General features: G+C 59.8%; 52 protein-coding genes and 4 pseudogenes (2 of these 56 only partly in view). 45 read left to right on the top strand and 11 right to left on the bottom strand.

Annotated elements, in window-relative coordinates:
* Together msbA (JaAD80_RS11255) and JaAD80_RS11250 are read right to left on the bottom strand one after the other, a co-directional pair.
* Positions 1-165, bottom strand: partial view of a lipid A export permease/ATP-binding protein MsbA gene (gene msbA / locus JaAD80_RS11255; protein WP_102294246.1) — the 5' end (the start) only. It extends 1,671 nt beyond the left edge of the window; the window shows 165 of its 1,836 coding nt (coding positions 1-165); its start codon is at positions 163-165; the stop codon falls past the left edge of the window.
* A gap of 113 nt (positions 166-278) precedes the next feature.
* Positions 279-659 carry a hypothetical protein gene (locus tag JaAD80_RS11250; protein ID WP_102294245.1) on the bottom strand — a complete coding sequence of 127 codons (381 nt, stop codon included), beginning with the start codon at positions 657-659 and terminating at the stop codon, positions 279-281.
* Positions 660-881: 222 nt separating this feature from the next.
* Between JaAD80_RS11250 and JaAD80_RS11245 the strand changes: the two genes are divergently transcribed.
* On the top strand, positions 882-2,375 hold the full coding sequence (locus JaAD80_RS11245; RefSeq protein WP_102294244.1) for an amidohydrolase family protein: 1,494 nt from the start codon (positions 882-884) through the stop codon (positions 2,373-2,375).
* Positions 2,376-2,421: 46 nt separating this feature from the next.
* On the top strand, positions 2,422-3,402 hold the full coding sequence (locus JaAD80_RS11240) for a ribonuclease Z (RefSeq protein WP_102294243.1): 981 nt from the start codon (positions 2,422-2,424) through the stop codon (positions 3,400-3,402).
* On the opposite strand, the gene JaAD80_RS11235 is transcribed toward JaAD80_RS11240, so the two are convergent.
* Positions 3,389-4,045 carry a tetratricopeptide repeat protein gene (locus tag JaAD80_RS11235; RefSeq protein WP_102294242.1) on the bottom strand — a complete coding sequence of 219 codons (657 nt, stop codon included), beginning with the start codon at positions 4,043-4,045 and terminating at the stop codon, positions 3,389-3,391. The two genes, JaAD80_RS11240 and JaAD80_RS11235, sit on opposite strands and share 14 nt — an antisense overlap.
* Positions 4,046-4,208: 163 nt before the next feature.
* Between JaAD80_RS11235 and JaAD80_RS11230 the strand changes: the two genes are divergently transcribed.
* The 12 genes and pseudogenes from JaAD80_RS11230 (at position 4,209) to JaAD80_RS11175 (ending at position 14,636) form a co-directional block, all read left to right on the top strand.
* Complete coding sequence (locus JaAD80_RS11230) at positions 4,209-4,880, top strand: hypothetical protein (protein WP_146012358.1); 672 nt, start codon at positions 4,209-4,211, stop codon at positions 4,878-4,880.
* A gap of 40 nt (positions 4,881-4,920) precedes the next feature.
* Complete coding sequence (locus tag JaAD80_RS11225) at positions 4,921-5,391, top strand: GNAT family N-acetyltransferase (protein ID WP_102294271.1); 471 nt, start codon at positions 4,921-4,923, stop codon at positions 5,389-5,391.
* A gap of 93 nt (positions 5,392-5,484) precedes the next feature.
* Entirely contained in the window at positions 5,485-6,435 is a 951-nt protein-coding gene (locus JaAD80_RS11220) for an IS481 family transposase (RefSeq protein WP_102294240.1), read from the top strand.
* A gap of 114 nt (positions 6,436-6,549) precedes the next feature.
* Positions 6,550-8,100 (top strand): class I SAM-dependent methyltransferase, encoded by a 1,551-nt coding sequence (locus JaAD80_RS11215; protein WP_102294239.1) that lies wholly within the window; start codon positions 6,550-6,552, stop codon positions 8,098-8,100.
* A 140-nt stretch (positions 8,101-8,240) separates the two neighbouring features.
* Positions 8,241-9,155: an oxygen-dependent coproporphyrinogen oxidase gene (gene hemF / locus JaAD80_RS11210; protein ID WP_102294238.1), complete on the top strand. Its 915-nt coding sequence runs from the start codon at positions 8,241-8,243 to the stop codon at positions 9,153-9,155.
* A 68-nt stretch (positions 9,156-9,223) separates the two neighbouring features.
* Positions 9,224-9,834 (top strand): annotated as a pseudogene (gene nadD, locus JaAD80_RS11205) (nicotinate (nicotinamide) nucleotide adenylyltransferase).
* On the top strand, positions 9,835-10,524 hold the full coding sequence (rsfS, locus tag JaAD80_RS11200) for a ribosome silencing factor (protein ID WP_102294237.1): 690 nt from the start codon (positions 9,835-9,837) through the stop codon (positions 10,522-10,524).
* A gap of 6 nt (positions 10,525-10,530) precedes the next feature.
* Positions 10,531-11,001, top strand: coding sequence for a 23S rRNA (pseudouridine(1915)-N(3))-methyltransferase RlmH (gene rlmH / locus JaAD80_RS11195; protein WP_034747108.1), 471 nt, complete (start codon positions 10,531-10,533; stop codon positions 10,999-11,001).
* Between the two features lie 8 nt (positions 11,002-11,009).
* Complete coding sequence (locus tag JaAD80_RS11190; protein WP_102294236.1) at positions 11,010-11,630, top strand: nucleoside triphosphate pyrophosphatase; 621 nt, start codon at positions 11,010-11,012, stop codon at positions 11,628-11,630.
* Positions 11,631-11,673: 43 nt separating this feature from the next.
* Positions 11,674-13,137, top strand: a complete 1,464-nt coding sequence (gene rng / locus JaAD80_RS11185) for a ribonuclease G (protein WP_034747098.1) — start codon at positions 11,674-11,676, stop codon at positions 13,135-13,137.
* Between the two features lie 2 nt (positions 13,138-13,139).
* Positions 13,140-13,922 (top strand): AraC family transcriptional regulator, encoded by a 783-nt coding sequence (locus JaAD80_RS11180; protein ID WP_102294235.1) that lies wholly within the window; start codon positions 13,140-13,142, stop codon positions 13,920-13,922.
* Between the two features lie 90 nt (positions 13,923-14,012).
* Complete coding sequence (locus tag JaAD80_RS11175) at positions 14,013-14,636, top strand: LysE family translocator (protein WP_102294270.1); 624 nt, start codon at positions 14,013-14,015, stop codon at positions 14,634-14,636.
* 9 nt (positions 14,637-14,645) lie between these two features.
* Here JaAD80_RS11175 and JaAD80_RS11170 read toward each other — a convergent pair whose 3' ends face one another.
* The 3 genes from JaAD80_RS11170 to JaAD80_RS11160 all read right to left on the bottom strand — a co-directional run bounded on the left by JaAD80_RS11170 (position 14,646) and on the right by JaAD80_RS11160 (position 16,870).
* Positions 14,646-15,185: a hypothetical protein gene (locus JaAD80_RS11170; protein WP_258002933.1), complete on the bottom strand. Its 540-nt coding sequence runs from the start codon at positions 15,183-15,185 to the stop codon at positions 14,646-14,648.
* 77 nt (positions 15,186-15,262) lie between these two features.
* The gene (locus JaAD80_RS11165) at positions 15,263-15,736 is read right to left on the bottom strand and encodes a hypothetical protein (RefSeq protein WP_180979379.1); all 474 of its coding nucleotides are present in this window, start codon (positions 15,734-15,736) and stop codon (positions 15,263-15,265) included.
* Positions 15,737-15,844: 108 nt separating this feature from the next.
* The gene (locus tag JaAD80_RS11160) at positions 15,845-16,870 is read right to left on the bottom strand and encodes a LacI family DNA-binding transcriptional regulator (protein ID WP_102294233.1); all 1,026 of its coding nucleotides are present in this window, start codon (positions 16,868-16,870) and stop codon (positions 15,845-15,847) included.
* Positions 16,871-17,076: 206 nt separating this feature from the next.
* On the opposite strand from JaAD80_RS11160, the pseudogene JaAD80_RS11155 reads away from it, so the two are divergent.
* From JaAD80_RS11155 to JaAD80_RS11140, 4 genes and pseudogenes are all read left to right on the top strand, one after another.
* Positions 17,077-18,315, top strand: a pseudogene (locus JaAD80_RS11155) (malic enzyme-like NAD(P)-binding protein); the annotation flags it as partial.
* 252 nt (positions 18,316-18,567) lie between these two features.
* Complete coding sequence (locus JaAD80_RS11150) at positions 18,568-19,782, top strand: O-antigen ligase (protein ID WP_102294231.1); 1,215 nt, start codon at positions 18,568-18,570, stop codon at positions 19,780-19,782.
* A 51-nt stretch (positions 19,783-19,833) separates the two neighbouring features.
* Positions 19,834-21,567 carry a lipid A export permease/ATP-binding protein MsbA gene (gene msbA, locus JaAD80_RS11145; RefSeq protein ID WP_102294230.1) on the top strand — a complete coding sequence of 578 codons (1,734 nt, stop codon included), beginning with the start codon at positions 19,834-19,836 and terminating at the stop codon, positions 21,565-21,567.
* A gap of 35 nt (positions 21,568-21,602) precedes the next feature.
* A complete protein-coding gene (locus JaAD80_RS11140; protein ID WP_102294229.1) occupies positions 21,603-22,703 on the top strand; it encodes a glycosyltransferase family 9 protein in 1,101 nt (366 codons plus the stop codon).
* Between the two features lie 15 nt (positions 22,704-22,718).
* On the opposite strand, the gene JaAD80_RS11135 is transcribed toward JaAD80_RS11140, so the two are convergent.
* The 4 genes from JaAD80_RS11135 to JaAD80_RS11120 form a co-directional block, all read right to left on the bottom strand.
* Complete coding sequence (locus JaAD80_RS11135; RefSeq protein WP_102294228.1) at positions 22,719-23,327, bottom strand: response regulator transcription factor; 609 nt, start codon at positions 23,325-23,327, stop codon at positions 22,719-22,721.
* The gene (locus JaAD80_RS11130; RefSeq protein WP_102294227.1) at positions 23,317-24,912 is read right to left on the bottom strand and encodes an ATP-binding protein; all 1,596 of its coding nucleotides are present in this window, start codon (positions 24,910-24,912) and stop codon (positions 23,317-23,319) included. The genes JaAD80_RS11135 and JaAD80_RS11130 overlap by 11 nt, the downstream gene beginning before the upstream one ends.
* A 117-nt stretch (positions 24,913-25,029) precedes the next feature.
* Positions 25,030-26,418, bottom strand: a complete 1,389-nt coding sequence (locus tag JaAD80_RS11125; protein ID WP_102294226.1) for a HAMP domain-containing sensor histidine kinase — start codon at positions 26,416-26,418, stop codon at positions 25,030-25,032.
* A complete protein-coding gene (locus JaAD80_RS11120) occupies positions 26,415-27,101 on the bottom strand; it encodes a response regulator (RefSeq protein ID WP_102294225.1) in 687 nt (228 codons plus the stop codon). The genes JaAD80_RS11125 and JaAD80_RS11120 overlap by 4 nt, the downstream gene beginning before the upstream one ends.
* A gap of 157 nt (positions 27,102-27,258) precedes the next feature.
* Here JaAD80_RS11120 and JaAD80_RS11115 point away from each other — a divergent pair, with 157 nt between their 5' ends.
* From JaAD80_RS11115 to JaAD80_RS31980, 4 genes and pseudogenes are all read left to right on the top strand, one after another.
* A complete protein-coding gene (locus JaAD80_RS11115) occupies positions 27,259-28,080 on the top strand; it encodes a MipA/OmpV family protein (RefSeq protein ID WP_102294224.1) in 822 nt (273 codons plus the stop codon).
* Between the two features lie 103 nt (positions 28,081-28,183).
* On the top strand, positions 28,184-28,726 hold the full coding sequence (locus tag JaAD80_RS11110; RefSeq protein ID WP_102294223.1) for a universal stress protein: 543 nt from the start codon (positions 28,184-28,186) through the stop codon (positions 28,724-28,726).
* Positions 28,727-28,732: 6 nt separating this feature from the next.
* Positions 28,733-29,554: pseudogene (locus tag JaAD80_RS31985) on the top strand (DUF535 family protein); the annotation flags it as partial.
* Between the two features lie 411 nt (positions 29,555-29,965).
* The gene (locus tag JaAD80_RS31980; protein ID WP_131372015.1) at positions 29,966-30,196 is read left to right on the top strand and encodes a DUF6139 family protein; all 231 of its coding nucleotides are present in this window, start codon (positions 29,966-29,968) and stop codon (positions 30,194-30,196) included.
* A gap of 64 nt (positions 30,197-30,260) precedes the next feature.
* Here JaAD80_RS31980 and dnaE read toward each other — a convergent pair whose 3' ends face one another.
* Positions 30,261-33,809: a DNA polymerase III subunit alpha gene (gene dnaE / locus JaAD80_RS11100; protein WP_258002932.1), complete on the bottom strand. Its 3,549-nt coding sequence runs from the start codon at positions 33,807-33,809 to the stop codon at positions 30,261-30,263.
* A 213-nt stretch (positions 33,810-34,022) separates the two neighbouring features.
* On the opposite strand from dnaE, the gene JaAD80_RS11095 reads away from it, so the two are divergent.
* The 23 genes and pseudogenes from JaAD80_RS11095 to JaAD80_RS10985 form a co-directional block, all read left to right on the top strand.
* Positions 34,023-34,931 carry a sulfurtransferase gene (locus JaAD80_RS11095; protein ID WP_258002931.1) on the top strand — a complete coding sequence of 303 codons (909 nt, stop codon included), beginning with the start codon at positions 34,023-34,025 and terminating at the stop codon, positions 34,929-34,931.
* 480 nt (positions 34,932-35,411) lie between these two features.
* Entirely contained in the window at positions 35,412-36,494 is a 1,083-nt protein-coding gene (gene rfbB / locus JaAD80_RS11090) for a dTDP-glucose 4,6-dehydratase (protein ID WP_102294220.1), read from the top strand.
* Entirely contained in the window at positions 36,494-37,387 is an 894-nt protein-coding gene (gene rfbA / locus JaAD80_RS11085; protein ID WP_102294219.1) for a glucose-1-phosphate thymidylyltransferase RfbA, read from the top strand. The genes rfbB and rfbA overlap by 1 nt, the downstream gene beginning before the upstream one ends.
* Positions 37,388-37,390: 3 nt before the next feature.
* Positions 37,391-37,940: pseudogene (gene rfbC / locus JaAD80_RS11080) on the top strand (dTDP-4-dehydrorhamnose 3,5-epimerase).
* A complete protein-coding gene (rfbD, locus tag JaAD80_RS11075; protein ID WP_102294218.1) occupies positions 37,937-38,851 on the top strand; it encodes a dTDP-4-dehydrorhamnose reductase in 915 nt (304 codons plus the stop codon). Before rfbC ends, rfbD begins: the two are co-directional and overlap by 4 nt.
* Positions 38,852-38,925: 74 nt before the next feature.
* Positions 38,926-39,696 carry a glucose-1-phosphate cytidylyltransferase gene (rfbF, locus tag JaAD80_RS11070; RefSeq protein WP_102294217.1) on the top strand — a complete coding sequence of 257 codons (771 nt, stop codon included), beginning with the start codon at positions 38,926-38,928 and terminating at the stop codon, positions 39,694-39,696.
* Positions 39,696-40,763 carry a CDP-glucose 4,6-dehydratase gene (gene rfbG, locus JaAD80_RS11065; RefSeq protein WP_102294216.1) on the top strand — a complete coding sequence of 356 codons (1,068 nt, stop codon included), beginning with the start codon at positions 39,696-39,698 and terminating at the stop codon, positions 40,761-40,763. Before rfbF ends, rfbG begins: the two co-directional genes overlap by 1 nt.
* An 18-nt stretch (positions 40,764-40,781) precedes the next feature.
* Positions 40,782-42,110, top strand: coding sequence for a lipopolysaccharide biosynthesis protein RfbH (gene rfbH / locus JaAD80_RS11060; protein ID WP_102294215.1), 1,329 nt, complete (start codon positions 40,782-40,784; stop codon positions 42,108-42,110).
* Between the two features lies 1 nt (position 42,111).
* Positions 42,112-43,209 (top strand): NAD(P)-dependent oxidoreductase, encoded by a 1,098-nt coding sequence (locus JaAD80_RS11055; RefSeq protein ID WP_102294214.1) that lies wholly within the window; start codon positions 42,112-42,114, stop codon positions 43,207-43,209.
* Positions 43,206-44,009, top strand: coding sequence for a transketolase (locus JaAD80_RS11050; protein WP_102294213.1), 804 nt, complete (start codon positions 43,206-43,208; stop codon positions 44,007-44,009). The genes JaAD80_RS11055 and JaAD80_RS11050 overlap by 4 nt, the downstream gene beginning before the upstream one ends.
* Position 44,010: 1 nt before the next feature.
* Positions 44,011-44,934 carry a transketolase family protein gene (locus JaAD80_RS11045; protein ID WP_102294212.1) on the top strand — a complete coding sequence of 308 codons (924 nt, stop codon included), beginning with the start codon at positions 44,011-44,013 and terminating at the stop codon, positions 44,932-44,934.
* Positions 44,935-44,944: 10 nt separating this feature from the next.
* Complete coding sequence (locus JaAD80_RS11040) at positions 44,945-46,291, top strand: hypothetical protein (protein WP_146012357.1); 1,347 nt, start codon at positions 44,945-44,947, stop codon at positions 46,289-46,291.
* Between the two features lie 4 nt (positions 46,292-46,295).
* Positions 46,296-47,282, top strand: coding sequence for a hypothetical protein (locus JaAD80_RS11035; protein WP_102294210.1), 987 nt, complete (start codon positions 46,296-46,298; stop codon positions 47,280-47,282).
* A 150-nt stretch (positions 47,283-47,432) separates the two neighbouring features.
* Positions 47,433-48,593, top strand: a complete 1,161-nt coding sequence (gene wecB / locus JaAD80_RS11030) for a non-hydrolyzing UDP-N-acetylglucosamine 2-epimerase (protein ID WP_146012356.1) — start codon at positions 47,433-47,435, stop codon at positions 48,591-48,593.
* The gene (gene wecC / locus JaAD80_RS11025) at positions 48,590-49,858 is read left to right on the top strand and encodes a UDP-N-acetyl-D-mannosamine dehydrogenase (protein WP_102294208.1); all 1,269 of its coding nucleotides are present in this window, start codon (positions 48,590-48,592) and stop codon (positions 49,856-49,858) included. Before wecB ends, wecC begins: the two co-directional genes overlap by 4 nt.
* A gap of 238 nt (positions 49,859-50,096) precedes the next feature.
* Positions 50,097-51,125, top strand: coding sequence for an EpsG family protein (locus tag JaAD80_RS11020; RefSeq protein WP_102294207.1), 1,029 nt, complete (start codon positions 50,097-50,099; stop codon positions 51,123-51,125).
* Positions 51,065-52,054, top strand: coding sequence for a glycosyltransferase family 2 protein (locus JaAD80_RS11015; protein WP_146012355.1), 990 nt, complete (start codon positions 51,065-51,067; stop codon positions 52,052-52,054). Before JaAD80_RS11020 ends, JaAD80_RS11015 begins: the two co-directional genes overlap by 61 nt.
* On the top strand, positions 52,051-52,872 hold the full coding sequence (locus JaAD80_RS11010; RefSeq protein ID WP_102294205.1) for a glycosyltransferase family 2 protein: 822 nt from the start codon (positions 52,051-52,053) through the stop codon (positions 52,870-52,872). The genes JaAD80_RS11015 and JaAD80_RS11010 overlap by 4 nt, the downstream gene beginning before the upstream one ends.
* A 63-nt stretch (positions 52,873-52,935) precedes the next feature.
* Positions 52,936-54,069: an N-acetyl sugar amidotransferase gene (locus JaAD80_RS11005; RefSeq protein WP_102294204.1), complete on the top strand. Its 1,134-nt coding sequence runs from the start codon at positions 52,936-52,938 to the stop codon at positions 54,067-54,069.
* The gene (gene hisH, locus JaAD80_RS11000; RefSeq protein ID WP_102294203.1) at positions 54,066-54,680 is read left to right on the top strand and encodes an imidazole glycerol phosphate synthase subunit HisH; all 615 of its coding nucleotides are present in this window, start codon (positions 54,066-54,068) and stop codon (positions 54,678-54,680) included. Before JaAD80_RS11005 ends, hisH begins: the two co-directional genes overlap by 4 nt.
* Before the next feature lie 3 nt (positions 54,681-54,683).
* Positions 54,684-55,442: an AglZ/HisF2 family acetamidino modification protein gene (locus JaAD80_RS10995; RefSeq protein ID WP_102294202.1), complete on the top strand. Its 759-nt coding sequence runs from the start codon at positions 54,684-54,686 to the stop codon at positions 55,440-55,442.
* A gap of 61 nt (positions 55,443-55,503) precedes the next feature.
* Entirely contained in the window at positions 55,504-57,639 is a 2,136-nt protein-coding gene (locus tag JaAD80_RS10990) for a bi-domain-containing oxidoreductase (RefSeq protein WP_102294201.1), read from the top strand.
* Positions 57,614-57,671, top strand: the start of a protein-coding gene (locus JaAD80_RS10985; protein ID WP_219726809.1) for a heparinase II/III family protein. It continues 1,655 nt past the right edge of the window; only the first 58 of its 1,713 coding nucleotides appear in the window; its start codon is at positions 57,614-57,616; its stop codon lies beyond the right edge, outside the window. The genes JaAD80_RS10990 and JaAD80_RS10985 overlap by 26 nt, the downstream gene beginning before the upstream one ends.

Raw genomic sequence — 57,671 nt, 5'->3', positions numbered from 1 at the left:
GCTGGCCGTGTTGCGCATGGCGTCGACAACGTTTTGCAACTGGCGGATTAACAACACATCGGTGGCGGACGCCACGCCCACCGCCAGCAAGGTGGCGGCAACGATGGCGCCATAGCGGCGGAACTGGCCGGCCAGGCGGAAGAACAGGAGGCGACTTTGCTGCATGCAGGTGAGAAAAGTTAGGGTAAAGCGTGATTCTAACCGCTGCAACACTTACTTATAAGAAAGTCTCACCCTGCCGGGGAAAAGCCGGCAAGGAAGCTGCACAAAAAGCAAAATTATACTTTCGCCACTTTCCAGGCCTGCGTGCCAGCCTTGCAAACTTTCAGTTTCAAGGTCTGCTCCTGGCCCTTGGCGCTCAGGGCCACTTGCACCTTGCGGCAGGTTTGCGCATCGGTCTTTTCCGTATCGCTGGCAGTGATCTCGGCATTGATGCGCACGGAATTGCGCAAGCCTTCATTACTCCATTGCACGGCCTCGCCATCCTTCTTGTCATTGAGCACGTCGGTGACGGCCTCCACGAAGACGGGCTTGTCATTCTTGTTCAGGTAAGCCATTGGCGTATCGGCCAGGAAACCGAGGCCGACGGCGGAAGCGGAAGCGCTGCAGGCAGCCAGCGCCAAGGTGGCAACGATTTTCTTGTAGTGTGTACGCATCATGTCCTGCCCCTTAAAGTGAATTCGATATTACTTGCAGTATCTGCTCCGATAGTACGCTTGATATTACTCCGGACAATACTGTTAACACCGGCATTCTATATTTGTTTTTGTAAAGCAAGTGCACACTTGACTTGCCCCGGCTTCAGGCATTCAATGAACATTGTTTCCGATTATTAACTTTGCGCGTAGTAAATGGCGCGGCAACGATGAAAGGATGGCGCGATGGCACTGGCTCAGGAACAGCATCTGGCGGACACCTGGCAGACGGGCGGCTTGAAGCCGCGCGCCTGCGATTGCGGCGGCACGGTCTTCACCATCCTGCACCAGCGGGTGATGGCGGACATGCGGCGCCGGCAGTTTCTCGGCGGCGCGGCCGCCATGCTGGCGCCCTTCATTGGACTGTCCACCAGCAACGCCATCGCTCAGCAGCCGCAAGCGCCGCAGCGCCCCGTGCTGCTGACCAATCTGCGCCTGTTCGACGGCACGGGCAAGCCGCCCCGCGCCGGCATCCACGTGCTGGTGACGGGGCCGCTGATCACCGCCCTGCTGCCGGCGGGCGAAAAAGTGGAGGGTGCCCGCGTCATCGATTGCCAGGGCAAGCTGGTGATGCCGGGCCTCATCGACGCGCACTGGCATACCATGCTGGCGGCCATCAACCAGGTGACGGCCATGACGTCAGACGTCGGCTATCTGTACCTGGTGGCGGCGCAGGAAGCGCAGCGCACCCTGTTGCGGGGATTTACCGCCGTGCGCGATCCTGGCGGCCCCGCCTTTGCCTTGAAACGCGCCATCGATGAAGGCATCGTCGATGGGCCGCGCATCTTTCCCTCTGGCGCGATGATTTCCCAGACCTCGGGCCATGGCGACTTCCGCCTGCGCTCGGAGATTCCCCGCGCTGCCAACGCGCCGCTGGGCCTGGCGGAAACGGCGGGCATGGCGATGATTGCCGATGGCGAAGCGGAAGTGCTGCGCCGCGTGCGCGAGCAACTGATGCTGGGCGCGACGCAAATCAAGATGATGGCCGGCGGTGGCGTGGCCTCGATGTACGATCCGCTCGACAGTACCCAGTATTCGGAGCGCGAACTGCGCGCCGGCGTGGAAGCGGCCGCCGACTGGGGCACCTATGTGATGACCCACGTGTACACGCCGAAAGGAATCCAGCGGGCCATCCGCGCGGGCGTGAAAAGCATCGAGCACGGCCAGCTGGCGGACGACGAATCCGTGCGCATGATGCGCGATACGGGCACGTGGTGGAGCCTGCAGCCGTTCCTGCAAGACGCGGATGCGAATGTCTACCCGGATGCGGCGCGCAAGGCCAGCCAGGCCATTGTTTCGGAAGGCACGGTGAAGGCGTATGCGCTGGCGCAAAAGTACGGCATCCGCACGGGCTGGGGCACGGACATCCTGTTCAACGCCAAAAACACGCCAACGCAGGGACGCCAGCTGGCCAAGCTCACGCGCTTTTACGACCCGCTGACCTTGCTGGCGCAGGCGACAGGACAAAATGGCGACCTGCTGGCCCTGTCCGGCCAGCGCTCGCCCTACCCTGGCGCCCTGGGCAGGCTGGCCGCGGGTGCATGGGCCGACTTGCTGGTGGCCGATGGCGACCCGGCGAAGAACCTCGATTTCCTGGCCCAGCCGGAAGAAAAGCTGCTGCTGATCATGAAGAACGGCCGCATCTACAAGGACAAATTGAGCGCGCCACTGGCAGGCTGAAGGCGGGCGCGTTGGCAACCACGCTGGCTTGCCGCATAATGCGCCCATGTTCAAACTGACCTTCCTTGGCACCTCTTCCGGCGTGCCCACGCGCTACCGCAACGTCACGTCGCTGGCCCTGCACACCACGCACAACCGCGACTGGTGGATGATCGATTGCGGCGAAGCCACGCAGCACCGGCTGCAGCGCCTGCCGCTGTCCGTGCATGACCTGGTGGGCATCTGCATCACCCATGTGCATGGCGACCACAGTTACGGTCTGCCGGGCTTGCTTGCCAGCGCCTCCATGACAGGCCGCACGAAGCCCTTGCTGCTGATCGCCCCGGCCGCCATCAAGGCCTGGATCGACGCCACCTTGCTGCATACGGAACTGTTCCTGACGTATCCGCTGATCCATATCGACGTGGACAGCGCGCCGGTCGTGCACCAGGAAGCGGGCTTGACCATCTCGCGCCACGCCCTGTCGCACCGCGCGCCCAGCGTCGCGTACCGTTTCGCGTTGGAAACGCAAAAAAGGAAGATGGACAAGGCAGCCCTGCTGGCGGCAGGCGTGCCGCCCGGTCCCGCCTGGGGCGTATTGCAGGCGGGACAGGATGCCGTCCTCGACGACGGGACGGTCTTGTCCGCCGCCACATTCCGCCAGACCGAAACGCAGCGTGCCACGGTGGTGATCGGCGGCGACAACGACACGCCGGCGCTACTGGCCGATGCCTGTGCCGATGCGCAACTGCTCGTGCATGAAGCCACCTATACGGAAGCCATGCTGCAAAAAGTGGGGCCCGGCCCCACGCACAGCTCGGTGCAGCGCGTGGCGCAGTTCGCCGAATCGGCGCGCCTGCCCAATCTGATCCTCACCCACTTCAGCGCCCGCTATCACAATGCGCAAGGCATGGCCGAGCTGGAAGCGGAAGCGCGCCTGCATTACTCGGGTCAGCTGTTCCTGGCACGCGACTTCGACAGCTACGAACTCGATGCGGCCGGCGTATTGAGCAAGCTGCCGGCCAAATCGCCCGTCAGTGCGGATTGACGCCAAACTGCGCCGCATACTCGGCGGCCAGCGCGCGCGCCGCCTGCTGCTGTGATGGCGTAAGGATTTCCAGCAACTGGTCGCGGTTCTTGATCGATTGCGCGCTGCCCGCCTCGGCCGGCATGGCGATCCACGCATACGCCTGCACATAATCGAGTTCCACGCCCTGGCCTTGCGCGTACAGCAAGCCGTATTCGTTCTGCGCCGACAGGGAGCCGGCCTCGGCGGCCTGCTTGTACCAGAAAGCCGCCTCGGCAAAGTCCTGCGCCACATCCACGCCCTTGCGGTACGCCTGGGCCAGGTTGAATTGCGACTGGCCATCACCCGCCTCGGCCGCCTGGCGTCCATACACGAGCGACTGCGCCATGTCTTGCGCGACGCCATCGCCGCTCGCATACATCAGCGCCAGATTCGCCAGTGACGGCGGAAAGCCCGCTTGCGCGGCGGCCGTGAACAGTTCCACCGCTTTCGACACGTCTTGCGTCACGCCATGGCCCTGGTAATACAGGCTGGCCAATAAATGCTGGCCGGCCGGATCGCCGGTACGCGCGGCGGCCTCGAATTGCTTGTATGCCTCCGCGTGATTACCGTCGTTATACGCGAGGATGCCCGCTTCATTAAAAGATTCAGGAGAGGATGTCATAGAATTCCTTATTCGGGGATTTTTGGAATTGTACACAGCACTGTTCCGCGCGGAATGCACGATAGGGAATGGTGCAGGACATTGCCCAAATCATGCGTTATGATCGCGCACTAGCTGATGCAATCGGAGCATTTTGCTCCAGTGCCCGCCCAAGAATATCGCCATGAAATTGATTACCCTGCTTTTATCCCTGCTGTTATCCCTGGTTTTCACCTCCGCGTATGGCGGCACGCTGCACCTGGATAAAGCCGTGACAGGCAAGGTGTCGCAGGCCGCCGAACTGCGTTATGCGAATCACGATGAAACACAGACCTACCAGCTGAAAATCGGCAAGCAGTGGGTTAATGGCAATTGCAGCAGCAGCGGCACGGGCAATTTGCACGCGCTGCTGGCCGACATGAATTTCGACGGCCACGCCGACCTGTGGATCACCGGCTACACGGATAGCCAGGGGCGCGTCCGCTGCTCCGACGTGTGGCTGTGGGATGCATCAGGGAAAAACTACAGTTTCAACAAGCCATTATCAGCCATTCCGAATCTGAATATCGGCATGGCAGATCAACGCATCGAAGGCGGCATCGCCAATTGCGGCTGTGCGGCGCAGTGCTTTTATGAAGACAGTTACGCGTGGCGGGCAAAGCAATTAATCACCATCGCCCGGCGCGAACAGGATTGCGAGCGCTATCGGGAATACCGCTTGAATGCACAAAACGACTTGATCATCGTCAAGGATGAAATTATCGATAGCGCCAAACCCGACCAGCAGGCAATCGAGAATACCAAAATAATTGACTGGCAGCGCCATGCAAAGATCATGCGCAAACAGTGGGAATGATATGCATCCCGCCATGGACACGACACCACAGAGTAAATACATGACGACACAGCCAACATCCATCACTTTCCATGCCGCCAGAGCGGAAGACACGGCCGCCTTTATCGAATTGCGCGGCAAGACCCGGCAAAACGCCATTACCGAGGAACGCCTGGCGGCGGTGGGCATCACCGCGGCATCTTGGGCGGAAATGATGCGCTCGGGCAGCCTGCCTGGCCACGTCTGCCATCGCGATGGTCAATTGGCCGGCTATTGCTTCGGCGAGCGCGACACGGGAGAGATCATCGTGCTGGCCCTGCTGCCGGAAGTCGAAGGCATGGGTATCGGCAAGACCTTGCTGGCACTGGTCATGGCGGACCTGCGCGCGCAAGGCCACGCGCGGCTGTTCCTCGGCTGCTCCAGCGACCCCGCCTCGCGCTCGTACGGCTTTTACCGCCACCTGGGCTGGACTTCCACCGGGGAAACGGACAAGTATGGCGATGAAATACTGGAGTGCCGATTAACGGCCTAGGTGTGATGTTTCAATAGGTTGTTGTGGTTCATTCGGATTGGATTTGAGACACTGGAAATCGCCAAACCCCCAGTTCTCAAGGAAACCAACCGAATGAACATCCATAAGAATGCCCGATTAACGCTGATTCGTCGAGTCGAGATGGTCGAAGACGTCCTGCTTAACCGCCTGCCGAGCTGCCAGGCCGCTACCCGCTACGCCGTGAGCGAAGCAACTGTGCGCAAATGGCTGGGGCGCTTCCTTGCCGAGGGGCGAGAGGGCTTGATGGATCGATCGTCACGTCCGCTGCATAGTCCCTTGGCACTCGACGCGGGCAAGGCACTGACGGTTGTCGAGCTACGCAAGAAGCGCATGACACAGGCAAGGATTGCCCAGTACCTGCAGATATCGAAGGCCACGGTAAGCCGTGTGCTGGCGCGTGCCGGCTTGTCCAAACTGAGCGATCTCGATCCCGTCGAGCCGGTGCAGCGCTACGAGCATGCAGAACCAGGCGACCTGATTCATATCGATACCAAGAAGCTCGGGCGTATTGAAACCACCGGCCATCGTGCGACGGGAGACCGGCGAGACCGTACGCGCGGCGCCGGCTGGGAAGTCTTGTTTATCGCCATTGACGACCATGCCCGCATCGCCTTCACGGAGCTCTATCCTGACGAAACCCAGGAGAATGCCAACCAATTCCTCGCCAATACCCACGCCTATTTCTGCTCACTCGGGGTGCGCCCCAAAGCGTTGTTGACCGATAACGGCTCAGCCTTTCGCTCCAAGTCATTCAAGGCCACTTGTAGCCAGATAGCATTGAAGCACCGCTTTACACGGCCCTATCGACCACAGACCAATGGCAAGGCCGAACGCTTCATCCAGTCAGCCTTGCGCGAATGGGCTTACGGCTTTGTTTATAACAACTCACTGGAGCGGGCCAACATGCTCAAAGAATGGAACCATCACTACAACTGGCACCGGCCGCATCAGGGCATTGCTGGCAAGGCCCCAATGTCACGGCTCAGATCCGGCCAGAATAACCTCTTGCAACTTCACACCTAGGCCACGGCGCAGGCACGGCCCGAAGCGCAAAATTCATCGCCTGGGGGCCTGCGGCCGCCCCGCAGCGGCGGCACTGATGGCATACTGCTGTTTTGCCACCACCGCGGGGAAACCATGGCCTGGAATGAAGGATATGTGTCGGATATCGAGTACACCAATGGTTTTTACAGCGACCTGAGTCCGCATCACCTCAATTTCAGCTGCATCCTCAACGGCGTCGAGCCGGTGCCGCTGGATCAGCCCTACAATTATTTCGAGCTGGGCTTTGGCCGTGGCCTGACGCTCACCGTGCTGGCCGCCACCAATTCGAATGGGCGCTTCTACGGCAACGACTTCAATCCGGCCCATGTCGCCGGCGCGCGCGCGCTGGCCGCAACGGCCCAGCTGGATAACCTGACCCTGCTGGAAAACAGCTTCGAGGAACTGGCGCAGGGCCGCGTGGACGGGCTGCCGCAGTTCGACTTCATCACCCTGCATGGCATCTACACCTGGGTCAGCCGCGAGAACCGCCAGCATATCGTCGACTTCATCGCGCGCTATCTGAAACCGGGTGGCATCGTCTCGCTCAGCTATAACGCCATGCCAGGCTGGAGCTGCGCCCTGCCCCTGCAACGCCTGCTGCTGGAGTTTGCCGCCCACTTCCCGGGCCGCAGCGAGATGCAAATGCAGGCCGGCATCGCCTACGTGCAGCAGTTGCAGAACCTGCAGGCCGGCTATATCACGGCCAATCCCGCGCTGGCGCCGCGCCTCGAGAAGCTCATTGAAAGCGATCCGCACTACAGCGTGCACGAGTACCTGAACCAGAACTGGGAACCGCTGTACCACGCCGACGTGATGCGCGACGTGGCGCGCGCCAAGCTCGATTTCGCCGGCTCGTCCGACCTGCATTTCACCTTCCCGGCGCTGTACCTGAATGCCGAACAGCAGGCCACCATCGACCTGCTGCCCGACGCGGCGATGCGCGAAACGATGAAGGACTATTTTTTCAACACCAGCTTCCGCAAGGACGTGCTGGTGCGCGGCGCACGGCGCATGGGCGCGGTGCGCCAGGCCGAATGCCTAGCCGGCGTCCACCTGGCCATGCTGGTGCCACGCGAGCAGATGGTCTTTTCCTTCCAGACCAAGGCCGGCACCGTGACGGGCAACGAGCAAGTCTACGGCGCCGTCTGCGACGCGCTGGCGCGGCGTCCGCATAATCTGGCGGAACTGGCCGCGCTTGACACCCTGCACGGCCAAAGCCTGCACAGCCTGGCGGAAGTGACGGCCATGCTGGTCACGGGCAGCCAGGTGGTCATGTATTTCAGGGGCGACGCGCAGGCTGACAGTGGCGGCATCACGGCGCACCGCCTGAACCAGGGCATCGCCGCGCAGATCCGCTACGGCGACGACTACCGCCCCCTGTGCTCGCCCCTGACGGGCAGCGGCATCGACACGGAATTTCTCGACCGGCTGCTGTTTTCCGTGCTGACCCAGGACCGCGAACCGCCGGAACTGGCCCGCCTGCAGGCGCAGGCCGCCAGTGCCATGGCGCGCTGCGGGCGCAGGCTGCTCAAGGATGGTGTCGCATGCGCCGACGAACAGGAACACCAGTTGCTGCTCAATGCGGCCATCGATGAATTCCTGCGCGACAAACTGCCCGTGCTCAAGCAGCTGCGCATGCTGTAGCCGGCAACGCCGGCAAGCTGGCCGGGCAGCGCTTCCCGGCCAGCCTCGAAACCACGGCGCCAGCGCCGCCCTATCACAAAAACGCGTAACAGGGTACAATCCGTCCTTACTTTTTTATTTCGGCCTCGTCGGCCCACGCGATGTCGTCAACTCCCTCTCCTTCGGCCGTCAAGGCCTATTTGCTCGATTTGCAAAGCCGTATCGTGCAGGCCCTCGAAGCGCAGGACGGCAAGCCCTTCCTGACCGATGCCTGGCAGCGCCCCGAGGGCGGCGGCGGCATTTCGCGCCTGATCGAGGAAGGCAATGTGTTCGAGCGGGGCGGCGTGAATTTTTCGCACGTCACCGGCGCGTCACTGCCGCCATCGGCAGCGGCCGCGCGCCCTGAACTGGGCGGCAAGGCATGGGAAGCGATGGGCGTGTCGCTGGTGCTGCATCCGCGCAATCCGTACGCGCCCACGGTGCACATGAATGTACGCTTCTTCAGCACCGTGAATGCCGATGGCGCCCCCGTATGGTGGTTCGGCGGCGGCATGGACCTGACGCCGTATTATGGCGACGGGGGCGACGTGAAGCACTTCCACCAGGTGTGCCATGATGCGCTGGCGCCGTTTGGCGCGGAACTGCATCCGAAGTTCAAGCAGTGGTGCGACGATTATTTCTACCTGAAGCACCGGCGCGAAGCGCGTGGCGCGGGTGGCATTTTCTTCGACGACTTCAATGCCCTGGGCTTTGACGACAGTTTCGCCATGCTGCGCAGCGCCGGCGATGCCTTCATCGACGCCTATGTGCCGATCGTGGCGCGCCGCAAGGATACGCCGTACGGCGAACGCGAACGCGATTTCCAGTGCTACCGGCGCGGACGCTATGTCGAGTTCAACCTGGTGTTCGACCGTGGCACCCTGTTCGGCCTGCAGTCGGGTGGCCGCACCGAGGCGATCCTGATGTCGATGCCGCCCGTGGTCAAGTGGCGCTACGATTGGCACCCGGAAGCGGGCAGTCCCGAAGCGGCGCTGTATACTGACTTCCTCGTGCATCGCGACTGGCTGCAGGCGTGACGGAAGCTGGCACGGCGGGCAGTACGGCATGCGTGGCGCTGCTCGGCGGCAGCTACGATCCGGTGCACATGGGGCATGTCGCGCTGGGCACGCATTTTTCCAGCCTGCTGCACGCCGATGAACTGCGCGTGATTCCGGCCGCGCGCCCTGGCAAAAGAGCAAGCTGGGCGCCAGCGGCCAGCAGCGCGCCGAGATGGCCGGCCTGGCCTTTGCCGGCCTGCCCTTGCCGGTGGTAATCGACCGCCAGGAAATCGAGCGCAGCGAACATGGCCAGGCCAGCTACACCATCGATACCTTGCGCCAGGTACGCGCCGAGCTGGGTGCGCGCGCTTCCATCGTTTTCCTGATGGGCGCCGACCAGCTGCAGCGGCTCGCGACATGGCGCGAATGGCAGCAATTATTTGAATACGCGCATATCTGCGTCGCGGCCCGCCCCGGCTTCGCGCTGAATGACACAGCAGTGCCGCAAGTGGTCGCCGACGAGTTTTCGCGCCGCCTGGGGACACTGGACAGCATCCGCAACACGCCGCACGGTCTGACTTATCTGGCACAGGACTTCGCGGTGGATATCTCCGCCACCGAAATACGTGCGGCATTACAACGGGGGAATCGGGCAAACTCGCTTGTTTCCCCGCTAGTGCTAGACTATATTGAACAACATAATTTATACAAAAGCTAAATGGACATCAAAAAACTGCAAACCCTCGTCGTTGACGCCCTTGAAGACGTCAAAGGCCAAGACATCGCTGTCTTCGAAACGAGCCACCTGACCAGCCTGTTCGACCGCATCGCGATCGTCTCCGGTACCTCGAACCGCCAAACCAAGGCGTTGGCCGCCTCGGTGCGCAACAAGGTCAAGGACGCCGGCGGCGACATCATCGGCATGGAAGGCGAGGACACCGGTGAATGGGTGCTGGTCGATCTGGGCGACATGATCGTCCACATCATGCAAGCGCCTATCCGCGCCTACTACCGCCTGGAAGAAATCTGGGGCGACACGCCGGTCAAGCTGGGTGCCGCCAAGCGCGCGCCGAAAAAAGCCGCCGGCGACGAGCCGAAAAAGGTCAGCGGCCATCTGGCTGCCAGCAAGGCGAACGTGGAAGCGACGCCCGTGATCGAGAAAAAGACACCGGCCAAGAAAGCCACGGCAGCCACCGCCGCCAAGAAAGCCCCGGCGAAAAAGGCCACCGCTTCCAAAGCCGTCGGCAAGACCGTGAAAGTCGCGCCAACCAAGACCGAGGCGGCTGCCGTCAAGGCCTTGAAAGCGCTGCCGGAGAAAAAAGTGCGCGCGCCACGCGCGGCCAAGCCGGCAGCCGATGCTGCACCGGCAAAAACCGTGATCAAGCGTATCAAAAAAGTCGAAGCGTAAGCCTCGATGCAGCTCATCATCGCTGCGGTCGGCCATAAAATGCCGGCCTGGATAGAGACGGGCTTCGCGGAATACGCGAAGCGCATGCCGCCGGAATTGCGCATCGTGCTGAAAGAAATCAAGCCGGTGGAGCGTTCCGGCAGCAAGACCGCCGCCACGGCGATGGCGCTGGAACGCGAACGCATCGAAGCCGTCCTGCCCAAGGGCGTGCGCATCATCGCCCTCGACGAACGCGGCAAGGACCTGACCAGCGTCGGCCTGTCGCAGCAGTTGATGGCATGGCAGCAGGATGGCCGCGACACCGCCTTTTTGATCGGCGGCGCCGACGGCCTCGATCCGCAACTCAAGGCACGTGCCGAAGGCATGCTGCGCATCTCCAGCATGACCCTGCCGCACGGCGTGGTGCGCGTGATCCTCGCCGAGCAGCTGTACCGCGCCTGGTCGATCACGCAAAACCACCCCTATCACCGCGTCTGAACTCCCCCATGAAAACGGCTGATCACAAGATCTACCTCGCCTCCAAAAGCCCGCGCCGGCGTGAACTGCTGCGCCAGATCGGCGTCGATTTCGAATTGCTGCTGCTGCGCAGCGACGGCCCGCGCGGCGCCGACGTCACCGAGGAAGTCCTGCCCGGCGAATCGGCGCTCGACTATGTCGCCCGCGTATCGAATGAAAAAGCCGCCTTTGCGTGGGACCTGGTTCGCCGCCGCCACCTGACCCCGCGCCCCGTGCTGGCGGCCGATACCACCGTCACCATTGACGGCGTCATCCTCGGCAAGCCAGCCGACCGCGCGGAAGCGGTGGCCATGCTGCAGCAGCTGTCGGGCCGCACGCACGAGGTGCTCACCTCGATCGCCGTGCACTACAAGGATTTCGCCGAACAGCGCACGCAGGTGTCGCAAGTGCGCTTCGGCGTGCTGTCGCCGGCCTCGATCGCCGCGTATTGCGCCACGCCTGAACCGTACGACAAGGCCGGCGCCTACGGCATCCAGGGCAGCGCCGCGTTGTTCGTCGAGCACATCGAAGGCAGCCATTCCGGCATCATGGGCCTGCCCCTGTACGAAACCGCACAGTTGCTGCGACTGGCAGGTTTGCCCCTGCCCTGATCCCGGGTATGATGTCATTCGTTGCCTCCACTCCCGCGCCTCCATGAACGAAGACATCCTGATCAATATCACGCCGCAAGAAACGCGCGTCGCCCTCATCCTGCAGGGCGCCGTGCAGGAATTGCACATCGAGCGCACGCTCACGCGCGGCCTGGCCGGCAATGTGTATTCCGGCAAAGTGGTGCGGGTGTTGCCGGGCATGCAGTCGGCCTTCATCGACATCGGCCTGGAACGCGCCGCCTTTTTGCACGTGGCCGACATCTGGGAAGCGCGCGGCCACGATGGTCAGAACGCCACGCCGGCGCCCATCGAAAAAATCCTCTTTGACGGCCAGGTGCTGACGGTGCAGGTGATCAAGGACCCGATCGGCACCAAGGGTGCGCGCCTGTCGACGCAGATTTCCATCGCCGGGCGCATGCTGGTGTACCTGCCGCAGGACAAGCACATCGGCATCTCGCAAAAAATCGAAAAGGAAGCGGAGCGCGAGCAATTGCGCGTGCGCCTGCAAAGCCTGCTGCCGCCCGATGAAAAGGGTGGCTACATCGTGCGCACCATGGCCGAGGACGCGTCCGACGCGGACCTGAAGGCGGACGTCGACTACCTGAGAAAAACCTGGAGCACGATCACGCACGGCGCGCGCACGCGTCCCGCCACCAGCCTGCTGCACCAGGACTTGAGCCTGGCGCAGCGCGTGCTGCGCGATTTCGTCGGCGATGAAACGGCCACCATCCAGGTCGATTCGCGCGAAAATTACGTGAAATTGCGCGAATTCGCGGAAATCTACACCCCCAGCGAACTGACGCGCTTGCAGCACTACACGGGCGAGCGCCCGCTGTTCGACCTGTACGGCGTGGAAGAGGAAATTCTGCGCGCGCTGGGCCGCCGTGTCGACCTGAAATCGGGCGGCTACCTGATCGTCGACCAGACGGAAGCGATGACCACCATCGACGTCAACACGGGCGGCTTCGTCGGCGGGCGCAATTTCGCCGACACCATCTTCAAGACCAACCTGGAAGCGGCGCACGCCATCGCCCGCCAGCTGCGCCTGCGCAACCTGGGCGGCATCATCATCCTCGACTTCATCGACATGGACAATGCCGAGCACCGCAACGCCGTGCTGGCCGAACTCAAACGCACCTTGTCGCGCGACCGCACCAAAGTCTCGGTGAGCAACTTCTCGCCGCTGGGCCTGGTGGAAATGACACGCAAGCGCACGCGCGAATCGCTGGCGCACATCCTGTGCGAACCGTGCCCCGCCTGCGCCGGCAAGGGCCAGGTAAAAACCTCGCGCACCATCTGCTATGAAATCCTGCGCGAACTGCTGCGCGAAGCCAAGCAGTTCAACCCGCGCGAATTCCGCATCCTCGCCTCGCAGGAAGTCGTGGATCTGTTCCTGGAAGAAGAATCGCAGCACCTGGCCATGCTCGGTGATTTCATCGGCAAGAAAATTTCGCTGCAGGTGGAGAACGCTTACCACCAGGAGCAGTACGACGTTATTTTGATGTAGCCATGCCTGGCGACACCGCCTTCTGGCGCGACCCGGCGCTTCCCCACGTGGAGAGCCGGCGTGCCTGCCACAGCCGCGCTTGCTACAAGCCGCACAGCCATCCCACGTTTTCCATCGGCGCCGTCGACGCGGGCGGCAGCATCTTCACGGGCAGCCATGGCCGCCAGAACGCGCTCAGCACTGGCAGCCTGGTGCTGGTGCCGGCCGGCTGCGTGCACGCCTGCAATCCCCTGCCCGGCGCCCTCTGGAGCTACCAGATGCTGCATCTGGATGCGGCATGGCTGCACAGCGCGGTACCGCAACTGGACACGGATAGCGCGCAGGTGCTGCACCACCCCGCCCTCTACGCCCAGTTCTGTGCCATGAATGCGCTGCTGTTTTCCTCCGCTTGCGTGGCGGACAAGCAGGCCGCGCTGCTGTACTTGCTGCATGCCTGTGCCGGCGCCAGCGGGGCGCGCGCCCTGCCTGCCGTCACCGCCCGGATACCCGCACAGCTGCGCCCGGCCATCGCTGCCCTGCAAAAGCAGCCGCTGGCCAGCCTGGCATACCTGGCGCAAGTGGCCGGCATGAGCCGCTACCAGCTGATCCGCGCCTTCCGCGCCGCCACCGGCATGACGCCGCATGCCTACCAGCTGAACCTGGGCGTGAACCGCGCGCGCGATGGCTTGCAGGCAGGCACGGCACTGGCCGACATCGCCTGCGAACTGGGCTTTGCCGACCAGAGCCATTTGCAGCGCGTCTTCAAGGCGCATGCGGCCATCACGCCGGGGCGCTACCGCGCCTAGCCACCAACTCCTGGCGCCTGCAATTTTCTTCAATACACGCGGCCACCGGCCTTGCATACTCGCGCATCGCCATTGCCGGAGCCGCGCTTCATGCAGGATTTTTTCTTTATCGCCGCCGCCCATTTTCTCGCCCTACTGTCGCCGGGCCCCGACTTTTTCCTCGTTGCCCGCAGCGCGCTGGCGCACGGCTGGCGCGGCGCGGTGGGCGCCTGCCTCGGCATCACCGTGGCCAATGGCGTGTTCATCGTGGCGGCGTTTGGCGGACTGTCGGTGCTGGAGGCAGGAAGCAAGGCATTTATGACGGTGCAGCTGGCTGGCTGCGTCTATCTGCTATACCTGGGCTGGCTGTTCCTGCGCCATGCGGGCAAGAGCAGTCTCGGGGCGATGCCGGCCACCGGACAAGCACACTGGCGCGGCGGCTTGCTGATGGGCTTTGCCTCCGCCATCCTGAATCCGAAGAATGCCCTGTTCTATGTCAGTCTGGCATCGGTGGTCGCCAGCCGGCACACCAGTAGCGGCTGGGTGGTGCTGTATGGCGTGTGGATGGTGTGCGCCGTGCTGGCGTGGGATATGGCGGTGGCGCTGGCGATAGGCAACGCCATGCTGCGGCAACGATTTGCGCGCGCCCTGCCGGCACTGGAACGGCTGTCCGGCATCATGCTGATACTGCTGGCGGCGGCGCTGCTGGCGCATTTGGCCAGCGGCACCGCATGAGGTGAACAATCAGGCCGGCAGCGGATCCAGGTAAAACACGGCGTACACCTTCAAAGGCGACGTCTCGGTGGCTTTTTCCGAACGCACGACGGCGCAATCGTCAGCGGCCAGGCTGCGCCAGTTCTGGATGCCGGCCTTGGCGAACATGGCGTGCGCCGGCGCATTGGCGGCCAGGTCCAGCACCAGGCAGGCGTTGCGCGGACCGGCGCCGTAATTGACGGCACGGATCTCGATGCCAAACGTCGTCATCCACGGTTCCCACAGGCCCTTTTCCTTGCCGGCCGCCATGCGCTCGAGCATTTCGCCAAAGCTAAGTCCCTTCTTGACGGTGCTGCGCAGGGCCTCCAGCGATGGCGCCAGGCGGGGATCGGGCTGCTTGTTGCCGGCGCGGATCTCGGCGATGGCCTTCAATTCCTTGATGATGGCCGCGTCGCGTTCCGTGTAATCGCGCATGCGCGCATAAAACTCGGCGTCCAGGAAAGGATTGACGGTCAGCTTGGCGACGCCCTCTTCGCGGCGTTTCGGGGAAGGCGTGTTGGTTTTGGTCATGGCGGTAGAGGGCAAGAGAAACGATGAGGGGCGCCAGTTTAACACCATGCGGCCCCTGCGGCGGCGCGGCGGGTGCTTTAATGTTGCGCCTGGCGGGTGCCGGCGGGCGGGGCCGCGGCGCCGGGCGCTCCCGGTGCCCGGAAAAACCGTCGCGGCCCGAAGAGGAAGACAGCGCCCGCATACAGTCCGGCCAGGGGGAAGCGCACGTCCTTGAGCAGCTGGTGAAAAATGGCGATCGAGCGCGCGCGGGTGACGGGAATCTCGGCGCGCCACTGGCACAGCACGTCATGCACGAGGCTGGCGTGATACGTGGCTGGCAAGCCCAGGTGCTGCGCGCCATCGGGCGTGCCCACGTAAAACAGGCCAAGCACGCTGATACACGGCGAACAGCCATCCCAGGCGTAGCCGGCGCGGATGCGGATCGCCGATTCGCGGATGGTGACCCACTCGTTTTCAAACTCTATGCCGTCGAGCAAGGGCGAACAATAGCCATAGTCGCTGCCCAGCGCATAGCGCCAGGCGTTGCCGGGCATGCCGAAGTTCTTGGGCATCAGCGGCCTCCCTGCCGGGCTTGCTTTGCTGTCGATTGCATGGCGTTGTCTTGATAATTATCAATATCAAGATTTAAACATACTCAGGCGAAAGAAGGGCAAAAGGTGTCAGGCGCGCGGCGCGGCCGTCGATTCGCGCACCACCAGTTCCGGCTTCAGGCGCACGTCCAGCACGGACGACTCGGGCGATTCGATGGTTTGCAGGATCAATCGCGCCGCTTCCGTGCCGATGCCATGGTGGCGGATGCGGATGGTGCTCAGGGGCGGGCGGATCATGTCCATGTAGGGCATATCGTTATGCCCGACGACGGAAATATCTTCAGGGCAACTCAAACCCAGTTCACGGATGGCGTCGTAACAGCCGATGGCCACCAGGTCACTGCCCGTCACGACGGCCGTCGTTTGCGGCGACTGGCGCAGCAGCTCCAGCAGGGCCGCCTTGCCGCACTCGCGCGAATAGCCGCTGCTTTCAAAAACAAAGGCTTGCGATGGATCAAGTTCGCTGGCCTGGATGGCGGCCAGGAAGCCCAGCCGGCGCACATGGCCCGTGGACAGGTTTTCCGGGCCGGCGATATGCGCGATATGCCGGTGGCCCAGCGCCAGCAAGTGCTCCACGGCCAGGCGCATGCCCACCACGTCATCGCTGACGACGCACGAGGCCACGCCCGTCTCGTCGCTGCGGTTGACGGTGACGACGGGCACGTTCTGGTCGATGCACATCTTGATGACGGGATCGTGGCGCCGCGCCGTGGCCAGGATCAGGCCGTCGACCTGCTGCCCCAGCAGGCGGTTGATGACAAACAGCTGCTCTTCCTCGTCGGCGCCAACGTTGGCGACGATGGCCAGGTAGCCGTGTTTGCGCAAGCCTTCCTCGATGCCCAGCAGGATCGGGGGAAAGACGGCGTTGGTGATGTCGGGCAAGACCACGCCGATGATGCGCGACTTGCGCGTGACCAGGGTGGAGGCGGCGCGGTTGGGCCGGTAGCCGAGCCGGCCCGCCTCGGCCAGCACCCGCGCGGCGACCTCGGCGCTGACCATTTGCCGCGTTTGCGGATTCATCACGCGCGACACGGTGGAAAAATGCACGCCGCTGGCCCGGGCAACGTCGCTTAAGGTGGGGTTCTTGTTTGTCATGGGCTTCCCGGATCGCAATACCGTGATTTTATCGCAAAAAATGTCACTGCCGTCAAAAACCGAGCAAACGCTTGCATTGAAATATTGCCGCTACTCAAAGCGGTTTTGGTCTGCTTAAGCACAATCCAGCCTTGACAGCGTGCAAACGCTTGCATACCATGGCTCGGACTTACCACTCGGGCCTGATTGCCCTTCCCAGAATTCTTATGTCTACTTCCCACAGCAAGCACGCCGAACCGAACGGCGAAACCTTCAACCTGAAAGAAGCCGCCCTCGCCTATCACGCGGAACCCCGCGCAGGCAAGATTTCCGTCACGCCAACAAAACCGCTGGGCGACGCCCGCGCCCTGACCCTGGCGTACTCGCCGGGCGTGGCCTTTGCCTGCGAAGCGATCGTCGAAGATCCGCGCACGGCCGGCACCTACACCTCGCGCAGCAACCTGGTGGCCGTGATCACCAACGGCACGGCCGTGCTGGGCCTGGGCGATATCGGCCCGCTGGCCAGCAAACCCGTGATGGAAGGCAAGGCTTGCCTGTTCAAGCAATTCGCCGACGTCGATGTGTTCGACATCGAACTGGCCGAAAATGATCCCGACCTGTTCATCGACACCGTGGTGCGCATGGAGCCGACCTTCGGCGGCATCAACCTGGAAGACATCAAGGCGCCAGACTGCTTCTACATCGAGCAGCAATTGCGCAAGCGCATGAACATTCCCGTCTTCCACGACGATCAGCACGGCACGGCCATCATCGTCGCGGCCGGCATCCTGAACGGCCTGGAACTGGTGGGCAAGGATATCGGCAACGTCAAGGTGGCCGTCTCGGGCGCCGGCGCGGCCTCGATCGCCTGCCTGGACCTGCTGGTCTCGCTGGGCCTGAACAAATCGCTGCTGAAAGTGTGCGACAGCCAGGGCGTGATCTACCCGGGCCGCGATGCCAGCATGGAAGAGAACAAGGCGCGCTACGCGAATGACACCAGCGACCGCGACCTGGCCGACGCCATGGTTGGCGCCGACATCTTCATCGGCGTGTCGAAAGGCGGCGTGGTGAGCGCGCAGATGGTCGAATCGATGGCCGCCAAGCCGCTGATCTTCGCGTTGGCCAATCCGCACCCGGAAATCGCCCCGGAGAAAGTGCATGCCGTGCGTGACGACGCCATCGTGGCTACCGGCCGCTCGGACTACCCGAACCAGATCAATAACGTGCTGTGCTTCCCGTACATTTTCCGCGGCGCACTGGACGTGGGCGCCACCACCATCAATGAAGAGATGAAACTGGCGTGCGTGCGCGCCATCGCCGCCCTGGCGAAAGAACCGCTGCCAGGTCACGAGAGCAGCGCCCTGACGCCGCTGCAGCTGATTCCTTCGCCGTTCGACGAGCGCCTGCGCAGCTGGGTTGCGCCTGCCGTATCGCAAGCGGCGATCGCCACCGGCGTGGCCACGCGCGTGCCGGCCACCGCCTGAGACGCATGACAGGTCTTGCGGCCTTGGCAAAATAACAGCAAGTTACCATTGCTTACAAAAAAACCATGGCTGAAAACCATGGTTTTTTACATTCTTCCCCTTGAGACCGTCCATATAGTTATCGAAGAGTCAATTTCGCACAGCCGTTTTTGCAGCCTCCTTCGATTACAATGACGCCTACTTTATGTTGCTACAGTTGCCACAATGGCGACACGTGCGTTACCAAGGATATTCATGCTCGGCCTGACCTCTGTTTGTGTTTTTCTCTTTTCGGCATTGGCGCTGGCTGTCAATAGCGGATATTCGCTAGGCGCGCTGGTTCTCCTGCTGGCCAGCAGCTGGCTGCTGTGGAAACGCCCCCGCCTGAATCTGCAACGCCGGGACTATCTGATGCTTGCTAGCCTGCTGCTGTACTTCGGCATCTTTACCGCCAATATGCTGTATCACCGTGATCCGGCACGCGAACTCGACATGCCATTGCGGGCACTGCTGGCCGTGCCCGTGCTGTTGTTGCTGCTCGCCTATCCGCCGCGGCCGGCGGCCTGGTGGGGCGGTGTCGCCATTGGCGCCATTAGCGGTGCCGCACTGGCGTTTTGGCAATTCATCGTGCTGGACGTGGAACGTCCCCAGGCGGCAACCAGCAACGCCATCCACTACGGCAATGTAAGCATGTTGCTGGGCATGCTATCGCTGGGCGGCCTGGTCTGGGCCCGCGAACAACGCCACCGCGCGGCATGGTCAACACTCTTGCTGGCCGGCGGCCTGGCCGGCATTCTCGGCTCTGTCATCAGCGGCAGCCGCAGCGGCTGGCTGGCCTTGCCCGTTTGCGCTGGCATCATCGCCCTGCATTACGCCAAAAGAGATGGCAAACGCTATATTGCCATTACTGCCATCGCGATCATCGCTCTGGGTGCGGTTACTTATTCCATGCCTGATTCCCAGATACGCAAGCGCATACATGCCGCTGTCGAGGAGACGCAGAATTTTGAACATGGCGCCGATCTCAAATGGTCGTCGGTCGGACAACGCCTGGAAATGTGGCGCACGGCCTTGCTGATATCCCGTGACAATTTGGCGGTAGGCATAGGCCGTACCGGTTATATGGAAGCGAAGCGCATCCTGGCGACTGAAGGCAAGATGAATAAGACAGTCGGCGAATATACCAATGCCCATAACGACTATATTGACACGCTCGTCAAGCGTGGCGTCATCGGCCTGCTGGCACTGCTGGCGCTCTTCCTCATCCCCTTGTCCCTGTTTGGCCGCGCCCTGCGCCACAGTGCTCCTGCAACCCAGCCATATGCACTGGCAGGCGTTGTACTGTGCGCCTGCTATATGATTTTTGGCCTGACGACAACCTCACTAACCCTGAATATCGGCATCATCATGCTGGTCTTCCCGATGGTGATATTGTGGAGCCTGTTGCGCCAGCAAGAGCGCACCGCTTGAGCTCGTTTTTCGCCTGACCGTTTTTGCTGTCCCCTGCAAGGAACCATACCGATGCTCACGCCCGACCTGAAGCGCCTTACCGCGCTGCATGCGCCCTATAAAAAACACCTGGCCCTGGCCCTGCTGGCGATGGTCGTCACGGCAGGTACCGAGCCCTTGCTGCCGTATGCGCTCAAGCTGCTGCTCGACAATGGCTTCGGCGGCAAGGTCGAGTTTTCCTACTGGCTGGTGCCACTGATCGTCATTGGCATCTTTTTCGTTCGCGGCGTGTCCACCTTTGCCAGTAGCTACCTGATGAGCTATGTCTCCACGCGCATTCTCAACGAGTTGCGGCGCAGGATGTTTGCCAGCATGCTCAACTTGCCCATCGACTTCTACAACACGCACACGGTCGGCAAAGTCATCAACTCCATAATGTTCGAGGTGCAGCAGATCATCGAGATGGTAACCAAGGTATTTACTTCCATCGTGCGTTCATCGCTGACCGTGCTGGGCCTGCTGGCATGGCTGTTGTACCTGAATTGGGCACTGACCCTGGTCACCCTGGTGCTGCTGCCCGTGCTGACCATCGTCGTGCGCACCACGGGCAAGCGCCTGAAAAAGCTCAACCGCGACTCGCTGGCCGTCAATGCCGAACTGACCCAGGTCATCGAGGAAACCACGCGCGCCCAGCAAGTGATCAAGATCTTCGGCGGCCAGGACTACGAGAAATCGCGCTTTGAAGAGCGCGCCGAACAATTGCGCCGCTACAGCATGCGCATGACCACGACCTTTTCCGCCACCGTGCCCATCACCCAGGTCATCACGGCCGCCGCCGTGGCCCTGGTCATCGTGATGGCCCTGTTCCAGTCGGAGCAGGGACAGATCACGGTGGGGGGGTTTGTTTCCTTCATCACGGCCATGCTGATGCTGCTGACGCCTTTGAAGCAGCTGGCTGAAGTCAACGGCCCCTTGCAGCGCGGCATGGCCGCCGCGGAAGAAGTCTTCCTGCTGATCGACAAGACGCCTGAGCGTACGGGCGGCAAGCCACTGGCTGGCCGCTGCAGCGGGCGCATTGAATTCAACGACGTCAGCTTTGCCTATCCAGGCCATGCGGAACGGGCCTTGCAGCACATCAACCTGCGCATCGAGCCAGGACAGACGGTGGCCTTTGTCGGCATGTCCGGCGGCGGCAAATCGACCCTGGTCAGCCTGCTGCCCGGCTTTTACTCGGCCAGCAGTGGCGCAATCTTGCTCGATGGCCAGAATATCGATGACATCGCCTTGACCAGCCTGCGCAGCCAGATTGCCATGGTCAGCCAGAACGTGGTGCTGTTCGATGACAGCCTGGCCGCCAATATCGCGTACGGCGATGCGGCACCGGACCGGCAACGCATCGAAGCGGCTGCGGCGGCCGCCTTCCTGTCGGACGTGATCGATGGTTTGCCGGACGGCCTGGAAACGCGTCTGGGCGACAATGGTTCGCGCCTGTCCGGCGGCCAGCGCCAGCGCGTGGCCATCGCCCGCGCCATTTACAAGGATGCACCCATCCTGATCCTCGATGAAGCCACCTCGGCGCTGGATACGGAAGCGGAACGGGCCGTGCAAGCGGCGCTGGAACACCTGATGCTGGGCAGAACAACCTTAGTTATTGCTCATCGATTATCAACGATTGAACGCGCAGACCGTATCGTGGTATTGTCGCATGGGAAAATAATGGAAACCGGCAGTCACCAGCAATTGTTGGATGCCAACGGCGCATACGCCAATCTGCATCGCCTGCAATTTTCCCAGCAAGTGGTTTGATACCATCGAATAAATACCTGAAATCGCACTGATACATGACGCCCTTGATTCCCGCCGAACTTCTTCAAAAGTCGGACAAAATTCTCTTCATCGCCCACCTGGCGCTGGGAGACTTCACCTATCTGCAAAATGGCTTTCGCGCCTTTGCCGCAGCCTATCCGCACATCAAGATCCACCTGTGGGTCGATGAAGTGCGGCGCACTTCCGATGCCAAGCAATGGGAGAGCCTGCGCACCTACTCGCTGTACGACTGGGTCGAACAATCCGGCTTCTTCACCAAGGTTTACCGCAAGACTTACAGCCCCGCCCTCTACGAAGAATCGCTGCGCGAAGCGCAGGCGGAGCACTACCCGATAGTCGTCTCGCTGGCGCATATCCGCCCGCAGCTCTACGCGGACCTGGCACGCATGATCAGCACGGATGGGCTGGTGATCGGCACGCGCAAGCCGTTCAGCCCGCTGCGCCTCTGGCATTATCTGGCCTACCGCAAGATCGACGCCGTGCTGTCCTCCTATGCGGGCCAGGATGCGGGCGAACACCATATCAGCAGCGTGTACGCGGACTGGTTTCATCAGCTGACGGGACTCGATATTCCCATGGCGGAACGCTATCCCTTCGTGCACATCCCTGACACCGCCTTACAGCAGGCTCAGGCCCAGTTGGCCACCTGGGGCTTCGCGCCGCGCCAGGGTCCGCTTGTACTCCTGAACCCGTTTGCCAAGTCGCACAAGCGCGGCTGGCCGCTGGAACGCATCGCCGAGCTGATCGCGCGCATGCAAGCGATGCCGAAATGGAAAGATGCCTGCTTCCTGATCAATGCCATGCCGCAGGAACTGGCCAAGGTGGATGCCGTCGTGCAGGCGCATGGCTTGCCGCGCACGCAGGCCTTCAGCGCTGTCGACAACTTTTTCCAGCTGCCCGCCATGCTGGCGCAATGCGACCTGATCATTTCAGTGGAGACGTCGATCATGCATCTGGCGAACGCCGTGCATGTGCCGGTGGTAGCGCTGATGCGCAAGAAGAATCCGGAATGGGCGCCCTTCGACAGCGCCAACAGCACCGTCATCACGGTGGCGCGGCGCAGCGACTGGGTCAAGGCGATTTCAGTCGAACAGGTCTTGAAGGCGATCGCCTAGACAAGGCAACAAGGGCTAGCTGGTGGCCAGCATGCTGATGCGCACCAGGTCGGCCACATTATCCACACCCAGCTTGTCCATCAGGCGCGCCTTGTGCACTTCCACGGTCCGCACGGAAATGCCCAGCGCAGGGCCGATATCGCGGTTGTGCTGGCCCATCACCACCAGCTGCATCACCTCCCGTTCGCGCGGCGTCAACGCCTGCAGCAAGGCTTGCCCTTCCACCTGGCGCAGCAACTGGCCACGCGCGTGCGCCTCGCGCGAAAATGCCTCGTCGATGGCCGCCAGCAGCTTGTCATGGTCGAAGGGCTTTTCCAGGAAGTCGCTGGCCTGCGCCTTGAATGCCTGGCGTGCCAGCGCCACGTCGCCATGGCCCGTGATGATAATAACGGGCAACAGACACCCGAGTTCCAGCAAGCGGCGCTGCAGGCTCAAGCCATCCATGCCCGACATGCGGATATCGATCAGCAGACAGCCGCCCCACTCGCGCCGCCAGCTGTGCAGGAAATCCTCGCCGCAGGAAAACAGGGCCGTGCGGTAACCGCGCACGCCCAGGAGCAAACCCAGCGCATCGCGCACGGCAGGGTCGTCGTCCACGATAAACACCGTCAAATTACTTGTCACCATACTCTCCTGTCGCGCCGCCACTGGCGCGCGCCAGGGGCAGGACAAAACGAAAAATGCCATGCTTGCCCACCTCGGCCCACAGCTGGCCGCCATGCGCCTCGACGATAGCGCGGCTGAGCACCAGGCCCAGCCCCAGTCCGCTGGCCTTGGACGAAACAAACGGTTCGAACAGGCGCGCCGCCAGGCTGTTCGAGATGCCTGGCCCGCTGTCTTCCACGGACAGGCGCAGGCGCCCGCCCTCGAGACGCTCGGCCGACACCGTGATGCTGCGCTGGCCACGCGGCTGGCCCAGCACGGCATCCTGCGCATTGGCCAGCAGGTTGCGAAGCACCAATTCTATTTGCAGACGGTCGGCGTTGACGGCCAGCGGCGACGGCGGCGCCAGCACCAGCTTGATGCCATGTTCATGGAACAGCGGCGTAAACTGGCGCGCCATGCCGGCGATCAGGGCGCTCGCCTCCACCGCCTCAAGCTGCATCGCGCCCGTGCGGAAGAAATCGCGCAAGCGCCGCACCACTTCCGCCGCGCGCCCCGACTCGACGATCATGTGGCCAACGGCGCTTTGCAGCAAGGCGCCGCTCTCGCCCCGCTCCAGCAGGTACTCGCAAGCCTTGCCGTACGTCGACAGGGCCGTCAGCGGCTGGTTCAGCTCATGCGCCAGGGCGGCGGCCATCTCGCCGGCCGCCGCCAGGCGCATCGTGTATTTCAGTTCGTCTGCCACCTGGCGCATTTCATCGACGACGATGCCGATAAAAAAGCCCACCAGCGCCAGCACGGCATCGAGCATCTGCAATTCATAAAACTGGATATTCACCGCATGCGACCATTTCACCAGGGTGATGATGCACAGCTGCAGCACGAACACGGCCAGCACGGCCCCATGCAAGCCCTGGCGCGACGCGGCCCAGATCACCGGCAGAAACAGAAAGTAGAAATGCTTGTATTCGGAGCGGACAATGGAACCAAAGACGCTCCACAGCACAAAACTGGCCAGCGCCAGGTAGGCCAGGGTTTCCCAGCGCCAGACGGCACAGCGCAGGCGCTCGCGCCCACGCGCGCTGACGAGTACCCAGATCAGCGGCATCGACACGACGATGCCCACCGTGTCGCCTATGCCGAAACGCAGCACCGCCGTGACCCATTCGCCGGCCGGGATGCGTCCCGTCAGCGACAGCAGCGAGATGTAGCCGAGCGCATTGAGCATCGTGCCAAGCAGCACGATGGCCACCCAGCTGCTCAGGCGGCGCCGGTTGTCGAAGATGTCGCTGCTGCTGAAACCACGGCGCAAGGCCGCGCCAATGCCGCCATAACCGAGCACCAGCCAGGCCGAGCAGAGCAAGGTCAGGGGCAAGCCCGCCGGCATGCCGCGCACCAGTACCTCGCCGGCCAGCAGGGCGATAAACCACGGCAACGCCGCCTTGCGGCCATGGATCAGCCAAAATACCAGTCCCAGCGCCGGGTCGGGATTCCAGGGCGTAATATTTAGCCCGTACATCGGATCGATATACGTGGCCCAGTCGAACAGCAGATACAGGCCGACGAAGGCGGGATACTGCAGATAGGAGGAAACGGATGCGCGCATGGACGGTATGTTCGGACTGTCCCGCATTATGCATCGCAGGCGCGCGCCACGCCATGGGGTATTGCGTTATAGGCACATTCGATAACTTTCCTGCAACACCCGCACGCCATCCGGCTGCTAGCCTCCGCCGGCCAATGGCAGGCGCACTTCCACCAGCAAGCCGACGCCGCCATTGCCCCGATGCAACTGAATCGAGCCGCCATGCTGGCGCACCACCGAGGCCACGATGGACAAGCCCAGGCCGCTGCCCGGCTGCCCTTGCTGCGGCGCGCGGAAGAAGCGGTCGAAGACGCGCTCATACAGCTCTGGCGCGATGCCCGGCCCCTGGTCCGCCACGTGCAGCACGGCCTGCTTGCGCTCAGCGTGCAGCGACACCGTCACGCTGCTGCCGCGCGGACTGTACTTGATGGCGTTCTCCACCAGATTGTCGATCAGCGACACCAGGCTCTCGCGCTGGCCCGGCACGCGCAGCGACACGCTGGCCTGCAATTCCAGCTCGATATCGCCTGCCTGCGCCAGGCCGGACAGGGCGGCCAGGCGGTCCTGCAGCAATAGATCGAGCACCTGCGGCAGGCGCTCGCCCCCTTCCGCCTGCACCTCGTTGCGCGTCAACTGCAGCAACTGTCCCACCAGGCGCGCGGCACGATTGCCGCTATTTAAGATGCCATCCAGCAGCTCCTGCTGGCGCGGGTCATGCGTCTGGCCTTGCAAGGCTTCCACATTCACGCGCATCGCCGCCAGCGGCGTGCGTAGCTCATGCGTGGCATCGGCGATGAAGCTGCGCTCACGCGCGGCGCTGGTATCGACCCGCTGCAGCAGCGCATTGATATTGTCGACCAATGCCGCCAATTCGCCATGCGGCGGCTTGAACGCCAGCGGGCGCAAATCCTGCGGTCCGCGCGCGGCCACTTCCTGCGCCACCTTGCGCCAGGGACGCATGGCCAGACGGATCGACAGCCAGGCCGGCAGCAGCAGGAAGGGCAAACTGATCAGCAAAGGCAGCAAATAATAGCCGCGCGAATTGATGGTGATGAAAAACTGCCAGGCGCCGCCCGCTTCCAGCACCGTCACGCGCGTGGCGCCCTCGGTCAGGCTGCGGCTGCGCCAGGCCTGGCCCTTGACGTACACCACTTCCATCTGTTCCGGTCCGGCGCTGCGGATGCCGCTGGGCGCATCCGCCGATTTGTAGATCAGCTGGCCATCGCGCCAGACCAGGATGCGCGGCGCCAGTTCGGGCACTTCGCCATCGTCAAACTCTTCGCGCAAGGCCGCGTCAAGCAGGCCCAGGCTCTGCCGCTGGCGCGCGGGCTGATCGGCCAGGTTATCGGCCACGCTGATAATGGCGCGCAATACCCCGCGGCCCACATTGCTGTTCTCGCCCGTGCCCTCCAACAGCACATACGCCACGGCCAGGCTCCACAGCACGCTCAGCATCAGCATTTGCGCGATCATCAGGCGGCGTACCAGGGTGGGCCGGCGCAGCATGGCCCAGAAACGGCCCATCATGCGCCCGGTCCCGGCTGGGCAGGCGGCTCGCCGTGCTGGTCAATGACATAGCCGACGCCGCGCACGGTACGGATATAGCCTTCGCCTATCTTGCGGCGCAAGTTGCCCATATGTACATCCAGGGTATTGCTGGCATTGGCCAGGCCGCCGGGCAAGATATGCTCTTCCAGCACGCGGCGCGTGATGACCCGGTTGGCGCGCATCAGCAAGGTTTTCAGCAAGGCATATTCGCTTGCCGTCAGCTCCACGGCACGGCCATGCACGCTGACCCGGCGCGTGGGCACTTGCAGCAGCAAGCCGCGCAACTCGATGGTATCGCCATCAAAACCGTAGCTGCGGCGCGCCAGCGCACGCACGCGCGACAGCAGCTCGGCCAGCACGAAGGGTTTCACCAGGTAATCATCAGCGCCGCCATCGAGACCGCGCAGGCGCTGCTCCAGCGTATCGCGGGCACTGAGGATCAGTACGGGCAGGCGCGCCGCGCGCAAGCGGGCCAGCAGGTCGAGTCCGTCGCCGTCCGGCAAGCCCAGGTCCAGCAGCACCAGTTCGCAACTGTCGTGCTCGATACTGCGCGCCGCATCCTCGAGGCTGCGCACCCAGACCACTTGCAGGCCCTGGTCGCGCAAGGCAATGCGCACGCCGTTGCCCAGGTCCATATCGTCTTCTATCAGCAGTATTTTCATGAGCACTATTAAACCACTGCAAGCTGAAGAATGGGTAAAGACAGCCTCTTCATGCAATCTTAATAAAAGGCTCATTTTTCCTTCATGACATGGGCCGATACTGTCCGCAGTCAATCGAGCCACTCCGGACTCGGTTCTCCACCTGACGGAAAACGCCATGCACACACCGACCACCCTGCTGACCTCGCTGGCCCTGGCCAGCGGCCTGACCCTCAACCCACTGGCCGCCGTGGCTGCCGAGCCCGCCGCGGAAAATGTCTTCACCATCGGCGGCGGTGTTGCTGCCATTTCCAGCTATTCCGGTGCCGACAAACTGTCCGCCTCGCCGCTGATCATCCTCGACTACGCCATGACCAATGGCCTGTTCATCAGCACCTCGCGCGGCATCGGCTACGGCGGCCAGGCCGGGCCTTTCAGCTACAGCGCCGCGCTGGGCTACCGCGGCAACCGCGAAGACCACAAGCGCAAGGGTATCAATGGCTGGGGTGGCAGCGATTTCCTGAAGGGCATGGGCGAAGTCAAGGGCAACGCCAGCGCGCTGCTGAGCGCCGGCTATTCGCCACTGCCCGGCCTGTCGCTGAGCATCGCCAGCGACATTCCCCTGTCGAACCGGGAAAATGGCGCGAACGTGCATTTCGGCGCCAGCGGACAGATTTATGGCCGGGCCGATGCCAAGGGCGCGCAGCAGGACAGCGTGACCATCAGCGGGCAGCTGGGTTGGGGCGAGCGCAAATATGTGCAGACCATGTATGGCGTGACGGCGACGCAGGCGGCAAATACGGCGTTCAAGCAATACACGCCCAAAGGCGGCTTCTATGAGGCGCAGGCCACCGTCAACTGGGAACACCGCATCGATGCACGCTGGGGCGTCAACACCCTGCTTGGCGTCGAACGCCGCCTGGGCGACGCGGCAAAGAGTCCCATCGTGCAGCGCAAGACGTCCCCGATCGCCGCGCTCTACGTCACCTACCGTTACTAAAAAACAGGCGGCATAAGGGAAACCCGTACGCTGTTTCGCCAATTTACACGGGCAAAGGGCGTGGCTAAGATGGCCCGGTTTCCTTCCTGAAGCCAGCTCTTTCATGCATGCATCGCACCCTGCCCCGCAACGTCTTGACCGCGCCCCGGACAGCGCGGCGGGCGGCTGCGGCAAGGCGATGCAGGACACCTTGCTGCTGTTGCTGCCCATCAAGCGCGCCAGCGACATCATCTATGGCGCGCGCTATGCCCGGCGCCTGCAGGAATGGGGCATCAAGGTCAGCGTCAGCCTGCTGCACGTGACGTCGGCACCGCTACACCCAGCGGACGGCATGCCGCAACTGGGCCCGAGCGATGGCGATACGCTGGATCTGGCAACCCGGCAGATGATGCACGAAGCGGGCCTGTACCTGAGCCGTACACAGATCGTTTTCAGTACGCATATCTTCGCCGGCGAGCTGCTCTTCACCATACTCGACGCGGCTGAACTGCTCGGTTGCCATGAAATCGTCTTGCCGGCTCTCAAGCCCAGCCCGTGGCAGCGGCGCTTTTCCGGCACCCTGGCGCGCAGGCTGGCACGCGCCACGCGCTGCGCCACCGTGTTGCTGGCCGATACCGACGGCATGAGCGGAGCGCCGCCGGCCTGAACAATTATGGCCCGCACCACGCACCACCTCCCGACCGTCTTCCTTACTACCTTGGAAAGAAAGTGCCTGATGACACAAGCAATCACCCTGCATGCTGGCCTGGCCAACATGCCACCTGGCTTCTCACGCACGCGCGAACTGCTCAAGCTGCAATTACGGGCGCGCCTGCAGCAGCCGCAAACACGCATCTGGCTGCAGCTGCTCAATTCCCACCCCGTCTTTGCCGACTTGCTGCATGCGTATCCGCGCCTGATGCACAAGGTCTACCGCCACTACCTGAGCAAGAATTTTTCTTGCCGCCAGCGCGTGGCCTTGCTGGTCGAGCACTACCACTTCATCCTGCAGCAAGGCTGGGAACAGCTGATGGCGCAGGCGGCGCGCGCGCCGGTGCGCCTGGGAACGGTAGCGGGAAAATCGGGGGCGCCCTACCATCTGCAGCTGTGCTCCTTGCAGCCGATGGACCGCGAAGGCGAGATGGTCTTGCAACTGGCGCATGGCAACGACGTGATTTATTCGGTGGCCTTTACTTTCTTCGGCAGCAGCACGCGTTCCGGCATGAGCGTGGGCATCGGTTGCGTGCAGGGCCCGCGTGGCGCTGAAGGCTTGCGCCGCGTGCGTGACGCAACACGCGACCTGCACGGCATGCGCCCGAAAGCCCTGATGGTACGCCTGGTGCGCCAGCTGGGACATGAACATGGCTGCCGTAAAATGATTCTGGTCGGCAATGCCAACCGTGCCGTGCACCACTCGGCCAGGAAAGGCCGTTTGTTCGCCGACTACAATGCACTCTGGCAAGAACTTGGCGCACAGCTGCGCCAGGACGGTGATTTTGAATTGCCATGCGAAAACCTGCCCCTGCCCGCCATGGAAAGTATTCCATCAAAAAAAACGTTCGGAAGCACGCAAGCGCCACGAACTGACCTTGGCCATGATCGCCAGCCTGCGCAGCGGCCTCGACGTTCATCGCAACCCTGTCCAGGTCGCCTTGAACCACGCCACGCCAGCAGCCAACGATACGCGCCAGCCATTCGGCCTCGACGACGACTACGCTTCCGCCGTCGCCTGATTTTCCCTGGCCAAGCGCACGACGCCCCGCCCCCGCGTCATTGCAGCCGCCACCTGCGCAGCACATTCCCGCCCCTGCGGCACACGCCTGAAACCCGTTTATTCCACAATCCTGTTACGCTAGCGCTATCGGTGCAGTGCACCGGTTCCCCCAACGCTTACCAGGAGGCATTCATGCGCGTAGACATCTACCGCCGGGCCGAACACGACGGCATTTTTTCCTATCTCGCAGTGCCGGAAGGAAAGATCATCCCTGAAGAGGTGACCAACACGGACTGGCAGCTGGAAGTACGCGCCAGTGAAGTGGCCGACGATGCCCAGGCCTTGCCCGACTACCATATCGACCAGCCGCACCAGCAGATCGCCGCCAAGGGCTACGCCATCACGGGCCTGAAAGATATGTAGATGTAAAAAAAGCCAAACCTGAATCGCTCCGGTTTGGCTTTGTTCTGTGCGGCAAGGGCGTCCGTCAGTATTCGACGGCCACCTCTTGCGCGCCCAGCATCTGCTCGAGCGCCGTCTGCAATTCATCCGACGGCGCCACCCGCCACTCGTCGCCAAACTGCAGCACGCAGCTGACACCCTGCGGACTGACGCGCGCGGCGATCGGCAAGCCCGTCTCGGCCCGGTGCGGCATGATCACGTCGCGGATGCGCTTGGTATCAAGATTGGCCGGCAGTACCAGGCCCAGCTGGCGGCCATACTGCACCCGCGCGGCGATGATGTCGAAGGCGCTCTCGGCCGTGATGCGCAAGCCGCCGGAAAAACGGTCTTCCGACACCTTGCCGACGACGGCGAGGAATTCATCTTCCTTGAAGATTTTCTTGTTGGCATCGAACAATTCACCATACACCGTCACTTCCACCGTGCCGCTCTTGTCGTCCAGGGTGACGATGAGAATCTTGCCGCGCTGCGTCATCTGCGTGCGCAAGCCCGTGATGACGCCGGCCATCATGCGCGGTTCGCGCGACGGCGACAGTTCCGACAGTTTCGTGCGGGCAAAACGGCGCGCCTCGGGCGCATACGAATCGAACAGGTGGCCGGACAAATAAAAGCCCAGCGCGATCTTTTCTTCCGTCAATCGCTGTTTATCGGTCCACACGGGCACCTTGACATACTCGGGCGGCGCCACCATGTCGCTGTCGTCGCCGCCAAACAGGCTCACCTGGTTGGCCGCCTTGGCAGCCTGGTCCGCGCATTCCATGGCAAAGGCGACGGATGCCAGCAGGATGGCGCGGTCGACCTTCAGGCAATCAAACGCGCCGCTGCGGATCAGCGACTCGATGGTGCGGCGGTTGATCTGTTTCTTGTCCACCCGCTTGCAGAAATCGAACAGGCTCGTAAACGGCCCGCCCGCTTCGCGCGCGGCGATGATGGCTTCAATGGCGTTCTGGCCGGAACCCTTCACGGCGCCCAGGCCATAGCGGATCTGCGTGACTTTCTTGCCGCTGACGGACGGCGCGGCGCCGCTAGGCGTGAAACGGTAATCAGATTCGTTGATATCCGGCGGCAACAAGGTCAGCTTGCAGATTTCCAGCGAGTCTTCCACCAGGATCTTGATCTTGTCCGTGTCGTCCATGGCCAGCGACAAGTTGGCGGCCATGAAGGCGGCCGTGTGGTGCGCTTTCAAATACGCCGTGTGATACGACAGCAAGGCGTAGGCGGCGGCGTGCGATTTATTAAAACCGTAGCCGGCGAACTTTTCCATCAAGTCGAAGATCTCGTCGGCTTTTTCCGCCGTCAAGCCGTCTTTCGCCGCACCGGCGCGGAAGATCTCGCGGTGCTCGGCCATCTCTTCGGCCTTCTTTTTACCCATGGCGCGGCGCAGCATGTCGGCGCCGCCCAGCGAGTAGCCGCCGACGATCTGTGCCATCTGCATCACCTGCTCCTGATACACCATGATGCCGTAGGTTTCGGACAGAATCGATTCTGTGCGCGGATCGGGATAATCGAAGCGTTCGCCGTGCTTGCGCTTGCAGAAATCGGGAATCAGGTCCATCGGACCCGGACGGTACAGCGCCACCAGCGCGATAATGTCCTCGAAGCGGTCGGGGCGCGCGTCTTTCAGCATGCCCTGCATGCCGCGCGACTCGAGCTGGAACACGGCCACGGTCTTGGCCTTGGTCAGCAAGTCGTACGACGGCTTGTCGTTCAGCGGCAAGGTCGCCAGGTCGAAGTTCGCCTGCGCCGGGTCGAGCTGCTTGATGTAGCGCACGGCGCGGTCGAGAATGGTGAGGGTCGTCAGACCCAAAAAGTCGAACTTCACCAGGCCGACGGCTTCCACGTCATCCTTGTCGTACTGCGACACGACGCCGGAATCGCCGCCCTGCGTGTACAGCGGGCAGAAATCCGTCAGCTTGCCAGGGGCGATCAGCACGCCACCCGCGTGCATGCCGATATTGCGCGTGATGCCTTCGACCTGCTGCGCCAGGTCCAGCAGCTGCTTGACCTCTTCCTCGTTTTCCAGGCGCTCCTTGAGCAGCGGTTCCTCTTCGATGGCGTCGGCGATCGACACGGGCTTGCCCGGCTTGAACGGAATCAGCTTGGAGATGCCGTCGCAGAAGTTGTAGCCGAAATCCATCACGCGGCCGACGTCGCGGATCGCGCCCTTGGCCGCCATGGTACCGAAGGTGGCGATCTGCGAGACGGCCTCCTTGCCATACAAATCCTTGACGTGCTGGATGACGCGGTCGCGCCCTTCCTGGCAAAAGTCAATATCGAAGTCGGGCATCGAGACGCGTTCTGGATTCAAAAAACGCTCGAACAGCAGGTTGTACTGCAGTGGATCGAGGTCGGTAATGAGCAGCGAATACGCCACCAGCGACCCCGCACCGGAGCCGCGGCCCGGGCCGACGGGCACGCCGTTTTCCTTGGCCCACTGGATAAACTCGGCCACGATCAGGAAGTAGCCGGGGAACTTCATGTTGCAAATCGTATCCGTCTCGAATTTCAAGCGTGACTCGTAGCGCGGGCGCTCCTTTTCACGCCGTTCGGCATCGGGATACAGCTGTAATAAGCGTTTTTCCAGGCCCGCCTGCGATTCGGCGACGAGGAACTGGTCGATCGTCATGCCGGGCGGCGTGGGGAAGTTCGGCAGTTGCGGCTTGCCCAGGGTCAAGGTCAGATTGCAGCGCTTGGCGATTTCCACGGAATTGGCCAGCGCGGCCGGCAGGTCGGCGAACAGTTCGGCCATGTCGGCCTGCGACAGGAAGCGCTGGCTGTCATTGAAACGTTTCACGCGCTTGGCATTGGCCAGCATTTCGCCCTCGGCGATACAGGTACGTGCTTCGTGGGCAATAAATTCTTCTGGAGAAATAAATTGCACGGGATGCGTGGCCACCACGGGCAAACCCAGCTTGGCCGCCAGCGCCACCGCATGGCGCACCTGCGCTTCCTGGTTGGCCTGGCCGCCGCGCTGGATCTCGACATAGAAATGCCCGGGGAAAATCTCGGCCCAGCGCTGCGCATTGCGTTCGGCCAGGGCCAGGTTGCCATTCTCGATGGCGATGCCGACATCGCCGAAGTGCGCGCCCGACAGCGCGATCAAGCCATTGGCCGCGCTTTCGCCCGGGTACAAGTCGTAGGTATTCGTCGCCAGCGCCTGCAGCCACTCGATGCGCAGCTCCGCGCGGCCCTTGTACTGGTTCGTCAGCCAGGCCGTCGACAGCAGTTCGCACAGTTGCAGATAGCCCATGCGATTCTTCGCCAGCAACAGCAAACGCGACGGTTTCTCGCGGTTGTCGTCATTCGTGATCCACACGTCGACGCCGACGATGGGCTTGATGCCCTTGCCGCGCGCTTCCTTGTAGAACTTGACCATGCCAAACAGGTTCGACAGGTCGGTGACGGCCAGCGCCACCTGCTTGTCTTTCGCGGCCGCCTTGACCACGTCGTCGATGCGCACCAGGCCATCGACGATCGAGTACTCCGAATGCACGCGCAAGTGGACAAATCCAGGGCCTTGCGGGGCTTGCTGCTGATCTTGCGCTGCACCTGCCGGAGCGCCGGCCTCTTGCATTACCATTTCCATCCTGTGTACCGTTTCCTGCAAAATTCAATGGGGTCTATTCTACCGCGTCGCGGCCCCGGACCGGCGAAGCGCGCCCCGGCAGCCGGCAAGAAATTCCTGCCATGCACACCCGGCCAGCGCGGCACAAGGTGGCCCGGCGGGTATCCCGCCCGGCCCGCCGGGCTTATAATATCGGCTGTTCAGTCTAAGCCGATCGCCATCATGCAAGCCATCACCCCAGCAACACCGTCCGTTTCCGCCGCCGCCAGCCCGCTGGCCGCCGCGCCCGCCACCACGTTTGTCAATATTGCCGCGTATAAATTCATCACGCTGGACGATACGGAAGCCATGCGCCCGCTGTACCAGGAGCAATGCCTGGCGCTGGGCCTGAAGGGGACGATCCTGCTGACGCCGGAGGGCATCAATATGTTCCTGTCAGGCACGCGCGAGCATATCGATGCCTTCCTCGCCTGGGTACGCAGCGACGCGCGCCTGGCCGACCTGGAGTGGAAAGAAAGCTTGTCGAATGAGCAATCGCACAAGCGCATGCTGGTCAAGCTGAAAAAAGAAATCATCACCATGCGCATGCCGCTGATCAAACCGGAACTGGGCCGCGCCCCCTCCGTCGACGCGCATACGCTCAAGCGCTGGTTGGACGCCGGCGTCGACGATGCGGGCAAGCCCGTGGTCATGATGGAAACGCGCAATGCGTTTGAAGTGGACGTGGGCACGTTCAACAACACGCTCGATTATCGTATCGACAAGTTCACGGAATTCCCGGCCGTGGCCGCCGCCCACAAGGATGAGCTGGAAGGCAAGACCGTCGTCACCTTCTGCACAGGCGGCATCCGCTGCGAAAAGGCCGCCATCCACATGAAGGAAATCGGCTACGACAGCGTGTACCAGCTCGACGGCGGTATCCTGAAGTATTTCGAGGAAGTGGGCGGCGAGCACTACACGGGCGACTGCTTCGTCTTCGACTACCGGACTGCCCTGAACCCGAAGCTGGAACCGACGGAAACCGTGCAGTGTTTCGTCTGCCGCGCCGTCGTCACACCGCGCCAGCAGCTGGCGCCGGAATATGTATATGAGGTGTCTTGCCCAAACTGCCACAATAAAACGTTGCCTTGATACCGTTTGATGTCGCCATTCCACAGGCGATATATTTCAAAAAATCAATTGCACAATAACAATTGGTCAGCACTTCCGCTGCGACGTTCGCCGGTGCCTAAGCGGAACCAAAAGCAAACAAATGTAACAATATTGGATTTGTTTGCCATTCTCATAAAGACTAGCTTTCCCTGGCTTGGCAAATCATGCAAAAAAATCAATTACCGACTGCATCATGTTGACCTGCGGACATGTCACTTTCCTATGGGGAAAGAACAACGCACGCTGCTGAAAACGTTGGCCGGGACGCGCACAAACTGCTGCAAACATGGCAATTTAAGGGATTCTGAATTATAATCAAAAGTTAAGGATTGATGGGTGTTATCAGTTATTGGCATCATGAAATAGACGTATCTTGGATAGGCAGATTCTCGTTTCCTAATATTGAGAAATGAATTAACCAGCATCTCTTATTTATATTTTTTTGCATAGGAAGCTCAAATGATTTTAGTAACAGGTGGTGCAGGATTTATTGGATCGAATTTCGTTCTGGATTGGCTTGCGCAAAGTAATGAACCGGTAATTAATCTGGATAAGCTGACATATGCAGGAAATCTGAATAACTTGCTGGAGGTACGGAACGACCCACGTCATCTGTTTGTCAAAGGCGACATCAATGACGCTGCCTTGCTGGCACAGTTACTGACAGAGCATAAGCCACGTGCCATCGTGCATTTTGCGGCAGAGAGCCATGTCGATCGTTCGATTCATGGGCCGGCAGAATTTATCAGCACAAATATCAATGGCACCTTCAGCCTGCTGGAAGCCGTTCGTGCCCATTGGCAAGCGCTGCCTGAGGCGGAACGTGCGGCATTCCGCTTCCTGCATGTCTCGACCGATGAGGTGTACGGCACACTGGGACCTGACGATGCGCCGTTTACCGAAACAACGCCTTATGCGCCCAACAGCCCTTATTCGGCCACAAAGGCCGCCTCGGACCATTTGGTGCGCTCTTATCATCACACCTATGGCTTGCCGACGCTGACCACCAATTGCTCGAACAATTATGGCTCCTATCACTTTCCGGAAAAGCTGATTCCCCTGATTATCGCCAACGCACGCGCAGGCAAGCCCTTGCCTATATATGGCGACGGGCAGCAAGTGCGCGACTGGCTGTATGTCAGCGACCACTGCACGGCCATCCGCCGGGTACTGGAAAGCGGACGCACAGGAGAGACCTACAATATCGGCGGCTGGAACGAAAAGGCCAATCTCGACGTTGTGCATACCCTGTGCGACATCCTCGATGAACTGCAACCAAAGACAGCTGGCGGCAGCTATCGTGAACAAATCAGCTATGTCGCCGACAGGCCCGGCCATGACCGCCGCTATGCCATCGATGCGCGCAAAATTGAGCGCGAACTGGGCTGGAAGCCGGCAGAAACTTTTGATACGGGCATCCGCAAGACGGTGCAATGGTATCTGGATAACGATGCATGGGTGCGCGACGTCCAATCCGGCGCCTACCTGACGTGGCTGGAAAAAAACTATGCGGCCCGCGCCGAACAGAATACGGAGGCCTGATGGAAACCAAACTGGCCCGCAAAGGCATTATCCTGGCTGGTGGTTCAGGCACACGCCTGTACCCTGTGACCGTGTCGGTCTCGAAGCAACTGTTGCCCGTGTACGACAAGCCGATGATTTACTATCCGCTGACCACCTTGATGCTGGCGGGAATACGCGACATCCTGATCATTTCCACGCCTGCCGATACGCCCCGCTTCCAAGAGTTGCTGGGTGATGGCAGCCAATGGGGGATTACGCTGAGCTATGCGGTACAGCCATCACCCGATGGCCTGGCACAGGCGTTCCTCATCGGCCGCGAATTCCTGGGCGATGCGCCATCGGCATTAATTTTGGGCGACAATATTTATTACGGCCATGATTTCGAATCGAGCCTGTCTGCCGCCTCCGAGCGCACGGAAGGCGCCACCGTCTTTGCTTATCATGTGCAAGATCCGGAACGCTATGGCGTGGTGGAATTCGACGACCAGCAGCGCGCCATCAGCATCGAAGAAAAGCCATTAAAGCCAAAGTCGAATTATGCCGTCACCGGCCTGTATTTCTACGACAAGGACATTGCCGATATCGCCGCGTCGATCAAGCCTTCCGAACGGGGCGAGCTTGAAATTACCGATGTGAACCGCGTCTATCTGGAGCGCGGCACGCTGAAGGTGGAACGCATGGGCCGCGGCATGGCCTGGCTCGATACGGGTACGCACGAGTCACTGCTCGAAGCAGGCCAGTTTATTGCCACCATCGAACACCGGCAGGGCTTGAAAGTTGCCTGCCCTGAAGAAATTGCCTACCGCAAAGGCTACATTAGCGCCAGCCAGCTGGAACAGCTGGCTCAACCGCTGAAAAAAAACGGTTACGGACAATATTTGTTACGTCTGTTGAATGATAAGATTTTTTAAGCCATGCATATTCAAACCACTGCCATTCCCGACGTATTGATCCTCGAACCCAAAGTATTTGGCGACGATCGGGGCTTTTTTTTACGAAAGCTTTAACCAGCAGCGCTTCGCCGAGTTGACGGGGGTACAGGCCAATTTCGTCCAGGATAACCACTCCAAGTCCAGCAAGAATGTGCTGCGCGGCCTGCATTACCAGATCCAGCAACCGCAAGGCAAGCTAGTGCGCGTCGTGGCGGGCGAGGTCTTCGATGTCGCCGTCGATATCCGTGCCTCCTCCCCGACGTTTGGCCAATGGGTCGGCGTCGTATTGTCTGCCGAGAACAAACGTCAGCTCTGGATACCTGAGGGATTTGCCCACGGCTTCATGGTGACCAGCGAGAGCGCCGAATTTCTCTACAAAACCACGGACTATTGGGCACCCGAGTTTGAGCGCAGCATTGCCTGGAATGACGCGGCTATCGGCATTGACTGGCCACTGCATGGCGACGCGCCCATCCTGTCGGCAAAAGACCAGCTGGGCAAGGAACTGGCAGCTGCCGAGGTCTTTGCATGAAAATCCTCATTACTGGCAAGACCGGCCAGCTTGGATATGCTTTGCATAAACGCCTGCAGGGCATGGGTGAAGTGATAGCGCTGGACCGCTCGCAAATGGACTTGGCCGACCTCGACCAAGTTCGGAGCGTGATCCGCGCAATCGAGCCTGACCTGATCATCAATCCGGCTGCCTATACGGCCGTCGACAAGGCCGAAAACGAGCTGGCGCTGGCGATGCGCATCAATGGCGAGGCGCCAGGAGTCATGGCACAAGAAGCCAAGCGGCTCGGTGCAGCCATCATCCACTACTCGACTGACTATGTCTTCGACGGCAGCAAGGGCAGTCCCTACACGGAGGACGATGCAACGTGTCCGCTCAACGCCTATGGCCGCAGCAAGCTGGCGGGCGAGCAGGCAGTGCGCGAAAGCGGCGCCCGCCACCTGATATTGCGCACAAGCTGGATATACGGTGCGCACGGCAACAATTTTCTAAAAACGGTGCTCCGCTTGGCACAGGCACGGGATGAGCTGCGCATCGTTGCCGATCAATATGGAGCCCCCACCTGCAGCACCAGTATTGCCGATGCAACGGCCTGCGCCATTGCCACATTGGGCTCGCCCACCGGTTTCGCGACGGCAGGAGACGCCTCGACTGATGCGTGGAAACAACACTCGGGCCTGTATCATCTGACTGCGCAAGGGGAAACCACTTGGTATGGCTTTTCCAAAGCCATCTTGGATCATCCATCAACGTCCAGGAAGCCCCCTGTCGTGCCTATTGCCACGCAAGACTACCCATTGCCGGCAGCACGGCCGGCCTACTCGGTATTGTCCAGCGCACGGTTTATCAAGACTTTCTGTGTGTTGCCGGATTGGCATGATGCACTCACCCTTTGCCTCGACGGCATGACCAAAAACGACAAGCAGTAAGCAACAGAAGTTGCCAATCCAATAAAAAAAACGGCGCTAGCAGCATCCACTTCGATCAAGAGGAATAATTAATAATGAAAGCAGTCATTCTGGCCGGCGGCCTTGGCACCCGAATTTCCGAAGAGACACATCTCAAGCCAAAACCGATGATTGAAATTGGTGGCAAACCGATCCTGTGGCACATCATGAAGAGCTATTCAGCGCACGGCATTAATGATTTCGTGATTTGCTGCGGCTACAAGGGCTATGTAATCAAGGAATATTTCGCCAATTATTTTTTGCATACTTCCGATGTCACTTTCGATATGCAAAATAATCAGATGGAGGTACACGCACGCAATGCCGAGCCCTGGAAGGTCACCCTGGTTGATACCGGTGACGAAACCATGACGGGGGGCCGATTGAAGCGCGTCCGCCAATATCTGAATGATGAAGAAATGTTCTGCTTCACTTATGGCGACGGCGTCAGCGATGTCGACATCAGCGCGCTGGTCGACTTCCACCGCGCGAATGGCAAGCTCGCCACCGTCACCGCGACCCAGCCACCGGGCCGCTTTGGCGCCCTGAGCCTGGACGGCCACAAGATCAACAGTTTCCAGGAAAAGCCGCAAGGGGACGGCGCCTGGATCAATGGCGGTTATTTTGTCCTTTCGCCAAAAGTCATCGACTTCATCAGTAATGATGCAACCGTTTGGGAAAAGGAACCGATGGAGAACCTGGCGAAACAAGGTGAAATGAATGCCTTCTTCCACCGCGGCTTCTGGCAGCCGATGGACACCCTGCGCGATAAAGTACACTTGGAAGAGCTCTGGCAATCGGGCAAAGCGCCCTGGAAGGCAGCTTGATGAATCCCGCATTCTGGCAAGGAAAACGTGTTTTCCTCACCGGCCACACCGGCTTCAAGGGCGGCTGGCTGAGCCTGTGGCTACAACAGCTTGGCGCCGACGTGACCGGTTACGCACTAGATGCGCCCACCACACCCAGCCTGTTTGAAGTGGCCAATGTGGCGTGCGGCATGCAGTCGATCATCGGCGACGTGCGCGATGGCGACGCCGTCAAGCGCGCCATGGCTGTCGCGCGCCCGGATGTGGTGATCCATATGGCGGCGCAGCCATTGGTGCGCTACTCGTACGTGAACCCGGTGGAAACGTATTCCACCAACGTCATGGGCGTAGTGAATGTGCTCGAAGCCGTGCGCGCCACGCCAGGCGTACGCGCGGTGGTGAATGTCACCAGCGACAAGTGTTACGAAAACCGCGAATGGCCCTGGGGCTACCGCGAAAACGAAGCTATGGGTGGCTACGATCCCTACAGCAATAGCAAGGGTTGCGCCGAACTCGTCACGGCTGGCTATCGCAGTTCCTTCTTCCATGCGGACAAATACGCCGAGCACGGCATAGCCCTGGGCAGTGGCCGCGCCGGCAACGTCATCGGTGGTGGCGACTGGGCGCTGGATCGCTTGATTCCCGACATGCTGCGCGCGATCGGCACTGGTGAGCCCGTCATGATCCGCAACCCCCACGCTATCCGCCCGTGGCAACACGTGCTTGAGCCGCTGAGCGGTTATCTGACGCTGGCGGAAAAACTGTACACGGAAGGCCCCGTACATGCCGAGGGCTGGAACTTCGGCCCGCACGATACCGACGCCAAGCCCGTCGAATGGATCATCGAGCGCATGACGCAAGAGTGGGGCGCCGGCGCCTCCTGGTCGCTCGATGGCCAGGACCATCCGCATGAGGCGACCTATCTGAAACTCGATTGTTCCAAGGCGCGCGGCCAGCTGGGCTGGCATCCACGCTGGGATATCGGCCAAACCATCGCCAAAATCGTCGAATGGCACAAAGCGTGCGACCAAGGCACCGACATGCGTGCAATGACCTTGGCGCAAATCACTACTTATCAAAATACCTAACAAATTGAAGGCTGTACCATGAGCGAACAACTGACCCAACAACAAATCCGTGATCAAATCGCCGCCCTGGTGGCGCAATACGGCGCACTGGCCAGCGAGCCAAAACCTTTCGAACCTGGCGTGACGGTGATTCCGCCGGCCGGCAAAGTCGTTGGCGCGCCTGAGATGAGCCTGATGGTCGAAGCGTCGTTGGACGCCTGGCTGACCACGGGTCGCTTCAATGACGAATTTGAAAAACGCCTGGCCAAAATCATCGGCGTGGAATTCCTGATCACCGTGAACTCCGGCTCCTCGGCCAATCTGGTAGCCTTCTCGGCGCTGACCTCACCAAAACTGGGCGCGCGCGCCATCCAGCCTGGTGACGAAGTCATCGGCGTAGCGGCCGGCTTCCCTACCACCGTCAACCCGATCCTGCAATTCGGTGCCGTCCCCGTGTTCGTCGACGTCGAGCTGGGCACCTACAATATCGACGCCTCAAAAATCGAAGCGGCCATCACGGACAAGACCAAGGCCATCATGCTGGCCCATACCCTGGGCAATCCATTCAACCTGGAAGTCATCGTCGCGCTGTGCAAGAAATACAATCTGTGGCTGGTCGAAGACTGCTGCGATGCGCTGGGTGCCACCTACAACGGCCAGATGTGCGGCACCTTTGGCGATATCGGCACCATGAGTTTCTACCCTGCCCACCATATCACCATGGGTGAAGGCGGTGCGGTTTTCACCAACAACCCGGAACTGAAAGCGATCGCCGAATCGTTCCGCGACTGGGGCCGCGACTGCTATTGCGCGCCGGGCAAGGACAACACCTGCGGCCAGCGCTTCTGTTGCAAGCTGGGCACGCTACCAGACGGCTACGACCACAAATACACGTACAGCCATCTGGGCTATAACCTGAAGATTACTGACATGCAAGCAGCATGCGGCCTGGCACAACTTGATCGCGTAGATAGCTTTGTTGCCGCGCGCAAGAGCAACTTTGCCTACCTGACACAGCGACTGCAAAGCTGCACGGAATTCCTGATCCTGCCGGAAGCCACCCCCAACTCGGATCCGTCCTGGTTCGGTTTCCCCATCACATTACGTCCCGAAGCCAACGTCAATCGTGTCGACCTGCTGACCTATCTGGACCAGAATAAAATCGGCACGCGCCTGCTTTTCGCCGGCAATCTGACGCGCCAGCCGTATATGATTGGCCGCAACTTCCGCGTATCGGGCGAACTCACCAATACCGACCGAGTCATGCATGATACGTTCTGGATCGGCGTTTATCCGGGCCTGACGCGCGAAATGCTTGACTTCTCCATCGACAAGATCGAAGCATTCTTCGGCCTCAATTTTGACTAAAATGGATTGCCAAACCGCCAAACCGGCGAAACAGCACCAGCCCGGTGTCGCACATGAGGATCTGCAATTAATCCTGCAGCGCGTGCCAGCCAAGGTATGGGATATGCTGCGCGGGCGCCGCGTGTTCATCACAGGCGGCACCGGCTTTGTCGGCTGCTGGCTGCTCGAAGCGTTGATCTGGGCAAACCAGGAGCTCGAACTGGAGCTGCTGCTCATCGTGCTCAGCCGCAGTCCTGAGGCGTTCCGTGCCCGGGTGCCGCACTTGGCCGAACATGCCATCGTGCGCCTGGTCGAGGGCAATACCAATGCCTTGGGCCACATCAGCGAACCGTTTGATATGCTCATCCATGCCGCCACCGATGTAGCGGCAGCCAACGGCAAGCCGCACGCCGTATTCAACGACATCCTCGACGGCACCAGGCAGACTCTGGAGTTGGCAGTGCGTTGCGGCGCCAGTCACTACCTGCTGACCAGTTCCGGCGCAGTGTATGGAGCCCAACCAGCGACGCTGACGCATCTGCCGGAGCTGCACGAGGGCGCGCAGGACATGTCACAGCCAGGTGCCGCGTATGGCGCGGGGAAAATCGCCTCGGAATGGCTGCTGGGCTGGTATGCGCGTGAACATGGCTTACATGCAAACATCGCGCGTTGTTTTGCGCTGCTCGGCCCGTATTTGCCCCTGGATGGTCATTTTGCCGCCGGCAACTTTATCCATAACGGCTTGCGTAGCGAACCCATCGTCATGCGAGGCGACGGCAGCGCCGTACGCTCTTACCTGTATGCGGCGGACATGGTGGTTTGGTTGCTGACCATTATGGTTAATGGCGAAAGTGGTCAACACTACAATGTAGGGTCAGAACACGCACTGAGCATAGGGGAGCTGGCCCAGCTAGTCGCCGCGCATACCGATGCGCCCGCGCCCGTCAGAATGAGCACGGCGAGCGCCTCACTGGCGGCGCAGCGCTACGTGCCCGCCACAGCGAAGGCACGCAAGCAATTACAACTGGAGCAATATACCGATCTGCCATCGGCACTCAGTAAAACCATCGACTGGGCGCGGCTGCATATCATCCGCTCTACTATTGAGAAAAGACCATGACCAAATTCAATTCACGCGTCCTGCGCCGCTCCGTATTGCAAATGGCATACGCAGGTTCTACCGTTCATATCGCATGTGCATTTTCGATTATCGATATCCTGGCGGTGCTGTACCGTCACCATCTGCACTATCCTGACAACGATCCCACATCTGCGCAGCGCGATCATCTGGTCTTGAGCAAAGGCCATGGCGTAATGGCCCAGTACGCCTGTATGCATGAAAAAGGCTGGCTTTCCACAGAGGAGCTGGGGAATTATTTCGCCGATGGCACGCGCCTAAAAGGCTTATCAGATGCACATGTTCCTGGCTGCGAAGTCAGCTCCGGTTCGTTGGGGCATGGTCTGTCCGTCGGCGTCGGCCTCGCACTGGCAACCAAGTTAAAGGGCAGCTCGCAGTACTGTTATGTCGTCGTGGGTGATGGCGAAATGAATGAAGGCACTATGTGGGAAGCGATGCTGTTCGCTACCCACCACAGGCTCGACCAGTTGCTCGTGATTGTCGATGAGAACGGTTTCCAGGCCATGGGCAGCACTGACGAAGTAATGACGCCAGGCAGCTTCCAGCAAAAATTCACCGCCTTCGGCTTTGACACCGTGTCGATCGACGGACATGACGAAACCGCGCTGGAAGACGCACTCAATACCCTCAAGCAACGCAAGAACGGTATGCCCAAAGCGATCATCGCCAAGACCGTCAAGGGCAAAGGCGTGTCCTTCATGGAACATGACAATAGCTGGCATTACACCCGCCTGAACAGCACCACCTTTACGCAGGCCATGGCCGAACTGGAGCAACCATAATATGCGATCGACTTTTTCCCATGCACTCGTCAAGGCTGCCCTGAACGACCCGAAAATCGTACTGTTGACGGGTGACCATGGCTATGCCCTTTTTGACGATTTTTGTAAGGCGGTACCTGGACAGTTCATCAATGCCGGTATCGCCGAGCAAAACATGGTCGGCATGGCCGCCGGATTGGCCAAGGCTGGCTTCAAGCCTGTCGTTTACGGCCTGAGCGCGTTTGTGCCTGTGCGCGTGCTGGAGCAGATCAAGATTGACGTCTGCTATGAAAACTTGCCGGTGGTATTTATCGGCGACGGCGCGGGCCTGGTCTACAGCAGCCTTGGCAGCAGCCACCAGTCCACCGAGGATATCGCCGTGCTGCGCGCCATTCCGCACATGCGGATTCTCTCGCCAGGCGACACTTTCGAGATGGCATATGCAATGGAGCATGCGCTGGCGTTCCAGGCACCACTGTACTTACGCATGGGGAAATCGGATCTGGGCGACGTGCACCATGCCCCTATCACGGCGCAGCTGGGCGACCTAGTGCCGGCTCACCAAGGTACGCCGGGACAGCTGGCCTTGCTGGCCACTGGCTCCATGGTGGGCCGCGCCATGCAGTTGTCACAACAACTGGGCAATTGCCCGGTCTGGAGCGCGCCATCGATCAAGCCGATCAACCACAGCCAGGTTGCGGCGCTGGCGCGCGAGGTGGCACATCTGGTCGTGCTGGAAGAACACGCCGAAGTGGGCGGCCTCGGCGGGCTGGTCGCTGAAATCGTCGCAGGCCAGGCCGGGCAACGGGCACAGGTGATTCGCTGCGGCATCATGGACCGCTTCTCCGAAAAATGCGGCAGCTATAATTACCTGATCACCGAACACGGCCTCGACGTGCCTGCCTTGCTGACCAAGATTCGCCTTGCCACCGGTATGGTTTCCTGATCGCGACACGATGAAACAATTATTAATGGTGGCGCAAAAACGCATCGGCATGGATCGTGCGATTTTCGCTACACTACTTAACCGTGGCTCCTCGGCAATTGCCAATCTGCTCACGATTGCATGTCTCGCATGGTTCTTCACAGCCGAGCAGCAGGGTTATTACTATACGTTCGCCAGCCTGTTTAGTCTTCAGGTATTTTTTGAATTGGGGTTCACGTTTGTCCTGACGCAATTCTCCGCGCATGAATTTTCAAAGGCGCGCGCGGAAAATAGTACCCTCGCAGAACGCGAACACGCTTCTGCCAGGCTGCATGCGCTCATCCGCATGAGTCGGCGCTGGTTCATGCTCGTGGCCGTTGCTTTCTGGCTCAGCGTGACAGTGGCAGGCCTGGTCTTTTTCACAAAAAATCAGGCGCCGTCGAGCTCCCTTGCCTGGCAAGGACCATGGCTGATGGCCGTGGCCGCATTTTCCTGCGGTATCCTGCTCTTGCCGCTCAATGCCATCCTCGAGGGCTGCCAGAAGATCAAGGAAGTCGCATACATCCGCACCTGGCAAGACCTGGTGGGCTTCGGCTGCTTTGGACTGGCACTCGCTGCCGGCGCGGGCCTGTACGCCATCGTCATCCTGCATGCCATGCGTGTGCTGACAGGGCTGTTCCTGCTCAAACGCACGGGCCTGCTGGCCTGGCTATCCACACAGCACGACAAAAGCAACACGATGACCGCCTCAATCTCGTGGAAAAAGGAGATTTTTCCTTTCCAGTGGCGCATCAGCCTGAGCTGGCTGTCCGGATACCTCATCTTCAGCCTGTTCAACCCCGTCCTGTTCGCCTTCCACGGCGCCGCAGTGGCCGGTCAAATGGGCATGACGTTCGCTGTCTTCATGGGCATCACCAATATTGCGATGGCTTGGATCACCACCAAGGTACCGACTTTTTGCCAACTGATCGCGCTCGACAAGCAGGACGAACTGAAGGAATTTTTTCTCAGCACGCTAAGGAAATCTTCACTCATCAGCGTGTTGCTGATCGGTGCAGGCCTGGTGCTGGTGCTGGGAGGGCCAAAACTCTTCCCCGTGCTGGCCAATAAATTCCTTCCGGCTCCTGCCAGCATCTGGATCGCTATTTCCTGCATCGCCAATTTCTTCGTATTTGCGTCAGCCGCCTACCTACGTTCGTTCAAACAGGAGCCATTCCTGTACCTGTCCGTATGCATGGCCTTCGTGACCGCCTTATCAACCTATTTCCTGGGGAAATACTATGGTGCAAATGGCATGACTTTCGGCTACATGGCCGCAACAGTACTCATTTCACTGCCGTATGCACTCATCATTCTGCGCAGAAAACTACGTAATTGACCATATGCACCAACGCACCTTTTTCGTCAGCCGTGGCGCTCCATATTACATCGCGGCGCCCAGCTATACCGAGCACTCGGCAGGTATTGTCGTCTTGCATCTGCTGTGCCATGCACTGAATGTATCGGGACAGGAGGCCTACCTGGTCATCGATACACTACAACGCAACCGCAAGAGTAAAACCCGTGCTGGCCTCGCCACACCATTGCTGACCAAGAAAATCCTGCTGTCTCATCAACGGCAAGGCCGTCAACCGGTGGCCATCTATCCCGAGGTGGAGCAGGGAAATCCATTTCACGCCAGCAAAGTGGTGCGTTACTATCTCAACAAGCCTGGCTTTTTCGACGGTGTGGCCGCATTGCGGGATGGTGAATTCAACTTGGCATATTCCTCGGCTATGCTTGAAGGCTTTGCCGTGCCGGACCATATCCTGTATTTGCCGCTGATCAATACCGAACTGTTCCATGAATCGGGCCACCGCACGCCCGGCAAGAGCTGCTTCTATCTGGGGCGCCACCGCACAGCCAAGGCCAGCAGCCCGCTGATAAACGACGACAGCGTGGAAATCACCCTGTCCTATCCGGACAACAAGGAAGAACTGGCTGAGTTATTCCGTAGTTGCGAATACTTCATCAGTTATCAATTTTCCAGCCTCTGCATCGAAGCGACCCTGTGCGGCTGTATCGCTATCGTCATCCCCAATGACAACGCGCCATCGGCGCTGGTCAAGACGGAAACCCAGATGCACGGCATCGCCTGGGGTGCTGAGCCAGCCGAAATTGCACGTGCCAGGGAAACCTTGCCTCTGGCGCGTGCCCTCTATCTGGAAAAGCAAGCTCAGTTCTGGAACAATCTTGATATCTTTATCGAGAAAACACAGCATTTTGAAGCTTCGGACGCCCGCATTGACCCGAGCCGTTATTTTGGCTGGCGCAAGTTCGGCCGGCGCCTGGCGGCGTTCGTCCAACGCAAATGGAAGGGACAGAAATGAGCCTCCAGAACCGCGCCGACAAGCACTCGGCCTTGTCCGGCGAAATAGCAAAATGTTATAATATGACCAAAGTCAATCTGGCCATCGGCGTCCTGCCATCTACCGCACTGCCACGCCGCCCATCAGCGGTCGTTTCACTATCCACTACTCATGACCACTCTACTTTTGCAGCCTCGATTGAAAGTTCTATCCATTTTTGGTACCCGTCCGGAAGCAATCAAAATGGCGCCACTGGTGTTGGCACTTGCCGCCGATACGCATTTCGAAGCAAAAGTCTGTGTTACAGGTCAGCATCGTGAAATGCTCGATCAGGTTTTGCAGTTGTTTGATATCGCCCCCGATTTTGACCTAAAGATTATGAAACCAGGACAGGACTTGAGTGACGTTACCGGCGCCATCCTGTCTGGCATGAAAACCGTATTCGCCGAATTCAAGCCCGACCTGGTATTGGTACATGGCGATACCGCCACTACTTTCGCCGCCAGCCTGGCCGCCTACTACCAACAAATTCCCGTCGCGCATGTGGAGGCTGGCTTGCGCACCGGCGACCTGTACGCGCCCTGGCCGGAAGAAGGCAACCGGCGCCTGACTGGTGCATTGGCAGCCCTACATTTCGCGCCCACCAATACCTCGCAGGCGAACCTCCTGAGAGAGGGCGTCGATGCGGACAGCATCGTCGTAACCGGCAATACCGTGATTGATGCTCTGCTCGACGTCGTGCGCAAGCTCGCGCAAGATACGCAGCTGCGTACCCAGATGGAGTCCCAGTTCGCCTTCCTGCCCCCCCAAAAGAGAGTCTTGCTGGTCACCGGACACCGTCGCGAGAGTTTCGGCGACGGTTTCGAGCGCATCTGCAGTGCGCTGGCGGCGACGGCGGCGCGCTTCCCCGACGTGCAGATCGTCTATCCCGTCCATCTGAATCCGAACGTCATGGAGCCAGTACGACGGCTGTTGGCAGGCATCGACAATGTGCACCTGATCGAGCCGCTCGATTATCTGCCGTTCGTCTATCTGATGAACCGCGCCCACCTGGTGCTGACCGATTCCGGCGGGGTTCAGGAAGAGGCCCCGTCGCTCGGCAAACCGGTACTGGTCATGCGTGAAACCACGGAACGTCCGGAAGCGGTCGAAGCCGGCACCGTGCGCCTCGTGGGTACATCTGTGGAAACCATCAGCGAACAGTTGGCGCTACTGCTGTCCGATGACGCCGCTTATGAAAGCATGAGCTTTGCCCACAACCCCTACGGCGACGGCGCTGCCTGCGCGCGCATCATCGCTTCCATTCTTCAACTCTACCGTCCGACACCATGAAATTTGATTCCGTTTCCATCATAGGCCTCGGCTACATCGGCCTGCCAACCGCCGCCGTATTTGCTTCGTTCAAGAAAAAAGTCATCGGCGTCGACATCAGCCAGGCCACGGTCGACACCATCAACCGCGGTGAAATCCACATCATCGAACCCGATCTCGATATGATTGTCCAGGCTGCGGTGAGCCAGGGTTACCTGCGTGCCACCACGCAGCCGGAAGCAGCCGATGCCTTCCTGATCGCCGTACCCACGCCGTTCAAAGGCGATCACGAACCTGATCTTTCCTACATCGAATCGGCCAGCAAGGCGATCGCCCCCGTGCTCAAGCGCGGCGACCTGGTCATTCTTGAGTCGACCTCGCCAGTGGGCGCCACCGAACAGATGTCCGCATGGATGGCTGAGGCGCGCCCGGACCTGACGTTCCCGCAAAGTCACGGCGAAGCATCCGACATCCGCGTGGCGCACTGCCCTGAACGCGTGTTGCCCGGACATGTCTTGCGCGAACTGGTGCAGAACGACCGCGTAATCGGCGGCATGACGCCAGCCTGTTCGCAGGCAGCCGCCACCCTGTACCGTACTTTTGTGGAAGGTGAATGCGTCATTACCGATGCACGCACGGCAGAAATGTGCAAACTGACTGAAAACAGTTTCCGCGACGTGAATATTGCGTTCGCCAACGAGCTGTCGATGATTTGCGACAAGCAAAATGTCAATGTGTGGGAACTGATCCGATTGGCCAACCGTCACCCCCGCGTCAGCATCCTGCAGCCAGGGCCAGGCGTAGGCGGGCACTGCATCGCCGTCGATCCCTGGTTCATCGTCAGCCAATCGCCAGAACAGGCGCGCCTGATCCGTAGTGCGCGCGAAGTCAACGACAGCAAGCCAGAATGGGTCATGCAAAAGGCTAAAATCGCCGTTGCCGATTTCCTGCAGCGCTACCCGGACAAAACAGCACGTGATGTGACCATCGCCTGCCTCGGCCTGGCATTCAAACCCGATATCGACGATCTGCGGGAAAGCCCGGCATTGTCGATCACGCGCAGCATCGCTGCCAGCCATCCGGGAACGGTGCTGGCGGTAGAACCGAATATCAGCGCCCTGCCCGCCAAGCTGGCCGAGGCACTGACATTGACGGACGTCGATGAAGCTTTGCTGCGGGCGCAAATCGTGATCCTGCTGGTTGACCACAAGACGTTCAAGGCCATCCCGGCAAGCCGCCTGAGCGAGCATCTGGTAATCGATACGCGCGGTATCTGGCAAGGTTAAACATTGCTGCCGGAGTGCAGGCTCCGGCAACAATTTGTTTCAACCTCCTGGCTTGCGCCATACCTGCATTTAACGTATTGTCATCGCCGCGCCGGAATGCTCTGCAGGCGGAATCATGCCCGCATCGTCGCGGGCCTTCTCAAGTGCGCTGGCACAAGAAAATACCCGTGCTTGCGCACCGGTTGCATAAACAGCACTGCCAGCCGGCATTCAATTTTGCGCGAAGACATTATCATCGATGGAAGTATACTTTTTTTTATTCATCTTAATTGCTGCATTTTCGTTCAGCCGCAATGTAACGTCGCGCGTATCGTTTTTTGCGATTGGAATACTGCTGATCCTGTTCGCCGCCATGCGCGGCGAAGGGGTGGACCGAGATTATCACGGCTATCTGGAATATTACGGCTATATACTGGAGTCAGAGTTTAAAAACGTAGAGCCAACTTTCATTCTCATTGCAAGTCTGGCCGATCGTCTGTTCTCTTCCAGCCTGATGATTTTCTTCGTGTATGCTTTTCTGGGAGTGGGTACCAAGCTGTACGCGATTAATCAAATCACGCCGCACCGCAACCTGGCGCTGCTGGTTTATTACTCGATGTTTTTCATGCTACTGGAAATGACGCAGATCAGGGTCGGTGTCGCTGCAGGTTTCCTGTTGTTATGCATTCGCCCCATCCTGGAGCGCAATCTCAGGCGATTTTTGTTATTCTCATGCTTAGCATTTGTATTTCACTATTCCGCCATCGTTATTTTTCCGTTATATTTCCTGACTGGCAGCAGCAGCAGCTTGAAAAAATATGCCTGGCTGGTGCCAATCGGCCTGGCCATGTATTACATGGGAATAGACATTTTCAGCTCATTAAAGATGCTGCCGATTGATTTGATCCGGTTGAAAATCGAAAATTATACGGAACTTGCGTATTTTGATTCCGAAATCAATTTTCTCAATTTTCCATACGTAATGCGTTGCTGCATTGCCTATGCGTTGTATTGGCATATCGACACCCTGAAGCGGATAAACCCCTATATTTCGCTACTGCTGAAGATTTACTTTTTAGCGCTGTTTATATTTGCTGCCTTTGCTAGTGTCCCAGCAATCAGCTCGCGTACCAGTGAGCTTCTGCTTATCGTGGAAATCGTCCTGCTGCCGAATCTGGTATACCTGATCAAGGATCGGAGAATGGCGATAGGAACCATTATTGGCATTTGTTTCGCGTATCTGCTCTTTTCATTATTTTCAGCGAATCTGCTGGGGCCGTATTTCTAGAACGATGCTACTCCCTTCAAACAACGGCGCTACCCGAGCGTAATTTTACAGGCAATATCAACAATATATTTATGCGCTCAAGCTCAGTTATTGCAATTATCGTCAGTTATAATGGGGAGGAAAAAACCCGGGCAACCGTGCAGGCGCTGATGCCCCAGGTCGATTCCATCCTCATCGTCGACAACGGCTCCGATGCGCAATCAATGCGTACGCTGGACGAACTGGAAAAATGCGAACATGTGGCAATTATGCGACTTGGAAGCAATCGCGGTATCGGTTACGCGCTCAACGCTGGCTTACTCCATGCACAAGAGCAAGGCGCCGCCTGGGTGCTGACCATGGATCAGGATAGTGTCGCGGCACCAGGCATGGTCGGCGCCATGCTGGCGGCCCACGCGCGCGATACCGGCGCAATGTGCCTGTCACCCAACCTGGTGTTACATGGTGAAGCCAGGGCGGCCGTCCACGCTGGTACGGTAAAGTACGCTATTACCTCTGGCAACCTGGTCAACATGGACATCTATCGCAGCGTCGGCACTTACAATGAAGATTACTTCATCGATTGCATCGATATCGAATTTTCATTACGCGTCAGGCATGCTGGCTTTTCCATAACTAAAGTCGCCGATGCTGTGCTTTACCACGAACTTGGTGCGGCCCACCAGGTACCGAAATTATTCAAGCGCTACTACACGTTGCACTCGCCATTGCGACGTTATTATATGTACAGGAATTTTATGTATTTTTCGCAACAGTATATGCGATCCGATTTCCGCTTCACTTTGAAATTTGGTATTGCACACGGCATTTTATGCATGCTCGTGCTCTTTTACGACCCACAGCCGCGCGCCTCGCTGCGCATGATGGCCCGCGGCGTTCGCGATTTTTTTAGCGGAAAAGTCGGTGCCTATCCATTGGAGAAGAAATGAAAATTGGCTACGTTTGCACTAATTACAACAATACGCAATTTACACGCGCCGCCGTCGCTTCGCTGGCGAAAAACAACGACCATGAATATCAAATTGTTATTGTTGACAATAATTCCACGCCGGATAGCATCACGGCCCTGCACCGTCTGAAAGATGAGTTTCCGGACATAACCATTATTTTCAATCCGGAAAATTCCGGCTACTTCACCGGCCTGAATATCGGCATCAACCATTTACGCAGCCACCATAGCGATATTAATTACATGGTGGTCGGCAACAACGATCTAACCTTCCGGACGGATTTCTTGCAGTCGATCGCCCGCCACAAGGCGCTATTCCAAACCTATCCCGTGGTGTCGCCAGACGTCATCACCGTGGACGGCATACATCAGAACCCGCATGTAATTAATGGAATTAGCAAGTTCCGCGAACTCATGTACGATCTGTATTATTCCAACTACTACCTGGGCCGCTGCATCAAATGGGCCGCCTCCTTGACCCAGCGCATGAGTGATCGCCGCGATGAGGAACAGTGGGAGACCGGCCAGGTCGTCAACCAGGGTCACGGGTCTTGCTACATTCTCGGGCCGCTGTTTTTCGAGAAGCTGCAACTGTTGTGGGCGCCGACGTTCCTGATGGGCGAAGAATATTTCTTGAGCAAGCAGATCAACGATGCCGGCATGTCCATTTATTACGAGCCCGGCATCCAGGTGACCCATCACTGGCACGCGACGATTGAACAATTACCCAGCCGGGCGGTGTGGGAAATGGCCCGCAAGTCACATAAGACCTATCGGGAATATGTGAAAATTTTTTAATTCCCTGTCCTCCACGGGCAGTCCCACAATATAGTCAAATATCATACCTAGAGAGCAGCACGAATGAGAGAGTACCAAGTTTGCAGCAATTGCGTGATGGATACCACCGATACCCAGATCGTCTTTGACGAACATGGCGTATGTGACCATTGCCATGATTTCAACGATCATGTACTTCCCAACTGGCATCCGGACGCCGTGGGCGAGCGCGAATTCCAGGCGGTGGCCGACAAAATCAAGCTCGAAGGCCAAGGTAAGCCCTTCGATTGCATTCTAGGCATGAGCGGTGGACTCGACAGTTCTTATCTGCTGCACCTGGCGGTGAAAAAGTACGGCTTGCGTCCGTTGGTCTTCCACGTCGACGGCGGCTGGAATTCGGACATTGCCGTCAGCAATATCCAGATGCTGGTGGACGGCCTGGGCATGGATCTTTACACTGAGGTCATCAATTGGGAAGAGATGAAGGATCTGCAGCTGGCATTCTTCAAGTCCGGCGTGCCCCATCTGGATATTCCGCAAGACCACGCGTTTGTGGCAACGCTCTACCATTTCGCCAACAAACACAAGATCAAGTACATCTTAAATGGTGGCAATGTCTCGACCGAATGCGTACGCAATCCGCTAGACTGGCTCTATTACGGCACCGACTTGCGTCAGATTCGCGACATCCATGGCCGGTTCGGCAAGCGCAAGCTGAAGACCTTCCCCTTCAGCGGCATCCTGTTCCATAAGTTTTACCTGCGCTATATCAAGGGCGTGCGGGTAGTCAAACCGCTCGACTACATGCCATACAGCAAAAAGATCGCAATCGACACACTCGCCTCGACCTATGGCTGGCGGGCGTACCCGCAAAAACACTTCGAGTCCCGTTTTACCCGTTTCTACGAAGGTTACTGGCTGCCGACGCGCTTCGGCATGGATACGCGCCGCGTCCAATTCTCTAGCCTGATTCTGACCAAACAGATGACACGCGAAGAGGCGCTGAAGGAACTGAGCAAGCCGGCCCACAATCCGGCCACCATCGACGAAGAATTCGACTATATCGCCACCAAGCTGGATATCTCGAGTGACGAATTGCGCGATTGCATGAACTTGCCAAAAAAATCTTACCGCGACTACAATAACCAGCGCTTCCTCTTCAACCTGGGTGCGGCGATCCTGAAAAAACTGGGCGTGGAAAGGGCCATCAAACGATGATAGCGATCGTCAATTATGGCCTTGGCAACATTAGCGCCTTTGCCAACATCTACAAAAGCCTGGGCGTGCCATTCATACTGGCTGATACCGCGAGTCAGTTGTGCGACGCCAGCAAAATTATCCTGCCCGGCGTGGGTTCCTTCGATCACGCTATGCAATTGCTGCAGGCATCCGGTATGCGCGAGGAATTGAACCGCCTCGTGCTCGAAGAGAAGCGGCCGGTGCTGGGCATCTGTGTTGGCATGCAGATGCTCGCCCTCTCAAGCGACGAAGGCCGCGAAGCTGGGTTGGGTTGGATAGATGGCGCGGTCCGCAAGATCGATGCGACCCGTCCAGGCCACGAACTGCTGTTACCGCACATGGGCTGGAACAGTGTGCGCTCACTCAATGACAATGCTTTGCTCACCGGACTCGATATGGAATCGGAATTCTATTTCCTGCATTCCTATTACTTCGATTGCAACCGGGCCGGCGACGCCTTCGCCGATGTCGAGTATGGCACCCGCTTCGTCTGCGGCGTGAATCACGAAAACATTTACGGCGTCCAGTTTCACCCTGAGAAAAGCCACCGTAACGGCGTGCGGCTACTCAAAAATTTTGCGGAGTTATAAGCCATGCTCAGAGCCAGAATCATTCCCTGCCTGCTGTTAAAGGATGGCGGCTTGGTCAAGTCCGTCAAATTCAAGGATCACAAATACGTCGGCGATCCTATCAATGCGGTCAAGATCTTTAACGAGAAGGAAGTCGATGAGATCGTTGTACTCGACATCGACGCCAGTGCCGAAGGACGCGAACCGAATTATCGGCTGATCGAGAACCTTGCACGCGAGTGCCGCATGCCCTTGTGTTATGGCGGCGGCATCAAAACGGTACAACAGGCAAACCGTATCTTTGCACTGGGCGTGGAAAAAATCGCCATCAGTTCGGCGGCAGTGTCCGATATCGGACTGGTCAGCGCATTAGCGGCTGAAGTCGGTTCGCAAAGCGTGGTGGTCATCCTGGACGTCAAGAAGCGATCGTTCGGCCGTGGTTATGAAATCTATATCAACAATGGAAAAACCGGCACCGGCCTGTCGCCTGTCGAATTTTGCAAACAACTACAGGAACACGGCGTCGGCGAAATTTGCCTCAATGCCATCGATCGCGATGGCATGATGGAAGGCTATGACCTCGATCTGATCAGTGCCGTGCACAAGTGCGTCAAAGTACCGATGACGGTGCTTGGTGGCGCCGGTTCGCTGGACCACATCAAGGACATGATCGCCCGCTTCGGCATCATCGGCGTGGCTGCTGGCAGCTTGTTCGTCTTCAAGGGAGCGTACAAGGCTGTCCTCATCAGCTATCCATCACGCCAGGAACGCGGCTTGCTGTGACCGTGTACAGCGCCGCCACACCGTTCCAGCCCTACCCACTATTTTATGCATTGGTAATTTTGTGAAACAGATCCTTCAAGACATGGCAAATGGCACCACCTCGCTCGTCGAGGCCCCCGCCCCTGCCCCTTCCAGCGGTAGCCTGAACATTTTCACCACGGTGTCGCTCATTTCCGCAGGTACCGAACGCATGTTGGTCGGGTTCGGCAAGGCATCGATGCTGGACAAGGCACGCCAGCAGCCAGACAAAGTCAAAATGGTGCTGGAAAAAGTCGCCACGGATGGCCTGATGACCACCATCGATGCGGTACGCTCGAAACTGGCCCAGCCATTACCTCTCGGCTATTGCAACGTGGGCGTGGTGGCAGAAACCGGCTCGCGCGTGAGCGGCTTCAAACCGGGAGACCGCGTCGTGTCGAACGGGCCACATGCTGATATCGTCAAGGTTCCCATGAACCTGTGCGCGCGCATCCCCGACACCGTAAGCGATGAAGCCGCGGCCTTCGTGGTAGTGGCCAGCATCGGCTTGCAAGGCATGCGCCTTGCGCAGCCCACACTGGGCGAAAGCTTTGTCGTCACCGGCGTCGGCCTGATCGGCCTGCTGACCGTGCAACTGCTGCGCGCACATGGCTGCCGCGTGCTGGCAATCGACTTCGACGAATCGAAGCTGGCCCTGGCACGCCAGTTCGGCGCTGCCACCTGCAATCCGGGCCGTGGTGAAGACCCGGTAGCGGCCGGCATGGCATTCAGCCGCGGCCAGGGCGTCGATGGCGTCATCATTACCGCATCGACCAAGTCCAATGACCCGTTGTCGCAGGCGGCGCGCATGTGCCGCAAGCGCGGCCGCATCGTGCTCGTTGGCGTGATCGGTCTGGAAATGAGCCGCGCCGACTTTTATGAAAAGGAATTGAGCTTCCAGGTATCATGTTCCTATGGTCCAGGCCGCTATGACCCCAACTACGAAGAGCGAGGCCAGGATTATCCGCTCGGCTTCGTGCGCTGGACCGAACAGCGCAATTTCGAGGCGGTGCTTGACATGCTGGCCAGCGGCCAGCTCGATGTCGCGCCCCTGATCACCCACCGCTTCGCCTTCGAAGATGCTCCTAGCGCTTATCAGGCATTGACGGACGACAAGGCGGGCCTGGGTATTCTGCTTCAATACCCGTCGCCAACGGCTGAGCGCGTCAAGCGTCAGGTAACCCTGGCACCGAACACCACCTTCCAGGCGGAACGCCCGGTACTCGGTTTCATTGGTGCAGGCAACTACGCTTCGCGCGTGTTGATTCCCGCTTTCAAGGCCGCAGGCGCACAATTTCACAGCATCGTTACCTCTGGCGGTATCAACAGCGTTATTCACGGTCAGAAAAGCGGCTTTGCCGAGGCATCAACCGATGTCGGCGCCATGCTGTCCATCGCCGCCATCAATACGGTAGCGATCGTCACCCGCCACGATACGCACGCGCAACTGGTGTCACAATCGCTGGCGGCCGGCAAGCACGTCTTCGTTGAGAAACCGCTGGCCATCGGACACGATGAGCTGCAGCAGGTCCGCACCGCCTACGATACAGCCCACGGCAGCGGTAGTGGGCCACAGTTGATGATCGGCTTCAACCGCCGCTTCTCGCCGCAAGTGCAAAAGATGAAATCGCTGCTGGCCTCGGTCGCCGAACCGAAATCATTCATCATGACGATGAACGCGGGGGCAATCCCGGCCAATCACTGGACCCAGGACAATGCCGTGGGCGGGGGCCGCATCATCGGCGAAGCCTGTCATTTCATCGATCTGATGCGCTTCCTGGCAGGCAGCGAAATCATCTCGGTGCAGGCGCGCCGCATGGGCGACGCGCCCGGCGTGGCAATTACTGAAGACAAGGCATCGATCACGTTGGGCTTCGCCGATGGGTCTTTCGGCACCATCATGTATCTGGCAAACGGCGCCGCCAACTACCCGAAGGAACGGGTGGAAGTGTTTACGTCGGGCCGCGTCCTACAACTCGACAATTTCCGCAAACTCAAGGGCTTTGGCTGGCCGGGATTTTCGCGCATGAACCTGTGGAAGCAGGACAAGGGGCAGCAGCAATGCGCGGCGGCCTTCCTGGCTGCGGTACAAAGCGGCGTGCCGGCGATCGCTCCGGCGGACATTTTCGAAGTGGCGCGCGTCACCATCGAGGTTGCCGAATTATTGCGCCAACAATGAGATTGCACCACATGAGCTTACGTACCCGATCC

Source organism: Janthinobacterium sp. AD80, assembly GCF_002878455.1.
Taxonomy (GTDB): Bacteria; Pseudomonadota; Gammaproteobacteria; order Burkholderiales; family Burkholderiaceae_D; genus Janthinobacterium.
Note: the sequence above shows the minus strand (reverse complement) of the source record. Positions and strands in the feature narration are given on the sequence as shown.

Excerpts from the sequence above, each read along its gene's own strand:
- JaAD80_RS11250 (WP_102294245.1), bottom strand. The coding sequence starts at position 659 with ATGATGCGTACACACTACAAGAAAATCGTTGCCACCTTGGCGCTGGCT.
- JaAD80_RS11245 (WP_102294244.1), top strand. The coding sequence starts at position 882 with ATGGCACTGGCTCAGGAACAGCATCTGGCGGACACCTGGCAGACGGGC.
- JaAD80_RS11240 (WP_102294243.1), top strand. The coding sequence starts at position 2,422 with ATGTTCAAACTGACCTTCCTTGGCACCTCTTCCGGCGTGCCCACGCGC.
- JaAD80_RS11235 (WP_102294242.1), bottom strand. The coding sequence starts at position 4,045 with ATGACATCCTCTCCTGAATCTTTTAATGAAGCGGGCATCCTCGCGTAT.
- JaAD80_RS11230 (WP_146012358.1), top strand. The coding sequence starts at position 4,209 with ATGAAATTGATTACCCTGCTTTTATCCCTGCTGTTATCCCTGGTTTTC.
- JaAD80_RS11225 (WP_102294271.1), top strand. The coding sequence starts at position 4,921 with ATGACGACACAGCCAACATCCATCACTTTCCATGCCGCCAGAGCGGAA.
- JaAD80_RS11220 (WP_102294240.1), top strand. The coding sequence starts at position 5,485 with ATGAACATCCATAAGAATGCCCGATTAACGCTGATTCGTCGAGTCGAG.
- JaAD80_RS11215 (WP_102294239.1), top strand. The coding sequence starts at position 6,550 with ATGGCCTGGAATGAAGGATATGTGTCGGATATCGAGTACACCAATGGT.
- hemF (WP_102294238.1), top strand. The coding sequence starts at position 8,241 with ATGTCGTCAACTCCCTCTCCTTCGGCCGTCAAGGCCTATTTGCTCGAT.
- rsfS (WP_102294237.1), top strand. The coding sequence starts at position 9,835 with ATGGACATCAAAAAACTGCAAACCCTCGTCGTTGACGCCCTTGAAGAC.
- rlmH (WP_034747108.1), top strand. The coding sequence starts at position 10,531 with ATGCAGCTCATCATCGCTGCGGTCGGCCATAAAATGCCGGCCTGGATA.
- JaAD80_RS11190 (WP_102294236.1), top strand. The coding sequence starts at position 11,010 with ATGAAAACGGCTGATCACAAGATCTACCTCGCCTCCAAAAGCCCGCGC.
- rng (WP_034747098.1), top strand. The coding sequence starts at position 11,674 with ATGAACGAAGACATCCTGATCAATATCACGCCGCAAGAAACGCGCGTC.
- JaAD80_RS11180 (WP_102294235.1), top strand. The coding sequence starts at position 13,140 with ATGCCTGGCGACACCGCCTTCTGGCGCGACCCGGCGCTTCCCCACGTG.
- JaAD80_RS11175 (WP_102294270.1), top strand. The coding sequence starts at position 14,013 with ATGCAGGATTTTTTCTTTATCGCCGCCGCCCATTTTCTCGCCCTACTG.
- JaAD80_RS11170 (WP_258002933.1), bottom strand. The coding sequence starts at position 15,185 with ATGACCAAAACCAACACGCCTTCCCCGAAACGCCGCGAAGAGGGCGTC.
- JaAD80_RS11165 (WP_180979379.1), bottom strand. The coding sequence starts at position 15,736 with ATGCCCAAGAACTTCGGCATGCCCGGCAACGCCTGGCGCTATGCGCTG.
- JaAD80_RS11160 (WP_102294233.1), bottom strand. The coding sequence starts at position 16,870 with ATGACAAACAAGAACCCCACCTTAAGCGACGTTGCCCGGGCCAGCGGC.
- JaAD80_RS11150 (WP_102294231.1), top strand. The coding sequence starts at position 18,568 with ATGCTCGGCCTGACCTCTGTTTGTGTTTTTCTCTTTTCGGCATTGGCG.
- msbA (WP_102294230.1), top strand. The coding sequence starts at position 19,834 with ATGCTCACGCCCGACCTGAAGCGCCTTACCGCGCTGCATGCGCCCTAT.
- JaAD80_RS11140 (WP_102294229.1), top strand. The coding sequence starts at position 21,603 with ATGACGCCCTTGATTCCCGCCGAACTTCTTCAAAAGTCGGACAAAATT.
- JaAD80_RS11130 (WP_102294227.1), bottom strand. The coding sequence starts at position 24,912 with ATGCGCGCATCCGTTTCCTCCTATCTGCAGTATCCCGCCTTCGTCGGC.
- JaAD80_RS11125 (WP_102294226.1), bottom strand. The coding sequence starts at position 26,418 with ATGATGGGCCGTTTCTGGGCCATGCTGCGCCGGCCCACCCTGGTACGC.
- JaAD80_RS11120 (WP_102294225.1), bottom strand. The coding sequence starts at position 27,101 with ATGAAAATACTGCTGATAGAAGACGATATGGACCTGGGCAACGGCGTG.
- JaAD80_RS11115 (WP_102294224.1), top strand. The coding sequence starts at position 27,259 with ATGCACACACCGACCACCCTGCTGACCTCGCTGGCCCTGGCCAGCGGC.
- JaAD80_RS11110 (WP_102294223.1), top strand. The coding sequence starts at position 28,184 with ATGCATGCATCGCACCCTGCCCCGCAACGTCTTGACCGCGCCCCGGAC.
- JaAD80_RS31980 (WP_131372015.1), top strand. The coding sequence starts at position 29,966 with ATGCGCGTAGACATCTACCGCCGGGCCGAACACGACGGCATTTTTTCC.
- dnaE (WP_258002932.1), bottom strand. The coding sequence starts at position 33,809 with ATGCAAGAGGCCGGCGCTCCGGCAGGTGCAGCGCAAGATCAGCAGCAA.
- JaAD80_RS11095 (WP_258002931.1), top strand. The coding sequence starts at position 34,023 with ATGCAAGCCATCACCCCAGCAACACCGTCCGTTTCCGCCGCCGCCAGC.
- rfbB (WP_102294220.1), top strand. The coding sequence starts at position 35,412 with ATGATTTTAGTAACAGGTGGTGCAGGATTTATTGGATCGAATTTCGTT.
- rfbA (WP_102294219.1), top strand. The coding sequence starts at position 36,494 with ATGGAAACCAAACTGGCCCGCAAAGGCATTATCCTGGCTGGTGGTTCA.
- rfbD (WP_102294218.1), top strand. The coding sequence starts at position 37,937 with ATGAAAATCCTCATTACTGGCAAGACCGGCCAGCTTGGATATGCTTTG.
- rfbF (WP_102294217.1), top strand. The coding sequence starts at position 38,926 with ATGAAAGCAGTCATTCTGGCCGGCGGCCTTGGCACCCGAATTTCCGAA.
- rfbG (WP_102294216.1), top strand. The coding sequence starts at position 39,696 with ATGAATCCCGCATTCTGGCAAGGAAAACGTGTTTTCCTCACCGGCCAC.
- rfbH (WP_102294215.1), top strand. The coding sequence starts at position 40,782 with ATGAGCGAACAACTGACCCAACAACAAATCCGTGATCAAATCGCCGCC.
- JaAD80_RS11055 (WP_102294214.1), top strand. The coding sequence starts at position 42,112 with ATGGATTGCCAAACCGCCAAACCGGCGAAACAGCACCAGCCCGGTGTC.
- JaAD80_RS11050 (WP_102294213.1), top strand. The coding sequence starts at position 43,206 with ATGACCAAATTCAATTCACGCGTCCTGCGCCGCTCCGTATTGCAAATG.
- JaAD80_RS11045 (WP_102294212.1), top strand. The coding sequence starts at position 44,011 with ATGCGATCGACTTTTTCCCATGCACTCGTCAAGGCTGCCCTGAACGAC.
- JaAD80_RS11040 (WP_146012357.1), top strand. The coding sequence starts at position 44,945 with ATGAAACAATTATTAATGGTGGCGCAAAAACGCATCGGCATGGATCGT.
- JaAD80_RS11035 (WP_102294210.1), top strand. The coding sequence starts at position 46,296 with ATGCACCAACGCACCTTTTTCGTCAGCCGTGGCGCTCCATATTACATC.
- wecB (WP_146012356.1), top strand. The coding sequence starts at position 47,433 with ATGACCACTCTACTTTTGCAGCCTCGATTGAAAGTTCTATCCATTTTT.
- wecC (WP_102294208.1), top strand. The coding sequence starts at position 48,590 with ATGAAATTTGATTCCGTTTCCATCATAGGCCTCGGCTACATCGGCCTG.
- JaAD80_RS11020 (WP_102294207.1), top strand. The coding sequence starts at position 50,097 with ATGGAAGTATACTTTTTTTTATTCATCTTAATTGCTGCATTTTCGTTC.
- JaAD80_RS11010 (WP_102294205.1), top strand. The coding sequence starts at position 52,051 with ATGAAAATTGGCTACGTTTGCACTAATTACAACAATACGCAATTTACA.
- JaAD80_RS11005 (WP_102294204.1), top strand. The coding sequence starts at position 52,936 with ATGAGAGAGTACCAAGTTTGCAGCAATTGCGTGATGGATACCACCGAT.
- hisH (WP_102294203.1), top strand. The coding sequence starts at position 54,066 with ATGATAGCGATCGTCAATTATGGCCTTGGCAACATTAGCGCCTTTGCC.
- JaAD80_RS10995 (WP_102294202.1), top strand. The coding sequence starts at position 54,684 with ATGCTCAGAGCCAGAATCATTCCCTGCCTGCTGTTAAAGGATGGCGGC.